The organism is Saliphagus infecundisoli, from assembly GCF_020177375.1.
GTDB lineage: Archaea > Halobacteriota > Halobacteria > Halobacteriales > Natrialbaceae > Saliphagus > Saliphagus infecundisoli.
Window position 1 is genome coordinate 105992 of sequence record NZ_JAIWHV010000001.1, and the last position, 53373, is coordinate 159364.

Consider the following 53373-nt stretch of genomic DNA (forward strand, 5'->3'; position numbering starts at 1 on the left):
TCGAGTTCATCGACGCCGAGGAGGAAGAGGACATCTACGTCGCCGTCGACGAGGACGATCTAGAGGACGATCACACCCATCTCGAGATCGATCCCCAACTGATCTTCGGGATCGGTGCCGGGATGATTCCCTACCCCGAACACAACGCCTCCCCCCGAATTACGATGGGGGCGGGGATGGTCAAGCAGTCGCTTGGACTGCCTTCGGCGAACTACCGGATCCGGCCGGACACGCGCCAGCACCTCCTTCACTACCCGCAGCTGTCGATGGTCAAAACGCAGACGACCGAACAGATCGGCTTCGACGACCGGCCCGCGGCCCAGAACTTCGTCGTCGCCGTCATGTCCTACGAGGGGTTCAACATCGAGGACGCGCTGGTGATGAACAAGGCCAGCGTCGAACGCGCGCTCGCGCGGTCGCACTTCTTCCGGACCTACGAGGGCGAGGAACGCCGGTATCCGGGCGGCCAGGAGGACCGCTTCGAGATCCCCTCCCAGGACGTCCGGGGCGCCCGCGGCGAGGAAGCGTACACCCATCTCGACGAGGACGGCCTCGTCAACCCCGAGACGACCGTCGACGAGAACTCGGTCCTGTTGGGCAAGACCTCCCCGCCACGGTTCCTGGAGGAGCCCGACGACATGGGCGGCCTCAGCCCACAAAAGCGCCGCGAGACGAGCGTGACGATGCGGTCGGGCGAGTCGGGCGTCGTCGACACCGTGACGCTGATGGAGGGCGAGGACGGCTCGAAGCTCTCGAAGGTCTCCGTACGCGACGAGCGCGTCCCCGAACTCGGGGACAAGTTCGCCAGCCGCCACGGCCAGAAGGGCGTCATCGGCCACCTCGCGCCCCAGGAGGACATGCCGTTTACCGAGGAAGGTGTGGTACCGGATCTCGTGCTCAATCCCCACGCGCTGCCCTCCCGGATGACCGTCGGCCACATCCTCGAGATGATCGGCGGGAAACTCGGCGCGATGGAGGGTCGTCGCGTCGACGGCACCCCGTTCCTCGGCGAGGACGAGGACGAACTCCGGAAAGGTCTCGAGGACAACGGCTTCGATTCGGCGGGCAAGGAGACGATGTACTCCGGGGTCAGCGGCGAGAAGATCGAGGCCGAGATCTTCGTCGGCGTGATCTTCTACCAGAAGCTCTACCACATGGTCTCGAACAAGCTCCACGCCCGCTCGCGGGGGCCGGTCCAGGTGCTTACGCGCCAGCCCACCGAGGGCCGGGCCCGCGAGGGCGGCCTCCGGATCGGGGAGATGGAGCGCGACGTCTTCATCGGCCACGGCGCGGCGATGACGCTGAAAGAGCGACTGCTCGACGAGTCCGACCGCGAGGAGATCCACGTCTGTGGGAACTGCGGGATGGCGGCGGTCGAGAACGTCGAGCAACGGCGGGTCTACTGTCCGAACTGCGAGGAGGAAACCGACATCCACCGGATCGAGATGAGCTACGCGTTCAAGCTCCTCCTAGACGAGATGAAGGCCCTCGGCATCGCACCCCGGCTCGAACTCGAGGACGCGGTCTAACCTACCATGATGCAACACAGCACACCGAAGGACATCGGATCGATCGACTTCGGGCTGATGGAGCCCGAGGAGTACCGGGAGATGTCGGCGACGAAGATCATCACGGCCGACACCTACGACGACGACGGCTTCCCCATCGACATGGGGCTGATGGATCCTCGGCTGGGCGTCATCGACCCCGGCCTGGAGTGTAAGACCTGCGGGAAGCATTCGGGGTCGTGTAACGGCCACTTCGGCCACATCGAACTCGCCGCGCCCGTCATCCACGTCGGCTTCACGAAGCTGATCCGCCGGCTTCTGCGAGGCACGTGCCGGGAGTGTTCGCGCCTGCTTCTCACCGAGGACGAACGCGAGGAGTTCCTCGGCGACCTAGACCAGTCGAGAAAGCTCGGCCGCGACCTCAACGACGTGACGAAGGCCGCGATCCGCCAGGCCAGAAAGAAGGACCGCTGTCCGTTCTGTGGCGAGGTCCAGTACGACATCGACCACGAGAAGCCGACGACCTACTACGAGGTCCAGCAGGTCCTCACGAGCGAGTTCTCCCAGCGCATCGCGGGCGCGATGCAGGGCGACGAGGAGGCGGGCGTCGAGCGGACGACGCCCGACGAGCTCGCCGCCGAGACCGAGATCGAGCTCTCGCGGATCAACGAGATCCTTTCGGGGTCGTTCCGCCCGCGCGAGAGCCAGCGCAAGGCCATCGAGAAGGCTCTGGACATCGACCTCACCGACGAGGACACGAACAAGCTGATGCCGAGCGACATCCGGGACTGGTTCGAGAACATTCCCGACGAGGACATCGAAGTGTTGGGGATCAACGCCGAACGATCCCGGCCGGAGTGGATGATCCTGACCGTGCTCCCGGTACCGCCCGTGACCGCACGGCCCTCGATCACGCTCGACAACGGCCAGCGATCCGAGGACGACCTCACCCACAAGCTGGTCGACATCATCCGGATCAACCAGCGGTTCATGGAGAACCGGGAGGCAGGTGCTCCCCAGCTCATCATCGAGGACCTCTGGGAACTGCTGCAGTACCACGTGACGACGTTCATGGACAACGAGATCAGCGGGACGCCGCCGGCCCGACACCGTTCCGGCCGGCCGCTCAAGACGCTCTCCCAGCGCCTGAAGGGCAAGGAGGGGCGCTTCCGTGGCTCGCTGTCCGGAAAGCGCGTGAACTTCTCCGCTCGTACGGTGATCAGTCCGGACCCGACCCTTAGTCTAAACGAAGTCGGCGTCCCCGAACGGGTCGCAAGCGAGATGACCCAGACGATGAACGTCACCGAGCGAAACGTCCCCGAGGCCCGCCGGTACGTCACCAACGGTCCCGAGGGCCACCCCGGCGCGAACTACGTCCGACGGCCGGACGGCCGCCGGCTGAAGGTGACCGAGAAGAACTGCGAGGAGTTGGCCGAAAAGGTCGATGCCGGCTGGGAGGTCAACCGCCACCTCACCGACGGCGACATCGTGATCTTCAACCGCCAGCCGTCGCTCCACCGGATGTCCATCATGGCCCACGAGGTCGTCGTGATGCCGTACAAGACGTTCCGGCTGAATACCGTTGTCTGCCCGCCGTACAACGCCGACTTCGACGGCGACGAGATGAACATGCACGCCCTCCAGAACGAGGAGGCCCGTGCGGAGGCCCGCGTGCTGATGCGGGTCCAAGAGCAGATCCTCAGCCCCCGCTTCGGTGGCAACATTATCGGCGCGATCCAGGACCACATCTCGGGGACCTATCTGCTGACCCACGAGAACCCCAGCTTCAACGAGACCCAGGTCCTCGACCTGCTGCGGGCGACCCGGATCGACGAGCCACCCGAACCGAGCGGCACGGACGAGGACGGCGAACCCTACTGGACCGGCCGGACGATCTTCTCGGAGCTCCTGCCCGACGGGCTCGACCTCGAGTTCACGAGCGAGTCCGGCGACACGGTCGTCATCGAGGACGGCCAGCACGCCTCGGGGACGATCGACTCCGAGGGCGTCGGCGAGTTCGGCGGCGAGATCGTCGACACCATCACGAAACAGTACGGCAACACCCGCTCGCGGATCTTCATCAACGAGGTCTCGACGCTGGCGATGCGGGCGATCATGCACTTCGGGTTCTCGATCGGGATCGACGACGAGACGATCCCGGACGAAGCCGAAGCCCGGATCGACGAGACCGTCGCCGACGCCTACGACCAGGTCGGCGACCTGATCGCGGCCTACGAGGCCGGCGAGTTGGAGAGCCTGCCCGGGCGGACGATCGACGAGACCCTCGAGATGAAGATCATGCAGACCCTCTCGCGGGTCCGCGAGAACGCCGGCGACATCGCCGAGGAGCACTTCGAGGACGACAACCCGGCGGTCGTGATGGCCGAGTCGGGTGCCCGCGGCGGGATGCTCAACCTGACCCAGATGGCCGGCTGCGTCGGCCAGCAGGCAGTGCGCGGCGAGCGGATCAACCGGGGGTACGAGGACCGTACCCTGAGCCACTACAAGCCCAACGACCTCTCGGCCGAAGCCCACGGGTTCGTCGAGAACTCCTACACCTCGGGGCTCTCCCCGCGGGAGTTCTTCTTCCACGCGATGGGCGGCCGCGAGGGGCTGGTCGACACCGCGGTCCGGACGTCGAAGTCGGGCTACCTCCAGCGCCGGCTGATCAACGCGCTGTCGGAGCTCGAGGCCCAGTACGACGGCACGGTCCGGGACACCTCGGACACGATCGTCCAGTTCGAGTTCGGCGAGGACGGTACCTCGCCGACGCTGGTCTCCTACGACGACGACAACGAGATCGACGTCGACGCGATCACCGACCGCGTCCTCGACTCGGAGTTCGACGGCGAGGGACGCCACGAGTTCCTCGAGGCGGGTTCGGAGGCGACGAACCTCTCGGAGCACGCCGACAGCCGTCGGATGGACCGGCCGGGGACGGAGGTGACCTCCGATGACTGAGTCGCGCTCGGCGGTCGGCGCCGGGGGCGCACCCGGTAACGGCTACGACGTCAGCGACGACGTCGTCGCCGTCGTCGAGGACACCGATCTCCCCCGCCGGCTGAAAGACGAGGTCTACGGGACCGTCGAGTCCCGCGAGGACGTCACCGTCGAGGAGGCCGACGAGATCGCGCGCGCGGTCGAGGCCCGGTATCTCGACACGCGGGTCGATCCCCTCGATCCCGTCGGCACCGTCTCGGCCCAGTCGATCGGCGAGCCGGGGACCCAGCTGACGATGAACACGTTCCACTACGCCGGCGTGGCCGAGATCGACGTCACCCAGGGCCTCCCGCGACTGATCGAACTCGTCGACGCCCGGAAGACTCCGGATACGCCGATGATGACGGTCTATCTGGAAGACGAGTACGCGACCGAACGCGAGAAGGCCCACGAGGTCGTCTGGAAGATCGAGGCGACGAAGATCCTCGCGCTCGGGGACGTCTCGACGAACGTCGCGGACATGCGCGTCCAGATATCGCTGAACCGCGACACCTTAGAGGAGCGGATGATCACGCCCGAGGAGGTCGCCGAGATCATCGAGGACTCGCTGGGCGTCGAGACCGTCCAGAACGGGGCGGCCGTCGAGTTCGGCCCCGAAGAGCCCTCCTACCGCGATCTGCTGCAGTTGGTCGAGGAGCTTCGAGAGATCACGTTCAAGGGGATCGAGGAGGTCTCCCGGGTCGTGATCCGCCGGGAGGAGGTAGACGACGGCGAGGAGTTCGTCCTCTACACCGAGGGATCGGCGTTCGGCGACGTGCTCTCGATCGAGGGCGTCGACGCCTCCCGGTCGACCTGTAACAACATCCACGAGATCCACCGCAACCTCGGCATCGAGGCCGCCCGCGAGACGATCATCGAGGAGACCAACGACACGCTCAAAGAGCAGGGTCTGGAGAACGTCAACGTCCGTCACCTGATGCTCGTCGCGGACATCATGACCAATCGTGGCGAGATCGAGTCGATCGGCCGTCACGGCATCTCGGGAAGCAAGGACTCCGTGCTCGCGCGTGCGGCGTTCGAGGTCACCGTCAACCACCTGCTGAACGCGGCGATCCACGGCGAGGTCGACGATCTGAACGGCGTCACCGAGAACGTCATCGTCGGGAAACCGATCAAGCTCGGCACCGGCGACGTCGACCTCCGGATGGGATCGACCGGGCGCTGATGGCGGTCACGCTCGGCGACGACGCCCGCCGACACCTCGCACGCTTCGAGGACGTCACCGGTGCGACCGGCCGGGACTGCATCGTGGGCGACGACCGGTTGCTGATCGTCGTCACCCGCGGGGAGATGGGCGAGGCGATCGGCCCGCAAGGGAGCCACGTCGAGCGCTTCGAGGAGGCCGTCGGGCGAGAGGTCCGGCTGATCGAATCCGCCGAGACCGCCGAGGAGTTCGTCGCCAACGCCCTGGCTCCGGCGGCGGTGTACAACGTCACGGTAAGCGAGAACGACGACACCGTCGCCTACGTTGAGGTCGCACGCGAGGACCGCGGCGTCGCCATCGGGGCCGACGGCGAGACGATCGAGGCCGCCCGGACGCTCGCTGATCGCCACTTCGGGATCGACGACGTCCAGCTGGCGTAGGCGCCGAAACGCCGACACCGGTGCCAAACGGGCCGTTTAAGTGGCTCCGCCGGATAGCAACGGACACTATGGCAAACGGCAAGTACGCCGCGCGCAAGCTCAAGAAGGACCGCCAGCAACAGCGGTGGTCCGACTCGGAGTACGCGCGCCGTGCACGGGGCCTCCGCGAGAAGTCCGACCCTCTCGAGGGTGCCCCCCAGGCCCGCGGTATCGTCCTCGAAAAGGTAGGCATCGAGGCCAAACAGCCCAACTCGGCGATCCGGAAGTGCGTCCGGGTCCAGTTGATCAAAAACGGCAAACAGGTCACCGCCTTCTGTCCCGGCGACGGCGCCATCTCCTTTATCGACGAACACGACGAGGTCACGATCGCCGGCATCGGCGGCGCGAAGGGCCGTGCGATGGGCGACCTCTCGGGAGTCAACTACAAAGTCGACAAGGTAAACGGCGTCGCGATGCTCGAACTCGTTCGTGGCAACGCGGAGAAACCCGTCAGATAACATGTCCGAGACAGACCAACCCGAGCCCGACGCGCCCGCCGGCGGCACCGACGTCGCCGCCGACCTCTTTGGCACCTGGGAGATCGGCGAGATCGAGTACGAGGATCCATCGACGGAACGCTACATCACCGTGACGCCCGTCGCCCACACGATGGGGCGTCACGCCTCCAAACAGTTCCAGAAGTCCGAGATCTCGATCGTCGAGCGGTTCATCAACCGGCTGATGCAGACGGAAGAGAACACGGGCAAGAAACAGCAGACGCTCAACCTCGTCCGCGAGGCCTTCGAGATCGTCCACGAGCGGACCGACGAGAACCCGATCCAGGTGCTCGTCACCGCAGTCGAGAACGCCGCGCCCCGCGAGGAGACCGTCCGCCTGAAGTACGGCGGGATCTCGGTCCCGAAGGCGGTCGACGTCGCGCCCCAGCGCCGGGTCGACCAGGCGCTGCTCTTTCTCGCACAGGGCGTCCAGAACGACTCGTTCAAGACCCCGACCTCCGCCGAGGAGGCCATCGCCAACCAGCTCGTTGGCGCGGCCAACTACGACGTCGGAACGTACGCGATCAGCCAGAAAGAGGAGAAAGAGCGCGTCGCGGCCGCCGCACGCTAACCGTTTTCGCTTCGATTTCTCCGCTTTTGCGTCCTTCGCGTAGCGAGGGCGTCGTCACACACCACTCCGGTTTACGGCGAGGCCCCCACGGCCGCGAGGACGTGGTGGTGTGGATCTGGCAGCCCACTACCTGACCGCCCGCTCTTACTCCGCACGCCCGACGTACGACCGGGTCGCCTCGAGCAGCGTCCGACGGTAGGTACTCGAGTCGGGGTCGGCCGCGAGGTCCCGAAAGCGCCGGGTAAACCCCACGAGATCGACTTCGGGGGCGTCGCTTTCGGCGGCGTGTGCGAGATCGTAGAGGCGGTGGTCCTCGCCCGCGAGGTCGTGGCGTTCGGCGAGTGCGAGGGCGAAGGCGGCGTTGACGGCGGTGATCTCGGGGTCGGCGCTAGGAGAGATCAGTCGGCTATCGTCGGGACCGGGTGTGGGCCGGTCGGCGACGGCGGCCGCGAGCGAGGATTCGAGAAAGGAGAGCAGTTTCTCGCCGGGACCCACCGTGAGGGTGATGTCGTCGGCGTAGATGTCCTTCATGTGGTTTGCGATCTGGTAGCAGTGGACGAGTTTCCGGCGTTCGACCCGGCGGCCGGCCAGGGCCATGTAGAGTACCTCCTCGATGGGCTGGGTGTGGGAGGGGTGGGCCTCCTCGTGGCGGGCCATGTGGGCGAACTCGTGGAGGGCGAGTTCGCGGGCCATCGCGCTGGCCGCGGCCTGTCGGGAGATGTTCAGGACGTGGCGGTCGTCATGGTGGCCCACCCAGGTCCGTTCGTCGGGGTCCTCTCTGATCCGGACGTCGACGGGCAGGGCGAGGTCGCGTTCGGTCTCGAGCAAGTCGCGGGCGCCCAGGAAGGGCGCGGCGGGTCCCGACCCGCGTACGCGGAGATCCATCAGTATCGGTAGCAGGGACCGGGGCGGTATGGCTCTTGTGCCCACGCGGGGGGAGAAACAGCACCCTTTTGACCCTGCTGGCGGTAGTGAGGCCCATATGGGCAGACGCAAAAAGATCGTACAGGAGTGTGAACGGCTCATGGACGAGCCGGAGAACATCCGGAACATCGCCATCGCCGCTCACGTCGACCACGGCAAGACCACCCTGACCGACAACCTGCTTGCTGGCGCAGGCATGATCTCCGACGACACCGCCGGCGAGCAGCTCGCGATGGACACGAAAGAGGACGAGCAAGAGCGTGGGATCACCATCGACGCGGCGAACGTTTCGATGACCCACGAGTACGAGGGCAAAAATCACCTCATCAACCTGATCGACACCCCCGGCCACGTCGACTTCGGCGGGGACGTCACCCGCGCGATGCGGGCGGTCGACGGCGCGCTCGTCGTCGTCGACGCCGTCGAGGGCGCGATGCCCCAGACCGAGACGGTGCTCCGGCAGGCGCTCCGAGAGGGCGTCAAGCCGACCCTCTTCATCAACAAGGTCGACCGCCTCATCAGCGAACTTCAGGAGGGCCCCCAGGAGATGCAAGAACGCCTCCTCAGCGTCATCGCCGACGTCAACGAGCTCATCGAGGGGATGACCCAGGACATGGACGACGTCGACGACTGGACCGTCAGCGTCGAGGGCGGCACCGTCGGCTTCGGCTCCGCGCTCTACAAGTGGGGCGTCTCAATGCCCTCGATGCAGCGAACCGGGATGGACTTCGGCGACATCATCGATCTGGAGCAAGCCGGCAAGCGCCAGGAGCTCCACGAGCGGACGCCGCTCTCGAACGTCGTCCTCGACATGGTCTGTGAGCACTTCCCGAACCCGCTCGACGCCCAGCCCCGCCGTATCCCGCGGGTCTGGCGCGGTGACGACGAGAGCGAACTCGCGGAGGGGATGCGGCTGGTCGACGACGAGGGCGAGGTCGTCCTGATGGTCACCGACATCGGCATCGACCCCCACGCCGGCGAGATCGCGGCCGGTCGGGTCTTCTCGGGGACCATCGAGAAGGGCCAGGAGCTGTACGTCTCGGGCACCGCGGGCCGGAACCGCGTCCAGTCGGTCGGCATCTACATGGGCGGCGAACGCGAGGAAGTCGAGAGCGTCCCCGCGGGCAACATCGCCGCAGTCACCGGGCTCCGGGACGCGATCGCCGGCTCGACGGTTTCCAGCGTGGAGATGACTCCCTTCGAGTCGATCGAGCACATCTCCGAGCCGGTCATCACGAAGAGCGTCGAGGCCCAGACGATGGACGACCTCCCGAAGCTGATCGAGACCCTTCGCCAGGTGTCGAAAGAAGACCCCACGATCCAGATCGAGATCAACGAGGACACCGGCGAACACCTCATCAGCGGCCAGGGCGAACTCCACCTCGAGGTCATCACCCAGCGCATCGAGAAGAACCAGGGGATCCCCGTCAACACCGGCGAACCGATCGTCGTCTACCGCGAGGCCGTCCAGCGCGAAAGCGACACGGTCGAGGGGATCTCCCCCAACCGCCACAACCGCTTTTACATCTCGGCCGAACCCCTCGACCAGGAGATCGTCGAGGCGATCCAGCTCGGCGAGGCCTCGATGGACATGCCCGAACAGGAGCGCCGCGAGGCACTCCAGGACGCCGGCATGGGCAAGGACGACTCCCAGGACGTCGAGCACATCCACGGGACGAACATCCTCCTCGACCAGACGAAGGGGATCCAGCACCTAAACGAGACGATGGAGCTGTTCATCGAGGGCTTAGAGGACGCCCTCGACAACGGCCCGCTGGCCCAAGAGCCGGTCCAGGGGACGCTGATCCGTCTCCACGACGCGAAGCTCCACGAGGACACGATCCATCGGGGACCCGCACAGGTCATCCCCGCGACCCGCGAGGCGGTCCACAAGTCCCTGATCGACGGCCACATCATGCTCTTAGAGCCGATGCAGGACGTCCGCATCGACGTGCCCAACGACCACATGGGCGCCGCCAGCGGCGAGATCCAGGGCCGTCGTGGCCGCGTCGACGACATGTACCAGGAAGGCGACCTCATGGTCGTCGAGGGGATTGCCCCCGTCGAGGAGATGATCGGCTTCTCGAGCGACATCCGGTCTGCGACCGAGGGTCGGGCCTCCTGGAACACCGAAAACGCCGGCTTCGAGGTCATGGCCGACTCCCTGCAGACCGAGACGATCATGGAGATCCGCGAGCGCAAGGGCCGCAAGCTCGAACTGCCCCCGAGCATCGACTACATCTAAGCGGCGCCGTCCCCGTTTTCCCGTCCGTTCGTTACCCCGCCCACACCAGCGCGTAGAGGAACACGAACAGGAAGTAGATCAGGAACACCGAGACCGCGGCCTTGAGGTGGAACGTGAACAGTTCGTACTCCTCGTCGTCGCGTTCGGCCTCGTAGGCCTCGCGTTCGGCCTCGGTACAGCTCTCGCCGTGGCGGACGCCGACGTGGAAGGTCCGGGTCCGCTCGCTTGGAAACGGCCGATCGCAGTACGGACAGCGGAGGGCGTCGCCGTGAACGTCGTACTCGTGGTCGGTCAGCCGCTCGGTCGAGTCCGCCAGCGAGGGCGCCATCCTACCGGCGGGAGGGCGCGAGCGGGCATGGGTCTGGCGGTCCTCATACGACCAGCTGTACGTCGTTCGCGATTCTCGGTCGGGCGGGAGCCGAGACGTCTCATACGGTTACAGCCGGCAGTATCAGCTCGGAACGTACGGCGCGCCCGTCTCGGGGAGGGAGACGAGCAGGAGGCTCACCACGGTGAAGGCGATCATGAGGGCAACGAAGGGGTACTCGCTTCTGATCGCCTGGAGCTTGCCGGGGAACAGCTCGAAGGAGACCGTGTGAGCCACCCAGACCGCGAGCACATGGCCCGAGAGGATGCCCGCGATCTCGACGTAACCGAACCAGCCCGGCAGCGCATATCGGGTCGGGTTCGCCGGCGGCGAGAGGGGCATCAGGAGGGAGTCGAGAAAGGCGGGCCAGAGCTGGATCGCGAACCCGGCGTAATGAGCGAGGTGGTAGCCGGCGGCGATCGCCAGCAGCGCGGGTCCGAAGCGGACCGCGAGATAGCGCCGGGAGAGAAAGGTCTCCGCGCGCCGGCGCGTGAGCCCGGCGGCGGCCCAGTAGGCCCCCCAGAAGGCGGCGAAACCGCCCACGAGGAGGAGTAGGTAAACGAGTTCGGCCGGGAGCCCGAGGCCCACGGCCGCCTCGACTGCTCGCGCGCCCGGCGGCGTCACGATGAAGCCGCTGTAGGTCAACTCCCAGACCAGGAGGACGGCGAACGCGACCCCGGAAAGCTCCGCGAGCACGTCGTCGTCGCCGAGCCGGGCGCCCGGCGCCCGGAGGGCGAGCCCGTCGTCGGTCCGCTGTATCGGCGCGACCGAGCCGTAGCAGCGAAACCACACCGACAGCGGGTCGGCCCGGCGAAACCAGGTCTCGGTCGGGAAGACGACCCCGCCGGCGACCGTCACCAGGGAGTAGCCGGCGACCGCGGCAGCGAGCGCCAGCGGCGAGGAGCTAAGCGGGGCGACGACCTCGAGCCAGATCAGGGCGAGCAGGGCGGCGACGGCGGGCCAGTGGCCCGCCCGCTCGGGGTACGATCGGCCGAGGGTCGGCAGCGCCGCCGCGACTCGCCGCCAGGGGTTGATCGCGGGCCAGGGGTCGCCGACGGCGTAGGCGATCATCGTCAGGACGGCGCGGGCGCCGACGAACACCAGGAGGACGGCGCCGCTGACCAGCCCCGTCTGCGGGCCCGCGACGCCGACGACGAGGACGAACGCGAGCCCCGCGATCCCGACGATGCCGAGGACGGCGTCGCCGACCCGACGGAGGGCGTCGATGGGGAGGTCCACCGTCCGGTCGTGGTAGCCCTTGATGACGACCCGGTCGGTGACGAGCATCGAGAGCAGTGCCATCGCGCCGATGACGCCGCCTCCGGAGGCGAGATAGAGCCAGGTCGGCACCGTGATCTCCCCGCCCGATCCCGAGAGCCCGACGACGGCGTTGCTCGCGGTCACGCCCCCGCTCGCGCAGACGGCGAGCGCGAGCGTTCCGAGGACGAGTCCGGTCCCGCGGATCCCCGGATGGTCGGTCATCGCTCCCTCGAGGAAACCGGACGTTCGTGAACTCGTCGTTGGCGGATCATGTGGGGTCCGGAGTCGGCGGCGAGAACGACGGATTACTGGATCGAGAAGCCGGCGGCGATCGTCAGCAGGAACACCATGAAGACGGCGCCCCCGAGCAGGTAGGTCAGCGATCGGGGCTCGTCGATCAGGTGCTGGTAGTACCCGATGATGAGGCCGGCCTTTGCGACCGAGAGGACGAGCACGCCGGCCATTGCAACCTGATAGGACATTCCAGTGTCGCCCTCGAAGAAGACGAACTGCACGGTCCCCAGCGCCAGTAACGCCACGTAGATGATCGCGTAGGTCCGGACGCTCGCCATTGCTAGGTGGTCGGGCGGTCGTCCACTTATACCTTCCTCACTGGGAGCGCTACGCCTGGAGCAACATGACCACGATGCCGAGCAGCGCGATCAGGCCGGTCGTCACCGCGGCGACCGCGATCCCCGCCGCCGTGTAACCGATCCGGTCGCGGGCGGCGAAGAAGGCCCCGAAGAACAGGAAGCCGCCGAGAATCGCCCCGCCGACCGCGAGCAGGCCGGTACCGACGGCGCCGCCGATCCCGGAGAGTCCCTGGACCATCACTACCGCACCCGCGATGAAGACGATCGCGAGGACGACGAAGGATACTGTCCAGGCCATCGGGTCGTAGGCCAGTTCGACGATTCGTGGCCGGTCGGGGTCGACCCGTCCGGACCACTCCGCGAAGCCGCTTCGTCCGCCGGACTGGCCGCTCGGCGTCGCTCGATGCCCGCTCCGTGCGATCGCGACGGCGACCGCGATCAGAATGACGGTCATCAGCACCGTGCTGAGGAGGTAGATCTCTGCCATGGGGCGTTGGATAGAGGTTGTCCCTTCCGCCATATATAACCTTCAGTTGTCGGTTTCCGGCGGTAGGGGCGGGGAGACGTCACTCCGGTTGAAAGATCGGACGGTGACTGGAACCGACGAGTCGTTGCGGTCGAAGGCTGGAAAACGTGCTACTCCTTGCCGAACATGTTCCGCATCATCGGATGCATCTCCATCATCTGCTCCTCGGCGATCTCCTCGTACAGCTTGTACGTGATCGAGACCGCGAGCAACAGGCCGGTGCCGGTCACCGAGCCGATGGTGCCGAGCATGTTCGCGGCGACCGCGAGCAGGCCGACGAGGGCGCCCCCGATGACGGTCACCTGGGGGATGTACCGCTCCATGACCTTCTCGACGACGCCGACGTTCTGTCGGAAGCCGGGGATCTGCATCCCGGAGTTCTGGATCTGCTTTGCGGTCGCCTCCGGGCCCATGTCGGTCGTCTCGACCCAGAAGATCGCGAAGATCGCGCCGCCGCCGACCATGACGGCGACGTCGATCCCGATCCGGATCAGCACCTGCCACCACTCCTGGGTGACCTGTGCGGTCCACCAGAGCCACTCCTCGCGCGAGTAGATCGGCGCGACGTAGTAGAAAAAGCCCGAGACGGGCTGGCCCTCGGAGTAGACCCCGAGCCAGGCGGGCATTCCCCACTGGCTGTTCAGGATCTGGCCGAGAAACTGGACGTTGGCCTGGACCGCCCGGACGAGGATCATCGGCAGGACGCTCGCGTAGATCAGCTTCACCGGGAACCGCCCGCGGGCACCCTTCACGCGTGCGTGCGAGAGGGGGATCTCGATGCGGACGGACTCGGCGTAGACGACGATCGCGAAGATCAGGACCGTCGTCGCGAGTGCGAGCAACTGGCCCTCGGTGACGACGAGCTGGTAGAGGCCGGCGCCGCCGGCGATCGGATCGAGGTCGGTCCGCCCGGTCAGGATCTGGAACCAGCTATAGAAGAACCCCTCCTCGGACAGCGAGAGGAAGCCGGCGACCAGCCGCTGGCTGACCCCCGCGATGATGAAGAGGCCGATCCCGCTGCCGACGCCCCACTTGCTCACCACCTCGTCCATGTAGAGCAGGAGGATGCCGCCGACGAAGATCTGGACGAACAGCAGGAGCTGGACGCCCGTCGAATCGAGGGCGAGCCCTCCGAGCGAAAGCGAGCCCTGGACCGGAAGGAAGCCGCCGGCGAAGACCATCGGGATGGCGGTCAGCGCCGTCATCACGACGACCAGCAGCTTCTGGAGCCCCTGGTAGAGCACCTGGTCGCGGGGGTCGTCGGTGTCGAGCCCGAGCAGGTTCGTCCCGCCCAGCAGCTGGAGCACGATGCTCGCGGTGACGATCGGGCCGATCCCCACCTGGAGGATCGAGCCGAACTCGCCGGCGAGGATCGCACGGAACTGCCCGAAGAGGTCGGTCGCCTCCCCCTGGTCCAAGCCGAGCAGGGCGACGTTGGTCAGAAAGAAGTAGAGCACCAGGATGCCGGCGGTCCACGCCAGCTTCCGCTTGAAGGGGACGTGGCCCTCCGGACGGCGGACGGCCGGCATCCGTGTCAACACCGGTTCCGCGGCACCCTTCCATCCCATGGCTTACGCCCCGATCTCGTCCTCGTCGTCGTCCTCGTCCTCTTCGGCCAGACGTTCTTCACCGCGCTCGGAGAGGACCGCCTCGCCGCCCGCGTCCTCGAGTTTCTCGCGGGCCCCCTCCGAGAACGCGTCACCGACCACGGTGAGCTCGGTTCGGACCTGGCCGCCGCCGAGCACCTTGACGACGTCGACCTCGTGGCCGTCCTCGACGACGTCGCGGGCGTCGATCCGGTAGCCGTCGCCGTCTTCTTCGGCGAGGCCGTCGGCCGCGTACAACGGGACGTCCTCGTCTAGCTTCTTGACGTCTATCGTCGCGACCTCCTCGCGGACGTCCTGTGGCCGGTCGAAGCCGTGTTTGCCCTTCGGTTCGTAGTTGTGGAACTCGTGTTTGCTCCGCCCGGCGCGGCCGCGGCCCCCGCGGTGGCCCGCCCCACGACGATTCTTGTGGGAGCCGCCGCCGTGGGTCCGCGAGCCGCGCTGGCGTCGTTTCTTGTCCGTCATTGTTAGCGCATCGAGGTGAGGAGATCGTCGATCTCCTCGGTGGTGTGCGTTCCGAGCTGGCCCCCCTTCGAGGCCGGCTGCTTGATCCCCTCGTGGCCGCCGCGTGGCGGATGCAGTCGAAGCGTCGGCGACAGCCCCTGTTCGCGAAGCGTCGTCTCCTCTTCGAGCAGCGCCTCCGCGAGGCTCTCGAAGCCGTCGTACTCCGTGTGCTCGCCGAGCCACTTCTCGTTGACGTCCGAGGACGTGCCCTCGAGGGGCTCGGCGCGCGTTTCGAGCAGCGTCGCGAGCACCTCGGGGCTGGGCTCGCCGAAGGCGACGTAGTCGTTCACCTTCGCGATCATCCCCTGGTAGGTGTCGGTCTCGGGGACGAGCGCGCAGTGGTTGGTCTCGTGGACGTTCAGCATGTCCAGGGTGTCATCGACGCCCTCCTGGCGATTGACCTCGCCGCGGAGTTGAACGATCGCCTTCATCCCTCGACCACCTCGCGTTCGCGCCTGCGGGCGCCACGCGACTGGGAAGCGTTCTCCAGGGCGTTGAACGTCGCCTTCGCCAGGTTCACCGTCGTCCGGGTGTTGCCGTGGCTCTTCGTCCAGGCGTTCTCGATCCCGGCAAGCTCGAGCACCGCGCGCACGGTGTCGCTCGCCGCGAGCCCAAGCCCCTCGGGCGCGGGGATGAGTTCGACCTCGACGGAGCCCGCTTTCCCGGTCGTCCGGTGGGTCAGCGAGTGGGGCCGGTCGGATCGATCCTCCCAGGAGCCCGAGCCGCGGGGCACCTGGATCATGTTCAGCTTCGCGATGCCGATGGCCTTCTGGATCGCCGAGCCGACCTGGTCGTCTCGGCCCTCGGCGTAGCCGACGAAGCCGTCGCGGTTGCCGACGACACAGACACAGCGGAACTTGACCCGGCGACCCGAGTCGGTCATCCGCTGGACCATGTTGATGTCGAGGACCTCGTCGTCGAGCCCCGGCAGGAGCTGGTCGACGATCTCGGGTTCCTTCAGTGGGAGCCCCGAGTTCAGCGCGGCCTCCATCGTCTCGATCTCTCCGTCCTGTACCTGTCTGCCCAGGCGGGTAACCGGCTCCCAGCCCCGGGAGTTGCGTCCGCTCATTCTAGGATCGCCTCTCGTGTCTCATCGAAGTGGTCGGGTAGGTCACTCGCGTCGAACTCCCCGCCGTACAGCGGCTCCTCGCGCTGGTCTGCGTAGTCGGCGATGTGTTCGCCCCGCGTTCGTGACCAGTCGGCCAGCACGCTGTCGTTGTGGGGGATCTCGAGGCCGGCGTCGATGGCGCCCTCCTGGACGGCGAACACCTTGTTCCCCGGCGAGGCCGTGTTGAGGCCGATGTCGAGGACTGCCTCCTCGAGACCGGCCTCGACGGCCCGTTTCCCGGCCAGCAGGCCGGTCAGGTAGGCCGCCGGCAGGTTGCCCGTCGGGGCCTCCCAGCCGTAGTCGGCGAGATCGCTCGAGTGTGCACTTGCTCGTGTCTCGTCGCCCTGGGGTCCGGGGGAGATCAGCTGCGCCGTCGTGTGCTTGTTGCTCGTGCGAGCAACGAGGCGCGGTTTGCCCGATTTCAACAGGCGCAACCTCTGATGGTAGTCCGTCCGGACCTCGCGGCGACGCCGCATCGGTACCTTGTATCGTGGTCCTGTCGCCATTAGTCGTCACCGTAGTTGTCGTCGATGTAGTTCAACAGGTACTGGACGCTCTGGAACTCCCCGCCGCCGGCCTTCCGGTACAGCTCCCGGTACTGGGTCGGCGTGAGTTCGCCCTTGTCGCGGAGTTCGCGGAGCTTCCGTCGCTGTGCTCGAATCTTGCCTTTCCACTCGTCTTTCTCGTTCTGGCGGGCACCCTTCTTGCCTTTCCGGCTTCCCGGCCCCGTGCGGTGGCCGTAGGCGCGTTTCGCGTTGCGCTCGCGGGCCCGGCCGCGGGAGTTCCCGCCGGCCTCGCTGGCCCGGATCGTACCCGAGTCGACGAGTTCGCGGATCTCGTCTCGCGTGATCGCCTCGGCGATCTCGCCCTGGGACTCGGGGTCGAACCAGATGCGGTTCTTCCCGACGTCCAAGACGTCGGCCGCCAGTCGCTTCTGTGCTGAGAGATCAGTCATCGGAATCCACCTCGACTTCGACGTACGTCGGGTTGAGGACGCGAACGCCCGCGTCCTCGGCTTCCTCTTCGATGCGCTCGCGTTTCCGTGCGCCCACCGAGGAGCCGATCCGAACCGCCTGGACGTCTCCGTCGACGCCCTCCAGGTCGTCAGTGTTCTCGACGCGGACCTCCTCGAAGCCGCTCGGGTGTTTGCCCCGGGCGGCTTCGGGCGTCCGGTAGCCCGCCTCGACTTTGGCGCCCTTGCCCTTGATGCCGCGGCGCTGTTTCGACAGCTGACCGCGGGGCCGACGCCAGGATTCCGGCGTCCGCTTTTTCATGTGGTAGTCCTGGCGGTTGAACTGGGGCGTTCCCTCCCGCTTTCGCTGGGAGAGGAGTCGCTCCTCGTTCTCGGAGAGCTCGGGGGTCTTCTCGGCTAGGCCGCGGGGCCGGAGTTCGGTTTCGGCCTCCTCGGCTTCCTCCTCGCCTCCCTCGTCTTCGATCTCTGCGTCGGTCTCCTCGCTGACCTCGAGGTCGCCGACGTCGGCTTTGATCCGGGCGGCCAGCGCGTTGCCGACCCCCTCGACCTCGCTCAGGTCGTCCTGATCCGCTTCCTGGACGTCCTCGACGGTCTCGAAGCCGGCCTCCCGGAGCGCGTCGGCCTTGCTCTCGCCGACGCCGCTTATCTCCTCGAGTCCCTCGACGTCCTCCGTCTCCTCGACGTCGTCGTCGTCCGCCATCAGGCACCACCTCGGGGTTTGGCCGTGATGTAAACGCCGTCCTGGAAGACGCGGGCGTCCTTTCCTTTCACTTTCGTGAGCTGTTCGATGTCCGCCGCCGTCTGGCCGACGTCCTCCTTGTTCGGACCGGAGAGCGTGACCGACTCGCCGTCGACGGCGACCTCGGTGTCGCCGTGGATCGTCGTCCGTCGGGGCGCCTGCTCGCCGAGGAAGTTCTCGATGACGACCTCCTCGCCGTCGACGCGGACCTGCATCGGGAAGTGGGAGTAAAAGACCTCCATCGTGTACTCCCAGCCCTCGACGACGCCGTGGAAGGCGTTTCGCAGGTGGCTCTCGAAGGTGCCGACGGTCGCGGTCGTCTTCGCGTCCTCAACGTCGCTCTCGACGACGACGACGTCGTCCTCGAGTTCGACCGTGACGTTCGGGTACCAGAGCCGGCGGGTGACGCTGCCGTTCGGGCCGGAGACGGTGACGTCGAGGTGGTCGACCTCGACGTTTACGTCCTCCGGGGGTTCGAGTTCTGTGCGCATTGTTAGTAGACGTACGCGATCACCTGGCCCCCGATACCCTGCTCGCGGGCCTCGTAGTGGCTCATGATTCCACTGCTCGTCGTGACGACGAGCGCGCCGAAGTCCCGAGCGGGGAGAAACCGCTTCTCCCAGCGCTCGAAGTCGTCGGCGCCGACCGAGTACCGCGGCTTGACGGGGCCACAGGCGTTGATCGCTCCGTTCAGTTCGACCTCGAACCGACCGGCCTTCCCGTCCTCGACGAGCTCGAACCCGGAGATATACCCCCGGTCGTAGAGCACTTCGAGGACGCTGCCGATCTCGTTCGAGGCTGGCGATACCTCGTGTGTGAGATGCCCCACGCTCTCGGCGTTGTCGAGTCCCGAGAGCGCGTTGCTGAGTGGGTCGTTCCCTGTCATTATCTGTACTTCTTGAATCCCATGTCGCGGGCGACCTCGCGGAAACACTGTCTGCAGAGGTTGATGTCGTACTTGCCGACGAGCCCCTGCTTGCGGCCACAGCGCTGGCAGGCCTCGATCTGGCCCGTCCGCTTGGTGGCGTGTTCGCCCGTCTCGGTTTCGGTGTCGCTTTCACTCATCGTTTCCCTCCGTGATCTCCGCGTCGAAGGCGGCCTCGAGGTAGGCCGTCGCGTCCTCGGCGGTCAGACGGTGACCGGCGGGGATCGAGCGGTTGGCCTTGTCGCGTTTCGAGACCCGGTAGCCCGGCCGCACCAGGTTGACGGTGACGTCGAGCCCGTAGATCCCGACCTCAGGGTCGTACTCCTGGCTCGGGAAGTCGGTGTGTTCCTCGACCCCGAAGCTGACGTTGCCCGTGTCGTCGAACTGGGTGGCCGACAGCTCCGTGAGGCCGAGTGCGGTCTCGAGGAACTCGTCTGCCTCCTCGCCCCGCAGCGTGACTTTCGCGCCGATGGGCTCGCCCTGGCGGATGCCGAACTCGGGTTCGGTCGCCGTCGCCTGGGTCCGGACGCTCGACTGGCCGGTGATCTCCTCTAAGATCCCCTCGGCCCGGTTGAGATCGCGCCCGCCACGGCCGACGCCCATGTGGACGACGACCTTCTCGATGCGGGGTTCGCGCATCTCGTGGAAGCCGGTTTCGGTGTCTGCCTCGCTCATTCGTCCTCACCTCCGTCCGCGCTCTCGCCGGTCGTGGTGACGTCGGGGTCGTCGTCGCCGACGAAGTTCTCGTCGATGACGACGACGTACTCCTCGACGGTCTCGAAGGGGTCGTCGCCGGAGATGGTGACGGCGTTCGAGCCGCTGCCGGCGGTGATCTCGATCGCCTCGATCTCGCCGATCTTGCCGGCGTGGTTGCCACGGACGGCGGTGACCAGCGCGCCCTCCTCGTAGGGGAAGTGGGCGACGATCTCCTTCGATTCGTTGTCGACGACGATCGAATCGTTGGTCGCGTACTCCTCGTCGACGACGACGTTCGCGCCGTCGTGAAGGGTCAGCTGGGTCCGGCCGCCGTCGACCTGACGCTTGCCCTCGATCTTCCCGAGGCGGCTGCCGGCGGCCTCGGCGTCGATCGCCGACAGCGCCAGTCGGCCGCCCTCGTCGGGAAACACGCGGTAGTACTCCTCGCGGTCGGGGAACGCGACGATGTCGAACATCCCGATCGGACGGGCCTCGTCGCCGACGGGCTCGCCGTTGACCAGGATCGCGTCCTCGCTGACCGCGTAGCGGGCCTCCTTCTTCGAGTCGACGTAGCCGAGCACGTCCCGGAGCAGGATCAGGAGGGGAACACCCGCCTGTCCGTGGGGGCCGGCGCCGGCTTTGACCGTGAACGTCTCGGTCTTGCGCTCGACGGGCCAGGAGTTCGGCGCCGCGAGGCGTTTCTGGTGGTTGGTCATTCGTCCTCACCCTCCAGGCGCGCCTCGCGCCGGTCGTCCTCCAGGTCGAGGTCGACGAGCCGGACGTTCGAGGGCTCGACCGAACGAGGGACCTCCTCGCCGTCGGCGGTCTCGATCGTCACGTCCTCGACGTCTACGGTGCCGTCCTCTAAGTCGACGCCGACGACCTCGCCTTCCTCGCCGGCGTGGTCGCCTCTCATTAGTTCGACGGTGTCGCCGACGTTGACGCGGGTCCGACGACGGTCGTACTCCTCGCGGAGCTCCCCGTCGAGGGTCGCGTGGAGCTTCGTGCCCCGTTCGTGGAGGGGCGCCTCCTCGCTTCGCTTTCGTTGTTTGCGTGGTTGCTTGCTCATGGTTAGACGATCATCGTCGCCGTGCTCGCGATGGCGCCGAACCGTTCGGCGACCTCGCGGGCGATCGGCCCCTTGATCTCGGTGCCCCGTGGCTCCTCGTTCTCGTCGATGATGACCGCCGCGTTGTCCTCGAACTTCAGGCGGGTGCCGTCGGGCCGGCGGATCGGCTTCCGCTGGCGGACGATCACCGCTTCGAGCACCTGGCGGCGCATCTCGGGGGTCCCTTTCGTGACGGAGACGGTCACCTTGTCGCCAAGCCCTGCCTTCGGCTGGCGGTTCTTGGTTCCCTGGTAGCCCGCGACGCTGATGACTTTCAGCTCGCGTGCGCCCGTGTTGTCCGCACACGTGACCAGGGACCCCTTCTTCAGGCCCTGGGTGACGTCGGCTTTCATCGCTTCCATCAGGCGTCACCCTCCGTGTCGGCCTCGGGTTCGGCGCCCTCGGTGACGTCGCTCGCCGAGAGCTCCTGGTCGGGCTCGGTCTGGCGGGTCAACTCGGCGAGGTCCTCGGCGGTCGCCTCCTCGATTCGTTCGACGACCACGTGCGATTTCGTCTTCGACAGTGGTCGGGTCTCTGCGATCGTGACCGTGTCGCCGACCGAGAGGCCCTCGAGCACGCCCGGCACGTGTGCCGGGATGCGCGAGCGACGCTTCATCTGACGGTCGTACTTCGGGACCGTCACGTCGTACTCTCGTTCGACGACTACGGTCTTGTCCATGTCCGTCGAGACGACGGTGCCGACCAGGGTCTGGCCCCGGACCGGCAGGTCGCCGTAGAACGGACACTTCTCGTAGTCGTATTCCTCCGGGTTGTCCGGTTCCGGAGGGGTTTCTACATCTAATCCTATTGCCATGGTGAATCACCGCTCGTTTCGGTTCGTCGCGCGGGTCGTGAGAGCAGTCGCGATCCATCGACCGTAACGTAGGCCACGTTCTCGCCAGCACCGCGACGCTGACCCCTCGAGGGATCACCGTCGGGGCGGCCGGCACCGTCGGCGCCGGCCCGGTCCTCGGACTCCGGCGAGGCCGGAGTCGAGGGTTGGGCGTCGGCCAGTTTGAACGCGGTCCCCGGGGACCTCTCGTCCCCGGCGGCGTCATCTGTGATCGCGAACTCGAAGACGGATCCGTCCTTGGGCACGGTCACCACCCGCCCGGAGCCGCCACCTCCGGTCTCGACCTGCAGGGTGTTGGTCGTCTCGACGACGACCCGTCCCAGGAGGCCGACCCGCGAGGAGTCGTCGCTCTCTGCGACCCGAACGGGAAGCCCGTTCAGCTCGTGGCGAACCAGGGTTTCGGGTGTGAGTGCCATGGGTTGGGGTCCGTCTCGGTTGCCGTGCTATTCTTCGTCCGCTTCGAGATCGCCTTCTTCTCGCTGGATCGTCTTGATCCGGGCGATCGTTCGCTTCAGCTCGCCGATCTCGCCGGGGTTTTCGGGTGCGCCGCCGGCGGCGAGCACCGCCTTCGCGTTGAGGAGCTCGGTCTCTAACTCCTCGAGTTCGGCCTCGCGCTCGGCGGGGGTCATGTCTCGGAGCTCCTCGGCGTGGACGATCGCCATCAGTCCTCACCTCCCTCGTCTTCGTCGTTTTCGTCGTCATCCGAGGCCTCGCTCTCCTCGTCCATCTCCGAGAGCAACTCCTCGGCTTCGGCCTCGACGTCCTCCTCGAGGTCGTCGAGTTCCTCCTCGATCTCCTCGTCTGCCGGCGCTTCGGCCTCGCCGTCGGCCGTCTCCTCGTCGATGATCTCCTCGACGACCTCCTCGTCGACCTCGGCTTCGCCGGGCTCGGCGGGCTCCTCGACGTCCTCGTCGGCGCGTTCGTCGGCGACGTCGTCGTCGGGTTCGCCCTCGAGCAGGTCCTCGACGCTCTCGTTGGCCTCGACGGCCTCGGGGACGACCTCCTCGGGGTCTGCGTCCTCGTGGACGTCGAAGTCGTCGGGGAGTTCGGCTCCCGGCGGGATGATCTTGACGTTGACGCCGATCGTGCCGAGCTTCATGACGGCGACGCCCTGGCCGTGGTCGACGACCTCCTCTGCGGGCTCGCCGTTGTGCTTGATGTAGCCCCGGTTGAACTTCTCGACCCGCGAGCGCGCGCCGGTGACCTTCCCGGCGAGGACGATCTCGGCGCCCAACGCGCCGGCGTCCATGATCCGGTCGATGGTGGTGTGGCCGGCTTTCCGGAAGTACCACCCTCGTTCGAGGGCGTTGGCGAGTCGGTCGGCGACGATCCGTGCGTTCAGATCGGGTTCGTCGACCTCCTGAACGTCGATCTGGGGGTCGTCGAGGTTGAACTTCTCCTCTAAGGCGGTGGTGACCTTCCGGATGTTCTCGCCGCCCTTGCCGATGACCATGCCGGGTTTCTCGGCTTTGAGGACGATCTGGGTCCCCATCGGGGTCTTGGCGACGTCCATTCCGCCGTAGCCCGCACGGCCGAGTTCGTCCGCGAAGAACTCGTCGATCTGGGAGCGTTGCAGGCCGTCCTCGATGAACTGGTGTTCGTCCGCCATTAGCTATCGTCCTCCGTGTGTTCGTCCTCGATCTCGGCGACGACGATCTCGACGTCGACCTCCGGCGTGTTCCAGGCGCTCGCCCGCCCCATCGCGCGGGGCTTGCGGCCCGTCGACTCGCCGACCTTGTGGGCGGCGACGTGTTCGATCCGCATCTCGTCGCCGGTAAACCCCTGGTGGTCGGCGTTGGCCGTGACGTTCTCGAGCAGGTCGAGGAACTCGCCGCTTACCTTCTCGGGGTACTTGCCGGCGTCCCAGCCGTCGATGTCCGAGCGGTGGCCGGCGCCGGTGTTGTGGGACTTGAACGGCACCGACTGCTCCTCGTCGATGACCGACTGGAGGTACTCCGTCGCCTCGGCGACGGTCTTGCCCTTGATCGCGCGGGCGACCTCCTTGCTGTGCTTGTGGCTCATTGGGCGCTCCCGGAGCATGGCTTTCGCCGTCGAATCCGGGTCCGCCTCGACAGAGTAGTTGATTCCCATGCGTGGATCACTTCAGTGGGACGAACTTCGAGGAGCGCGTCGCGCCGATCCCCGCCTGGCCGTGTTCGACCGAGTTGCGGGTCAGCTGGAACTCGCCCAGGTAGTGGCCGATCATCTCGGGCTGGACGCGCACGCGCTCGAAGCTCTGTCCGGTGTAGACCTCGAAGGTGAGATCGACGAACTCGGGGACGATCGGCATGTCCCGCAGGTGGGTCCTGATCGGCGAGTTCGCCGTCTCCTCCTCCTCGGCCTCGCGGGCCTCCTCGAGGAGCTTCTGCTTCTCGACGGAGAGCCCGCGGTCGATGCTTCGCCGCATCCGTGCGGGCAGCAGTTCGGCGACCTCCTCGAGGTCCATTCCCTGGAGGTCGTCTAGCGTGTGACCGCGGTAGGTAAACTCGCCCTCGCGGCCGGTTCTGTACTCGGAACTCATTCGTTACCACCCCGCCCGGTTCGTCGGGAGGAGATGTCTCCCACTTTCCGTCCCGGCGGCGCGTTGCGCGAGACGGATTTGGGCTTGCCCGGGTGCTGGCGACCGCCGCCGCCGAACGGGTGGTCGATGGCGTTCATCGCGACGCCCCGGACGCGGGGCCACTTCGTGCCCCGTGCTTTCATCTTGTGATACTTGTTGCCGGCCTTGACGAACGGCTTCTCGGTCCGGCCGCCGCCGGCGACGACGCCGATGGTGGCCCGACACTGGGGATCCAGCCGTTTGACCTCGCCGCTCGGAAGCTGGATCACTGCCGCGTTGCGGTCGTGGGTCACGAGGTCGGCGTTGACGCCCGAAGCACGGGCGAACTTCCCGCCGTCGCCCTGGTTGGCCTCGACGTTACAGATCGGAACGCCCTCGGGGATCTCCGCCAGGGGCAGCGTGTTCCCGGGTGCGATCTCGGCGCTGATCCCGACCTGGATCTCGTCGCCGACCGTGATTCCTTCCGGCGCGAGGATCAGACGCTGGTCGCCGTCCTCGAACTCGACGGCGACGACCGGCGCCGACCGCGCGGGGTCGTGTTCGACGTCGACGACCGTCCCGCGGACGACGTCGCCGTCCTCGGGTTTCTTGTGCTCTAAGTTCTCCTTGTACCGGTGGGAGGGTGCCCGGAACGTCGGCGTGCCGCGGCCGCGTCGTTGGCCGAGGATCCGTCGTCCCATCTCAGAACACCCCGATCCGCGAGGCGACTTCCTGTGCGTCGTCGTCCTCGCTCAGTCTGACGGTTGCCTTTTTCTTCCCTTTCATCGTGATCTGTGTGTTGACCCCGGAGACGGAGACGTCGAACTGGTCCTCGATCGCCTCCCTGATCTCGGGTTTGGTGGCGTCCAGGTGGACGACGAACTGGAGCTTGTTCTCGAAGTCCATATCGTTCATCGCCTTCTCGGTGACCAGCGGGTAGTCGATGACGCCGCTCATCGCTCGGCCACCTCCTCGACGGCGCTTTCCGTCCAGACCGTGAGCCGACCGCCCTCCGCGCCCGGCGCGAGGTCCTCGGCGTTGACCTCGCTCGCGGTCGCCACGTCGGCGCCCGCGAGGTTCCGCGCGGCCCGGGAGGGCCCCGCCTCGGTGCTCGTCACGAAGAGGATCGACGACGGCTCCTTATACTTGCGGCCACGGGTCGTCCCGCGGCCCGAGCGGACCGACCGGCCCTCGTCGGCGCGGGCGACGTCGCCCACGAGGCCGACGGTTTCGAGGAAGTCGACGACCTCCCTGGTCTTTTCGAGGTCCTCGAACTCGTCGGTGACGACCAGCGGGAACTCGAGGTCGCTCTCGATGCGATGACCGCGTTCCGCGACGAGGTCGGCGTCGGCCGTCGCCGCGATCGCGCTGCGGACCGCGAGCCGCTTCTCTTTGGTGTTGATCGATTCGCTCCAGTCCTTCTCGGCTTTCGGCGGGTGGGCCTTGCGCCCCTTGATCGCCTGGGGGACGCGGCGTGCGCGCCCGTCCTGGCGGGGAACGTGGGCCATCCCGCGGCCGCTGCCGTACGATTCGGCCGGCGTCCGCTTGCCGGCGAACTCGTCGGCGCCGTACTCCTGTTTTCGGTTCGCCTGGGCGGCGCGGACGGCCCGGCCGATGACGTCCGGCCGGTAATCGGTCTCGAAGACCGACGGGAGTTCGACCTCCCCCGCGTCGCTTCCGTCCAGGTCGTATGCTGTTGCTTTCATTGGTGTGCGTTAGCCAGTTTATCCCTGGTTGGATGCGGTGGAGACGAACCGGACCTCGGGATCGAGGCGCGGCTGGTCTCCCGGTCGGATCGCCGGCCGGAAGCGCACGAGGCGCTTTTCCGGTCCGGGGAGCGAACCCTTGATCAACGCGTGGGGGCCGTCGACCTCGCCGTAGTTGACGAAGCCGCCCTCGACCGTCGCGTCGGCGCCGTCGCCGACGGTGACGAGACGCTTGTTGAGTTCGGTGCGCTGGTGGTAGCCGGTCTGGCCCTGCTGGGGGACCGTCGAGCGCACGCGCGAGGGGTTCCAGGGACCGAGGTTGCCGATCCGTCGGCGCCAGCCCTGGCGGGCGTGTTTGCCCTTGCGTTTCTGGACGCCCCAGCGCTTGACGGGGCCCTGGGTGCCCTTTCCTTTCGTGACGCCGCCGGCGTCTACGTACTCGCCGGCGCGGAAGACGTCGTTCATCGCGTGCTCGCCGCCGTCGGCGACGAGCTCGAGCGCGTAGTCGAGTCGGTCGTCGATCGAGCCCCCGCCGACGCGGGTCTCCATGACGTCCGGTCGCTTCTTGGGGACCGACGGCACCGATCCCGGGACGGTGTGGGTGATGACCCTGACGTCGGCGATGCGGCCCTCGTCGGCCGCCCGGCGGAGGTCGTCCTCGGCCGCGTCGGCGTCGTAGTCGTCACCGGGGAGGTCCAGGACGCGTTCGAGGTCGTCCTCGAGTTCGGTCGTCCAGACCTCGGTGATCGGTTTCTGTCCGTACGGTGTGTCCTCGTACGCACGCAGGGCGACGGCGCGCATCGGCGGCGTCTCCACGATCGTGACGGGAACGGTCGTCTCCATTCCCTCCGTCGACGAGTTCGCCTCGTCGTCGATCATCACGACGTGGGTCATGCCGGCCTTGTAGCCCGCAAAGCCCTGGAGCGTCGGCTGTCCGTCGTCGTCCGGCCACGAGTTGAATCGCGGGACCTCGCTGGCCGCGCGCTTTCGTGGGCCGAACCCGAGTGAGCCTTTCCGTGGTGAGTTCGGTTGTGGCATTCTATCACGCTGGCAGTGTGAGGCAGGCGAGGGTCGCGAACATCGCTTCCTCCGTCCGCACGACCTCGCTGCCCTGATCCGGAACCGTGTTCAGCCAGAGGTCGAACCCCGGATCGGCGGGTTCGACTCCGTTCTCGGCACCGTCGGCGCCGACGGCCGACGCCTCAATGCCGAGGATGTCGGGCAGCCCTCTCTCGGGCGAGCCGAAGGCGACGGTCATCCCGTCGCCGACCCGTCCGGCCAACCTCCCCAGCCGCCCGACGGTGAGTTCTTCACCGTAGCGGGAGGCCGCGATGGGGACGCCGGCGTCCTCACGGCCGAGTGCTGTCCGAAGGTCCGCACGGCAGATCGACAGCCCCGGAACGGGCCGATCGACCAGTTTCGCGCGGACCGGTCGTCGCGAAGAGATCCTGACGGTGACGCGCTCCCCCTCGGAGACCTCCATTCCGGGAGGCTGGTTGAGAGAGATCGGGTGTTGCAGTCCGCAATTGACCCGGACGCGGCCTTCAGGTCCGACCTCGGTCACGATCCCTTGTCTTATCGACCCCGAACCGTTCGATTCGGAGCCGGTCCGTGACGCGACACGCAGCGGCGGGAGGACACCGACGTACTCCAGTTCGTCGCGCTTGCCCCACACCTCGGTTTTGAGGTATGGCGGCGTCGCGGCGTACCGCAGCACGGTTTCGACGAACCCGCCACCGAGTCGCCTCTCGCCTTCCCGGTCGGGGAAGACGACGAGACGGTCGGCGCGGAAGACCGTCGCCGCGCGGGCGATGTAGCCGAGTTTTCGGGTCGCCTCGCGTTTGTCTTCTGCCTCGCGGCAGACCGACGACGGCACGAGTACGCTGACTGTCATCCCGTGGCGCTTGGGCGCCTCGCCACTAGACTGTAGCGATCATTGCGCCGATGGCCCTAAAAGAGTAGCGGATTCGCTCGGGGCTGTCAACGGCTCACACCACCGTTATCGTGAGAATTGGGGTCATGCGACCGATCGTCAGGATACCCCATCCGATTCGCAATCCTTATACACCCTTCCGGCTGTACGATTGAATACAGGGCGCTGGTAGTGTAGTGGTATCACGTGACCTTGCCATGGTCACAACCTGGGTTCAAATCCCAGCCAGCGCACTTCTACGGCGAACGACTCCGACGAGCACCGCGTACCGTGTGCTCGTCACAGGGGAGCCGAGAAGTCGCCCTCTATTTTACGGAAGACGCACGCTCACGAGCGTAGCGAGTGAGACCGTCTTCAGGTGGTTCAAATCCCAGCCAGCGCCGTCCGAAACCGGGTCGGTCGGGGAGTCACCGCGAGGCGAGACGCTCGCCGATCACGGCAGAGAGGTCGGTGAGGTAGATCCCGCCCCAGATCGCGACGACCACCCCGCCGATGAGGTTGAAGGTGAGGTCGAGCAAGGTGTCCTCGATGCCGTACTGGACGAGGATGCCCCGGGTACCGAGCAGGTCGGCGACGATCCCGATGGCGAACTCGAGGAGCTCCCAGGCGACGCCGAAGGCGAGGACGAACACGAGGATGACGACGGACATGAACCGCGGCGGGATCGAGACCGCCTCGGCGTGGCGCTCGAAGGCGAGGACGGTGGCGTAGCCGGCGGCGGCGACGACGGAGGCCGACAGCGAGTGGGTGACGTGGTCCCACCACCACACCTGTCTGTAGAAGGTCCAGCCCGCTCCCGGGATGCCGACGACGCCGACGGCGTGGAGGAAGGCGGCGGCGGTGAGCCACAGCGCGAGTCCCGGTCCGAGCGTGATGCCGTAGTCCCGTTCGAGAACCGAGGGGAGCCGAGCCACGAGGAGCGCGACGCCGGTGTTGACGATGACGCCGACGCTGCCCCGCTCGAGCCCGACGAACAGTAGGCCGACCAGTACGAGTTCCATCGCGCGGACGAGCCGGCGCTGGCCGGCCTCCGAGAGCCGCAGGTCAGCCATCGACCCTCCCTCGAGCCTCGGGCGGGATGCGGTCGTCGATCGACACCCGTTCGCGGAAGTACCACCGGAAGATCGCGCCGGCGGCGACGCCCGCGAGCGTCGAGTAGGCGAACTCGATCATCAGCTCGTCGTTGGTCGTCTCGTAGGGCCGTTCCAGCAGGACGGCGGCGTACCACTGGAGGAGTTCCCAGACCGCCGCGGCGGCCATCGTTCCGGCGACGACGAGGACGATGGCGAACCCGGAGGACATCCGGATCGAGGTGAACGCGTCGAGCTCGACGGCGATCACGAGCCCGACGGCCGCGAGCGCGAGGTAGGCGAAGAGGGGCCCCGAGAACCGCTCGGCCCCGAGGACGAGCCCGATCAGGGGGAGCGTCGCCAGCGCGAGCACCTCCCAGGGGAGCATCACGTACCGCGACCGGTAGGCGATCGGCGGGAGCACCGCCAGGCTCACCACCACGAGCGCGAACGTAGACCAGAGGACGCCGGCAACGACGAGTTCGCCGACCCAGACCGCGGCCGCGAGCGCGACCAGCAGCCAGGCGGCGACGGCGTTTCGTCTCCCGTCCGCGAGCATCCCTGTGAGCGTCGACCCGGACACGCTCTCCTCTCGCTTCCGGGGCCCCATTACTGTGGGGGATCAGCCCGCCAGGAGGTAGACGGCGGCGTAGCTCCCCAGCGCGAGGGCGACCCCGGCCAGCCCGGTCGAGACGGTCTCGAGGGTGCGCAATGGGTCCTCCAGGCGGCGCCACGCCTCGGTCCGGAGGGCGACCGGCGGTCGCGAGAGTCCACAGACGACGCCGACCGCGAGGATCGAGAGGACGAACGGGTAGGCGACGTGGATCGTCGGCGGCGCGAGCACGAGCGCGATGGCGCCGTAGCCCGCGCCCAGCGTCGCGCGGCGGTCGACGAGCCCGCGGGGCGACCGGCCGGCCAGGTGTGCCACCACCGCCACGGCGAGGGCGACGACGGCCAGCTCGAGGGCGAACGTCGCGAGCAGGTGCAGCGTCGGATCGCCGGCGAGGACGACCCGCTCGGTCGCGAGGTCGGCGTCGAGGGGGTAGAGCAGCGCCGGCGGCTGGCCGGTCAGGAAGTCCCCCCAGGGATGAGAGGCCAGGCCCGCGGTCGCGGCCAGCCCGACGACCCGCGGGGAGAGGTCGGCGTGACGGCGCGCGAGCGTCGCCACCCCGAGGCCGGCCGCGGCGAACGCGGCCATCACCGCCCCGCCGGCGGGGCCCTCGAGGGCGGCCGCGACGGCCACGAGCGCCCCGAGGGGGCCGAGCGAGAGCGCCCGGACGGCCGTTCGCGAGCGGTCGGGGGTCTGGGGGCGGGCCCACAGCCCGAACGCGGGTCCGGCGACCGCCGCGACGACCAGCGAGTGGGTCATCGAGCGGTGGACGCCGTCGACGGCTCCCCAGAAAGCGCCGGGGCGGACGGTGGAGCCGGCGACGAGGTGGGCCGGGTCCATCGCGAAGACGGCGTAGACCACGTCGACGTCGGGGATCGCCGCGAACGCGCCGGCGAGGATCCCGAGGGCGACGACGCGGTGGCGGGCCCAGCCTCGCCACTCGGCGGCCAGGGCCGCGAGGGCGAACGCCAGGAGCGCGTGGCCGACGAACATCGATCGAGTCGTAGGGATCGGGCGAGCATAAGCGTCGCGCCCGATCGTTCGTTCACGATGCATCCCATAGATTCATTTCGCTCGGATCGATAGTCGGGGTATGCGACGTCGAGAGCTCCTGTCGGCCGGCACCGTTCTCGCGGCCGGGCTCGCCGGCTGTGCGGCCGAGCGGATCGAGGAGGAGAACGAATCCGAGGGCGGGAACGGCAACGGGACTGGCGACGACTCCACCGACACCGACGGGAACGACACTGGCGGGAACGACTCCGATGGGGACGACGGGAACGAGACCGCCGACGGGGCGGACGGAGAGGGGGACGAGGCCGGAAACGACACCGCAGTCGACAACGACACCGAAGGCGACGACGATACCGAGTCCGGCAACGATACCGACGGATCGGACGACGGTGATTCGAGCAACGAGAGCGAGGGAAGCGCCGACGACGGGGGCGACGGATCGGACGCCGACGACGATACCGCCGACGAGACGACGGATACCGAGGGGGGCGGATCCGACGGATCGGAAGACACCGATGAGGACGAGGACACTGACGACTCCGGCAACGGGGACACCGACGACGACAGTGACGGCGACTCCGGTGACGGGGACGGTTCCCAGGGGGCCGAGACCGACGACGGTTCGAGCGACGGGAACGGGAGCGACGACGGCTCCGGGGAGGAGGATAGCGGTGACGACTCCGGCGATGGTTCCGAGAACGGTTCCGTCGATGACGACACTAACGAGTCGGATGACGACGATACCGACGGCGACGATGACTCCGAGGACGACTCCGGCGGAGACGATACCGACGAGGACGATAGCGATGATACCGGCGGATCCGACGGCGGCGACGATGACGACTCGGAGGACGGCGGGAGCGAGGAGGACACGGAGACGGCGCCGTTCGGGATCCGGGTCCTCGGTCCGGCCGGGGAGGGAATCGAGGGGGCGAGCATCCGGACCGAGGGGCCGAGCGTCCTCGAGGGCGAGACCGGCGGCGACGGGACGTACGCCACGGAGGCGCCGGTCGGCACGTACGCCGTCGAGATCTCTCATCCCGACTATCGAGGCCGGACGGTCGAGTACGAAAACGACGACGGGGAGGAGGCTGTCGTGGAGCTCGAGGCCGCCGAGGGTGCGCCGCCGACCTCCGGACTGCGCCTGATCGTCACCGACCCCGACGGCGAGCCGATCGAGGGCGCGAGCGTCCGCGGCGAGGGCGAGTCCCTCGCGGCCGACGTCCCGCTGGTGTTCACCGGCGAGACCGATTCCGAGGGGGTCTACCCGGACCGGATCTACGAGAACACCTATACGATCGAGATCTCTCATCCGGACTACGAGTCCCGGACGGTCGAGTACGACCACGACGGTGCGACCGAGCTCACCGTCGAACTCGCGCCGGCGTGAGCCCTACTCCCGTCTGAGCGCCTCGATGGGATCGACGCTGGCCGCCCGCCAGGCCGGATAGAGCCCCGAGAGGACCCCCACGCCGACGCCGACGGCGGCCGCAATGGCGATCCACTGTAGGGGATAGACCATCGGCCAGCCGAGCATCGAGACCGCGAGGTAGCCGAGCCCGATCCCGGCGGCGACGCCGACGACCGCGCCGATCGCTCCGAGGATCACCGACTCGAGCAAGAAGAGCTGGACGATGTCGCGTTTGCGCGCGCCGACGGCCTTCATCACGCCGATCTCGCGGGTCCGTTCGGTCACCGAGACGATCATGATGTTGGCGATCCCGATCGAGCCGACGACCAGCGAGATGGCGGCGATCCCGCCGATGAACACCGTCAACTGGTCGACGATCCCCGCGACCTGGTCGACCGCGTCGTCGACCGTCTGGACCGCGATCGTGTGCTCGTCGTCCTTCAGTTCCCGAGCGTCCGCGTCCGTCTCGAAGTACTCCGTGATTGCCTCCTTCGTCGGATCGACGTCGTCCATGCTCTCGGCGCGCACCTCGAGGGAGGGGTAGGCCCGTTCGGTCTCCCCGTCGGGGGTCTCGATGGTGAGTTCGTAGTGGGAGTCGACGGGGAGGTAGACCGTCGGCTGGCTCGGCTGTCCGCCGACGGTGGTATTGGCGATTCCGACCGCCGTGACCGTTTCCGTCTCGCCGTCCTCGAACGTGATCGAGAGCTCGTCGCCGACCGAGACGTTGTCCTCGAACAGCCGGGCGACCTGGCCACTGACGACCGCCTCGTCGTCGGCCGACGGCGAGAACGTCTCGCCGTCCTCGAGGGGGTACATCGACTCGTTGCCGAACCGTTCGGGGATCGTCGCCTCGACGCCGACCGTCCCGGTCTGGCTCTCCTCGCCGTGCGAGAGCTGGACCGCCGGGAGGCTCCCCGAGGGAGCGACGTAGTCGACGCCGTCCATTCCCTCGATGGCCTCGACGTCGGACTCGGTGTAGATCGGCGCCTCGACGAACATGATCCCGGTGCCGGTCTCGGGCTCGGTCTGGGTGACGACCTGCATCACCGGCTCGCTCTCGTCGTCCAGGTCGCCGACGACGTTCTCGGTGAACGCGCCCCCCAGCACCATGAAGACGATCACGGAGGCGATGCCGATGATGACGCCGACGGTGGTCAGCGTCGACCGGAGCTTGTGGCCGGTGATCGCCCGCCAGCCGATCCGGACGCTCTCGCGGAGCTTCATCGCTTGCCCTCCAGCTGCTCGATCTCCGCTAGCTCGCCGTCGATCAGGTGGACGATCCGATCCGCGCGCTCGGCGACCCGGCGCTCGTGGGTCACCATCAGGATCGTCCGGCCGGCGGCCTGGAGCTCGTCGAAGACGGCCAGGATCTCGTTGCCGGTCTCGGTATCCAGGTTGCCCGTCGGCTCGTCGGCCAGCAGGAGCGTGGGTTCGTTCGCGAGCGCCCGCGCGATGGCGACGCGCTGGCGCTGTCCGCCCGAGAGCTCGTTGGGCGCGTGATCGAGGCGGTCGCCCAGTCCCACCCGCGAAAGCAGCGTCTCCGCGCGCTCGTGGCGGCCGGCCTCGACGCCGTCGTGAAAGACCAGCGGCAGCGTCACGTTCTCGGCGGCGGTGAGCCGGGGCATGAGGTTGAACGTCTGGAAGACGAACCCGATCTCGGTCCCCCGCAGGCGGGCGCGTTCGCCTCCCGAGAGGTCGCCGACGGAGCGACCGCCGATCTCGACCGTCCCCTCGTCGGGCGTGTCGAGACAGCCCAGGAGGTTCATCAGCGTGCTCTTGCCCGAGCCGCTCGGCCCCATCACCGCGGTGTACGATCCGGCAGGGAGCGACAGCGAGACGCCGTCGAGGGCGTCCACGGACTCTCCCATGTAGTACGTCCTTCGGACGTCGCGAGCGACGACCGGCGATCCCCCCTCCGACGCAGGTTCCCCCGTTGACATCCCCTCGAACTAGTCCCTCGATCTACATTATTCTGGGGGTGGTACGTGAACCCGAACTGCCGGTTCGAACCGGCATCCGGAGCCGCCGGGCGAACGCTTTTGGCCGGCGTCGGCGAAGCCGGCGGTATGCGAACCGTCACCGCAGGCGACGTCGAGATCCCCGCGCTCGGCTTCGGCACCGCACGGATGGACGACCACGACGTCCGGGTGAGAGCGATCGAGGCCGCCCTCGAGGCGGGCTATCGCCACATCGACACCGCCCAGATCTACGGCAGCGAGCCCGCCGTCGGCGAGGCCATAGAGAACTCCGCCGTCGACCGCGAGGAGGTGTTCGTGACGACCAAGCTCGCCGACGACAACCGCGCCCACGACGCCGCCGTCGAGTCGGTCCACGAAAGCGTCGAGAACCTCGGCGTCGAGACCGTGGACCTCCTCCTGATCCACTCGCCCAACGACGACGTGAGCCACGAGGAGACCCTGGATGCGATGAACGAGGTCCGCGACGACGGGCTGGTCTCTCACCTCGGCGTCTCTAACTTCTCGGTCGCCCAGACCCGGGAGGCCGAGGAACTGTCGGACGCGCCGATCGTCACCAACCAGGTCGAGTACCACGTCGAGCACCGCAAGGACGACCTTCTCGCCTACTGCATCGAGAACGACGTCGTCCTCACCGCGTACAGCCCGCTCGGCGTCGGCGACCTGCTCGACGACGACACGCTCGGCGAGGTCGCGGCGGCCCACGACAAGACCCCGGCCCAGGTCGCGATCCGGTGGCTGCTCGAACAGCCCCAGGTCTCGCCGATCCCGATGTCCTCCTCGCCCGAGCACGTCCGGGAGAACTTCGAGGTGTTCGACTTCGAGCTCTCCGGGGAGCAGCGCCGCGACCTCTTTGCCGTCGGCGGCGACCTCCCCGACGGGCTCGCCGACCGGCTCGGGCTGTAACTTGCTTCTGTCGACGGAATCCTTTTCGTCCTCGATCCGCTTCCGGGGATATGAGTCGGTCAGCGCCGTCGCCCGGGGAGGTCCTCGAGGTGGTAGGGGACCTCGCTCCTCCCGGCACGCCGCTTACGACCCCGGAGGTCGCCACGGAGTTCGACTGTACCTCCCGGACCGTCTACAACAAGCTGGAGGCCCTGGTCGAGGAGGGGGTCCTCGAGACGAAGAAGGTCGGCTCCCGCGGTCGGGTCTGGTGGCGGCCGCCGGTCGGCGGGATCGACGACGACGGCGCGGACGCAGACGGTGTGCTGGCGGGCGACGATGCCAGCCGGGAGCCGTTCGACGACGAGTTCGACCGGGAGGGACGCTTTCTCGACGCGATCCTCTCGAACGTCGACGACTACGTCTACGTCTGGAACCGCGAGAAAGAGCTGGTGTACGCAAACGAGTCCCTCGAGGCGTTCTGGGGGATGGCCGACGGCGAGTACCTCGGCAGAACGAACCGGGAGTTGGGGACGCCCCCCAGGGAGAGCGACCGCCTCGAGGGCGAGGTCGAGCGGGTGTTCGAGACCGGGGAGACGGTCCAGGGCGAGGCCCCCTACACCGAGCCCGCGGACGCGGAGGGCTACCACGAGTACGTCCTCAGCCCGATCCGGGGAGGAGACGGCGCGGTCGAGTTCGTCGCCGGGATCTCCCGGGACGCCACCGAGCGCAGGGAGGCGGAGGCGGCGGCGGCCGAATCGACGTTCCGACAGCTGTTCGAGAACGTCCCCGGCAACTACCTCGTCGTCGAACCCGGGAGCTACGAGATCGTCGCCGTCAGCGACGCCTACCTCGAGTCGACGATGACCGAACGCGAGGCGATTCTGGGCGAGAGCCTCTTTTCGGTCTTCCCGGCCGATCCCGCCGATCCCGCCGAAGGCGTCTCACGGCTCAGAGACTCCCTCGATCGCGTCGAGACGGAGGGCGAAAGCGACGTGATGTCGATCACCTATTACCCGATCCCCGACCCCGACTCGGAGGGGGAGTTCGTCGAACGGTGGTGGAACCCGATCAACTCGCCGGTCTTCGGTTCGACGGGTGAGATCGACTACGTCATCCACCGCGTCGAGGACGTGACGCCGGTCGTCGAACGGCTCGACGACGGGGAGATCGAGACGATCCTGGAGGGGTTTCCGGCCGACGACTCCCGGCTCACCGGCGACGTGATGCTCCGGGGTCAGGAGCTCTACCGGGCGAAAGAGCGGGCCTACGAGCGACTCCGCGAGAGCGAGCGCCGCTACCGGACGCTGTTCGAGTCGATCGACGAGGGGTTTTGCGTCCTCGAACGCTGCGACGGCGAGGGGCCGACGGACTTCCGGTTCGTCGAGGCGAACCCGGCGTTCGAGGCCGAAAGCGGCGTCGTAGACGTCGTCGGGCGGACGATCCGGGAGGTGGTTCCCGAGGAGGCCGACGGCTGGATCGAGGCCTACCGGGAGGTCCTCGAGACGGGCGAATCGATCCGGTTCGAACGCGAACTCCGGACGACGGGGCGGATCCTCGAGCTGTACGCCTTCCGGGTCGGCGACGGATCGGAGGGGCGAGTCGGCGTGATCTTCCAGGACGTCACCGAGCGAAAGCGGACCAGGGCGACGATCGAGCGGCTGAACGCGGTCGGCCGGGAACTGATCGACGCCGATCCCGATGGGATCCGCGAGCGCGCCCCCGAGGTCGTCCGGGAGACCCTCGGGGTCGAGTACGCCGCCCTCTGGCGGTACGACGAGCGCGGCGAGATCGAGCGGGCGGCGAGCAGCGTCGATCCGGGGACGGCCATCGACGTCGACGGGTTCCCCGAGGGGTTCGACGAGCGGATCTGGGAGGCGTTCGTCGGGGGTGCGATCGCCGTCGAGGAGGATCTGCCCGAGGAACTTCCCCTGGAGACCTGTGCGCTGGTCCCCCTCGGCAGACACGGCGTCGTCCGTCTGGGGACGACCGAGTCCGGGCGGTTCGACGAGACGGCAGTCGACCTCGCGGGGACCGTCGCGGCGACGATCGAGGCAGCCCTCGACCGCGCTGAGGGGGAGCGCCAGCTCGAGGACCAAAACGAGGAACTCGAGCGCCTGGACCGGCTCAACACGCTCATCCGCGACATCGATCAGGCGCTGGTCCAGGCGGACACCCTCGCGGGGATCGACCGGGCGGTCTGTGAGCGACTGGCCGACGCAGACCGGTTCGCGTTCGCCTGGATCGGCGAGTACGACCCCGCCGCCGGGCGGGTCGAGCCCCGGGAGTGGGCCGGTATCGGCGCCGGCACCGTCGAGGAGCTCGTGGCCGACGAGCCCGCACGCGACGACCCGATCGTCGCCGCCGTCGAGCGCCGGGAGACCCAGGTCGTCGCCGATGTCGCCACCGACCCCCGGGCCGGCCCGTGGCGCGAGGCCGCCCTGGAGCGGGGCGGGCGATCGTGTCTCTCGATCCCGCTCGTCTACGAGGAATCGATCTACGGCGTCCTGAAGGTCTACGGCGCCAGCCCGCGACCCGACGAGCGCGACCGCGAGGTCCTGGCGGAGCTGGGCCGGACGATTGCCCACGCGATCCACGCGGTCGAGGCCCGCGAGACGCGGCGGACCGACAGCGTCGTCGAGCTGACGGTCCGCTCGCGGGGTTCGGAGACGCCCCTCGCCCGGCTCTCGCGGGAAACGGGGTGTACGTTCGAGGTCGAGGGAATCGTCCCCCGACCCGGCGGGCCGGACGCGGTCTTCGTCACCGTCGTGGGCGATCCCGAGGCGTTCCTCGCGGCCGCCGAGGACGCCGTCCCGATCGAGGGCGTCGGCGCCATCGCCGACCGGGAGGGCGACTCCCCGTTCCGGGTTCACCCCGCGGAGCCGACCCTCGCCTCGACGCTGCGGGAGGGCGATGCCGTCGTCAGCTCGCTGTCGATCGAGGAGGGGGTCGCGACCGCCGTCGTCGATCTGGACCGCTCGGCGGACGTCCGGGCGTTCGTCGAGGGCGTCCGGGAGCGGGTTCCCGACCTCGAACTGCTCACGCGCCACACCCGGGCCCGTCCCCTCGGAAGCCGGCGGACGTTCCGGACCGCATACGAGGACCGGCTTACCGCCCGCCAGGAGGAGGTCATCCGGACCGCCTACCGGAGCGGGTTCTTCGAGTCGCCCCGCCACCGGACCGGCAGCGAGCTCTCCGAGACCCTCGAGATCTCCCAGTCGACGTTCACCCACCATCTCCGGGAGGCCGAACGGAAGCTCTGTGAGCTGCTGTTCGACCGGTCGTGAGTCGCGGTACCGTCCGTCTACCGGACGGGATCGTCCGTTCGGTCCGATCCCCGGTGATTTCGGCGGGTTCGCTGCGACCGACGCGCCACGGATCTAGATGGTTCGTATCCGCGGTCGAACCGAGAAAGTTCGCAACCATTTTTGGTCCCCCGATTGCCGAACGCGGGTATGGTCTCACGCGACCCGAACGGACCGGAACGGAACGCGCCACCGAGACGCCCTCCGGTCGAACCGGCTCCTCCACGCTGGCGGTGGGAGGTCGTCGGTGACGTCCGCGGCGGACGAAGCCGAGGGCGTGGTCGCCGACGTCGGCATCGAGCGGCCGACTTCCGGCTCGAGGCGACGATCGGCGGCGGGGGCGTGCGGTGTACGGTCGAGGAGTTCGCCACGACCGACCCCGGTCGGATGACAGTGTCCGTCCGGATCGAGAGCGACCCCGTCGGGTCGAGGAGGCCCTCGCGTCCGACGGGACCGTCGAGCGGGTCACGCGGGTCATCGAACACGACGAGCGACGGCTCTACCGGATGGACCGGATGGACCGGATGGACCGGATCGACCCGCTCGTCCGACTCGTCAGGGACGAACAGGGGGCAGTGCTTTCGGCCAGCGGCACCGACGACGGCTGCTCTGTTCGACCCGCGAGGAGCTCTCGGGGCTCTACGATTACTGCCGGGGGAACGGGATCGCCGTCGAGGTCCACTCGCCGCACATCGTCGATACGGACCGTCAGGGCCAGTTCGACCTCACGACCGGCCAGGAGGAGGCACTGACCATGGCCCTGGCGCGTGGTTACTGCGACATCCCGCGGACGGTGGACATGGAGGAACTGGCCGACGAGCTCGGAGTTTCCCACCAGGCGCTCTCCGAACGCCTCCGGCGAGCCCACGGCACGCTCGTCGGGAACGCCCTCGAGCGTCGCGAGGAGAGCCGCGACGACCTGCAGGCCGACACCCGGACGCCCTCGGACGCCACGACCCGCTTCCAGTAATCATCTCCTTTCGGCCCCGCGGCGGGCCCCACCACGGCGGCAAACGTATGGGGCGGGGGGTTCGATTGTGAACCATCCATGGTCCCCCTCACTGACTCCCTCCTGGACTCCGCCCACCTCCTGCTGGTCGGGACGACCGACTGGATCGGAGCCGTCGAGGACGAACTCCAGGCCCGGACCGACGCGACGGTGCGGACGGCCGCCACGGCTGCGAGGGCCCGCGAGGCCCTCGCCGACCCGCCCGACTGTCTCCTCACTGAGTACGCACTCGGCGAGGAAACGGGGATCGACCTCCTCTCGACGGTCCGGTCGGAGACGGCGACTCTCCCCGTCGTCGTCTGTACCGCGTCCGGCGACGAGGCCGTCGCCAGCGAGGCCATCGGCGCCGGCGCGGCCGACTACGTCCCGATCGAGGTGGCAGATGACGGGGTCGAGGAGGTTCTCGAGCGAACCGAACGCGTCGTCCGGGAGGCCCGCCGGAGCGCGACCCGCCGCGAGCGCGCCAAGCAGTTCGACGCCCTCTTTCACGACGCGAGAGCGGCGACGTGGGTTCTGGAGCCGAACGGCCGCGTGAGCCGGCTGAATCGGACGGCCCGCGGGATGGTCGAGACCGACGCCGCCGCGGTCGTCGGCGATCCCTTCTGGGGCCTTTCGTGCTGGTCGGACGCCGCCGAGGACGTCGAACGGCTCGTCTCGAACGCCCTCGAGGGCGGGTTCGCGAGCGCGGTCGTCTCCCGGCCCTCCGGCAGCGAGGACCCCCGCGTCGTCGAACTCTCCGTGCGCGTCGTCGAGGGCGAACGCGGCGACCCGGTCTCGATCGTCGTCGAGGGCGTCGATATCACCGACCGAGTGAGTCTAGAGCGGGATCTCCGGCGCTCGGAGGAACTCCACCGGGTCACGCTGAACAACATGACCGACACCGTCCTCATCACCGACGAGGACGGCGCGTACACCTACGTCTGCCCGAACGTTCACTTCATCTTCGGCTACACCGCAAGCGAGATCCGCGAGTTGGGACGGATCGAGGATCTGCTGGGCGAGGACCTCTTCGATCGGGCGGAACTCGCCGAGCGGGGCGTGTTGAAGAACATCGAGTGTACGGCGACCGACAAAGCAGGGCGAGAACACACCCTGCTGGTCAACGTCCGGGAGGTCTCGATTCAAGGCGGGACGCTCCTCTATAGCTGCCGGGACGTCACCAAGCGCAAACAGCGCGAGGAGGCCCTGGCGACCCTCCAGGGGACCGCCCGGGACTTCCTCTACGCGGGGACCCACGCCGAGATCGCCGGTCACGTCGTCGACGACACGCCGGGCGTACTCGACCTCGAGGCGAGCGCCGTCTATCTCTTCGACGCCGAGACGAACGACCTCCGTCCGGCGGCCCAGTCGGCGGCGATGGAGGAACTCAACGGCCCGCTCCCGACGGTCCACGCCGACGGCGAGACGCTCCCGAGCCACAGCTTCGTCGCCGACGAGGCGCTGTTTTTCGCGGACGTCCACGACGCGGATCGACTCGACAACCGGGTGACCGACCTCCGGAGCGCGTGTTACATCCCTCTGGGCGACCACGGGGTCTTCGTCGCCGGCTCCCCGGAAGTCGGCGTCTTCGACGAGGTACGCCGGGAGCTCGCGGATCTGCTCGCCGCGACCGCGGAGGCGGCCCTCGACCGGGTCAGCCGGGAGTCCCGCCTCCGGGAACAGGACCGGACCCTCCAGCAACGCAACGACCAGCTCACCGCTTTGAACCGGATCAACGAGACCATCCGCGAGATCGACCAGGCGATCGTCCGCGCGGAGACCCGCTCGGAGATCGACCACGCCGTCCCCGAGTTGCTGACCGCCGACGACCGCTTCGCATTCGCCTGGATCGGGGCGGTCGACCCGGACGGCGACGGCGTAGTGCCCCGGGCCTGGGCCGGCGACGAGGGTGGATACCTCGACAGCCAGTCGTTTCCCGTCGAGCGGTCGGGGGTCGAACCCGCGGGCCGGGCCGCGGCCAGCGGGGAGGTGACGCTCGTCGGAAACGTCGCCGCGGGGCTCCGCGAGGAGCCCTGGCGCTCGGGGGCCCTCGCACGGGACTACCTCTCCGTACTGAGCGTTCCGCTCGTCTACAACGACCTCTCTCACGGCGTGTTGACCGTCTACGCCGGGAGCAGGGACGCCTTCGAGGGCACTGCCCGGGACGTGCTGGCCGAACTCGGCGAGACCGTCGCCGCCGCGATCAGCGCGATCGAACGCAAGAACGCCCTCCTCACATCGTCGATGACCCGCCTTGAGTTCGCCGTCGACGACCCGACGTTCGTTCTCTCCCGGCTCGCCCGCGAGGCCGGCTGTGGCCTCTCCTATCGTGGCGGGGTCCAGCAGACGGCGGAGGGCAGTTACGTGTTCGTCGCCGTCGAGGACGTCGACGCCGTCGCGGAGGCGGCGGCCGACCTCGTCGCCGTCGAGACCGTCAGGCGAATCAGCGCCGACGGGGAGGAGGGGATCCTCCGGCTGGGGCTCTCGGAGCCGTTCGTCGCGCTGGATCTGGCCGACCACGGCGCCGTGTTCCGGGAGGCCACCGCCGAGCCCGAGGGGACGACGGTCGCGATCGACGTGCCCGAAACGGTCGATTCCCGGGGGATCGCCCGGCTCGTCCGGGAGACGTTCGGCGGCGCGGAGTTGCGCGCCAAACGGGCCCTCGATCGCGCGCCCGACGAGGACCTCCAGTCACGGGTGCTCGGCGAGTTGACCGACCGCCAGCTCGAGGTCGTCCAGACGGCCTACTACGCGGGCTTCTTCGAGTCACCCCGCGAGAGCACGGGCGAGGACGTCGCAGTGGCTCTCGACATCTCGCCGACGGCGTTCTACGGCCACGTCCGGACCGTCCAGCGCACGCTGTTTGCGGCGATCTTCGACGAGGGGGCCGCCCGGGTCGCCGCGTCCGGGTGAGGGTTCAATAGTCAACCCCGATCTCTACCAGGGGTTCGGCTGTGAGCCACCGAGTATTCCCTTATACACTTAGTATCGTTTTACCGAGCCCCGGTCCCCGACCGGCGGCCTGATCCCAATGAGAGACGTCGAGATCGACCCCGACGAAGCGAGTCCCTACGAGTGTTTCGAGTGCGGTACGATCATCGTCGCGGAGGACAACCCCGGTACCTGTCCGGACTGTGCCGGCGCGATGCGCAACCGATGGACGGCGATCGAGTAACGATGGCCTCCTCCAGTTCTTCCCACGACGACGGCACGGAGACGACCCCGGACGGGAGCGAGCCCGAGTCGGCCGTCGAGACTGCCCGCCGGCAGCTCCAGGGCGCGGCCGACCGCCTCGAGATCGACCCGAACATCGTCGAGCGCCTGAAACACCCGACGAAGGTCCACGAGGTGACGGTGCCGATCGAGCGCGACGACGGCACCGTCGAGCTGTTCACCGGGTATCGGGCCCAACACGACAGCGTCCGCGGTCCCTACAAGGGCGGACTCAGATATCATCCCGACGTGAGTCGGGACGAGTGCGTCGGCCTGGGAATGTGGATGACCTGGAAGTGTGCGGTGATGGACCTCCCCTTCGGCGGCGCGAAAGGCGGCATCGCCGTCGATCCCAAGGAGCTGAGCGACGGGGAGACCGAACGGCTCACCCGGCGGTTCGCCGAGGAGCTCCGGGAGGTCATCGGCCCGACCGTTGACATTCCCGCCCCCGACATGGGCACCGATCCGCGGACGATGGCGTGGCTGATGGACGCCTACTCGATGCAGGAAGGCGAGACCATCGCGGGCGTCGTCACGGGCAAGCCGCCGGTGATCGGCGGCAGCGAGGGCCGCGAGGAGGCCCCCGGCCGGAGCGTCGCCATCGTCACCGAACTCGCCTGCGAGTACTACGACCGGCCTCTTGAGGGGACGACCGTCGCGATCCAGGGCTACGGCAGCGTCGGCGCCAACGCCGCGCGCCTGCTCGACGACTGGGGCGCGAAGATCGTCGCGGTCAGCGATGTCAACGGCGCGATGTACGACCCCGACGGGATCGACACCCGCGCGGTCCCCTCTCACGACGAGGAGCCCGAGGCCGTCACCGACCACGCGGACACCGTCATCGGGAACGAGGCGTTGCTCACCCTGGACGTCGACGTGCTCGTCCCCGCGGCGCTCGGCAACGTCATCACCGAGGAGAACGCGGACGCGGTCGCCGCCGACATCGTGGTCGAGGGCGCGAACGGGCCGACGACCTCCGCCGGGGACGCGATCCTCGCCGACCGGGGCGTCCAGGTGATCCCCGACATCCTCGCGAACGCGGGCGGGGTCACGGTGAGCTACTTCGAGTGGCTCCAGGACATCAACCGACGGGCGTGGTCCCTGGAGCGAGTGAACGAGGAACTCGAGGCGGAAATGAACGCGGCGTGGGCGGCCGTCCGGAGCGAGTTCGACGCCCGGGAGGTCACCTGGCGGGAGGCGGCGTACGTCGTCGCGCTCTCGCGGGTCGGCGAGGCCCACGAGGCCCGAGGGCTCTGGCCGTAGCGCGGGTCGGGAGTCGTGACGGGGAACAGCTACTTCTCGATCCGGCCCGTCCCCCATCCATGACGGTGATCGCGTTTCTGTCGGTCGCGCCGGTCGTCGAGGACAGCATGGCGAGTGAGGTCGCGGCGGCGGTCGAGGCCCTGGAGGCGTTCGACGTCTCCTACGAGACGACGCCGATGGGGACCACCATCGAGGCCGACGACGCCGGAGAGCTGTTCGCCGCGGCCGAGGCGGCCCACGGGGCCGTCGACGCCGACCGGGTGAGCACGGTCCTCAAGGTAGACGACAAGCGCGCGAGTTCGGAGGGCGCCGCCGAGAAGGTCGAGGCCGTCGCCGACGAACTGGGCCGCGAGCCGACGAGCGACGCCGACTGAGCGACGGATCGGCGCCGCGAACCCCGAAGGCACCGACACCGTAAACAGGCCGGAGGCGGTAGCGCGGGCATGGACCAAACCACTCGAGACGTCCGTGGAATGTCCTGTGAGGGCTGCGAGGAGACCGTCCGGACGGCCCTGGAGGCCATAGACGGCGTCGTCTCGGCGACCGCCGACCACGAGGACGGCGAGGTTCGGGTGAGCCACGAGGCCGTCGGGACCGAGATGATCGACCGGACGATCGCCGACGCCGGCTACGAGGTCGAGGGCTGATACCGCCGACGGGACGGTTCTGCCCCGATCCGTGGTGTGCGTTCCCGGAACTGTTTTAGTGGAGACGGCAAAGGGCGGGTATGGAGAGTCTCAACCGGATGGCGATCGAGCTGGTCGACGAGGCCCTCGAGTACGCCGAGGAACTGTCGGTCGGCGCCCGTGAGACCGAACGCGGCGCGACGGTGATCGACTGCGGACTCGAGTTCGCGGGCGGGATCGAGGCCGGACTGCTGGCCACCGAGATCCAGACCGCCGGGCTCGCAACGCCCGGGCGCGATATCGAGGAGATCGCGGGCGCCCCGATCCCCCACGTCGAACTCTCGACCGACCAGCCCGCCCTCGCCCTGCTCTGTTCGCAGAAGGCGAGCTGGGAACTGACGACCGAGGACTTCGAGGGGCTCGGAAGCGGGCCCGCACGCGCGCTGGTCGCCGAGGAAGAGGAGTTCCAGCGGCTGGGGTACGCCGACGCTTTCGACCTGACGGCGCTGGCCGTCGAGAGCGACGAACCCCCGACGGAGGCCGCGATCGACCAGATCGCGGAGTTCGCCGACGTCGAGCCCAGCGGCGTCTTCGTGCTGGCCTATCCGACCGCGAGCGTCGTCGGCAGCGTCACCAACGCCGCGCGGGCGGCCGAACTCGCGACCTTTCGCCTCTCGGAGCTGGGCTACGACCCACGGGACGTCGTCTCGGCGTCGGGGCGGGCGCCGATGGCCCCCGTCGCGGGCGACGAATCGACCGCCATCGCCCGGACGAACGACGCCGTCGCCTACGGCGGCCGCGCCCACCTCGTCGTCAGCGAACCCGTCGAACACCCCGAGGCGGTCGCCTCGACGGCCGGAGCGGAGTACGGCCGGCCGTTCGCCGAGATCTTCGACGACCTGGAGTGGGAGTTCGAGGAGGTCCCCGCCGACCTGTTTGCCCCCGCAACGGTGACCATCGACGTGCTCGGCGGCGAGACCCACGTCGTCGGCGAGGTCCGCGAGGACCTCGTTGCGGAATCGTTCGGCCTCTGAGCATGCAGTTCAAGCTCGTCCCCGCGGCGCCAGACGACCTCGCTTTCGTGGGGGAGGTCCAGGAGGCCGTTCCGCTGTTCCCCGGCGACGAGAACGACTGCTGTGCCCGGATCATGGATCGAACGGGAATCGCCCCCCGCGACGAGGCCCGGACCTGGCTCACCTTCCTGCGGGCGCTGGGCCTCGCCCGCGAGGGCCCCGCCGGCTTCTCGCGGGTCCGCGAGGAGCCAGATCCCGACCGCCTCCGCGAGCGGTTCCGGGAGCGGTGTTACGGCGTCGAGACCGTCCTCGAGATCCTCGAGACGGCCGACGGTCCCCTGGCGAGCGAGGCGGTGTACGATCGCTTTCGCGAGGAGATCCCCGCCTACGAGCAGTACCGCTGGAGCGATCGGCTGGACGAGGTCTGGGGCGAACGCGTCGAGCGGATCCTCGGATGGGCCTGCCTGCTCGAGCTGGCGAAACGAACCCCGGAGGGCTACCGGCGGACCTGAGATCGCGCCGGTACCGTCGTCGGACAAACCGGAGACCGGGCGGCCCGGGATCAGCCCGGATCGGCCTCGCGCTCGACGTAGACGAGTTCGTCGGCGGCCTCGAGGAGACGGACGCCCCAGGTGACGGTGGCCGGCACGAGCGCGGTGGTGAAGATCGCGATGAAGACGAGGATCGAGAACATCGACTGGTCGATGACGCCCGCGGTGAGCGCGACCGAGGCGATGATGATCTCGACGGTCCCCCGGCCGTTCATCCCGAAGCCGACGACGAGCCCCTCCAGCGAGGAGAGCTGGGTCGGCAGCGCGAACAGCCAGGAGCCGACGATCTTGCCGAGGAAGGCGATCGCGACCAGCCCAGCGAGGATCCAGAACGACTCGAAGAAGACGTCGAACGTCATCTCGAAGCCGACGGTGACGAAGAAGACGGGCGCGAAAAACCCCATCGCGAGGTCGTAGATGACGGTGTGCATGTGCTCGTACAGCGACGGCTGGACGTCGGCCTGCCGGAGGAACATCCCGGCGACGAAGCCGCCGATGATCATGTGGAGCTCGGCGAGCGTCGCGAGCTGGGCGAACAGCAGGGAGACGAGCAACGCGAACGTGAAGGCGGTCGTGCGGTCCACGAACCCGTAGCGCTCGCTCAGTGCCTCGATGCGGCTCCAGGCCAGGGGGAGAAAGCGGTAGCCGATGAACAGCGTCACGGCGAAGAAGCCAAGCGCCTGCCCGACGATGAGGCCGATCTCGGCGACGTCGAGGCTGCCGGCCGTGACGTAGCTGTCGACGGCCGCGAACGCGATCAGGACGCCGACGTCGGAAGCGAGGGCGCCTCCGAGTAGGACGTTCGCGATCCGGGTGTCGAGCAGCTCGAGGTCGGCGAGGATCCGCGATTTCGTCGCCAGCGAGGTCGCGGCCATCGCCAGGCCTAAGAAGAGCGCGGCGCCCGTCGAGACGCCCAGCCAGAGCCCGGCGCCGTAGCCCAGCCCGAACGGGATGACGAACGCGCCGATGGCGATCAACAGTGCCTGCGGGCCCAGTCGGAACAGCTCCCGGAGGTCGACCTCCATCCCGACGTACACCATCAGCAGGAAAACCCCGAGCTCCGAGAGTACGGAGAGCAGCTCGGATGGCTGGAGAATTCCCAACAGCGCGGGCCCGAAGACGATCCCGGCGAACAGTTCGCCCATCATCGTCGGGTAGCCAAGCCGTTCGGAGACCGCCCCGAACACCCACGCGACCGTAAGCACCAGCAGCAGGCTGAGGACGTCGATCCCCGCGGCCTCAACCACTGCGGTTCACCCCGGGCGGGTCGGCGTCGGCCGGCGGACGATCCCCCTTCGTGAACCATCGAATAGAGCTGTATCTCGTCATGGATACGAACCGGCCGGTCCCCACGCCGGCCAGGAGTCGGTCGTGGATACTGACCGGTCGGTCAAAAGGCCTTCGAAGGGGGCACGGCTCGCGCTATCTCGCCGGGTGGACCGCGGTGACGGTTCCGACGCCCTTGCTGCGTCCCTCCCGGAAGACGAACGTCTGGCCCTCCTCGATCAGGTACGGGCGGAACTTGAACCGGACCGTCGCCTCGCCGGTGTCCCCCGGAAGCAGCCGCCCGCCCTCCGGGGAGAAGGCCGCGGCCTCGCCGATCGTCTCGACGTGGACGACCGGCTCGTACCCCTCGCCGATTCTGGTGGGATGGTTCAGGACCATGACCTCGGCCTCGAACTCCCTCACCGGTTCGGGATCGGCGTCGGCCGGCAGGAGCGCCATTCCCCGCTCGAGGGCGCTCTCCTTGACCCCCTTCAGCGCGATGCCGACGATCCGGCCCGCGCGGGCCTGGTCGACCCGGTGGTAGTGCATCTCGATCGAGCGCACCTCGACCTCCTGGAAGCGCCCGTCGGGCATCGGGCCCAGCAGGAGTTCGTCGCCGGCCTCGACCTCGCCGGTCATCACCGTCCCCGACGCCACTGCTCCGACGCCGGTGACCGAGTAGCTCCGGTCGACGTACATCCGGAACTCGCCGTCGCCGCTTGCGGTTTTGGGGAGGCGATCGAACAGTTCGTCTAAGACGTCGAGGCCCTCGCCGGTGACGGCGCTGGTCTCGACGATCGGCACCACGCGGTCGCCGACCTCCTCGATGGCGGCGTCGACCCCGTGGCGTCCGACCCGGAGGGGAGACTTCTCGACCTCCCGGAGCAGGCCCTCGACCTCGCGTTCGACCTCCTCGAGCCGGTCGTCGTCCACCGCGTCGGCCTTGGTGATCGCGACGATCGTCGGCAGCTCGGTCGCAAGCAGGATCCCGAGGTGCTCCCTCGTCGTGCGGGTCGGGCCGTCGTCGGCGGCGACGACCAGCAGGCCGTAGTCGAGTTTCTGTCCCACCAGTCCCCGGATGGTCGTCCGGAGCCAGGGCTCGTGGCCGACGGTGTCGACGAACGACACCAGTCTGTCCGCGTCCTCGACGACCTGTGCGCGGTCGCCCTTCCGGTCGGGGTTGTCCACCCGGATCGGCCCGTCGTCGTCGAAGCCGTAGACCGCATACGAGAGGTCCGCCGAGAGCCCGCGTTCGACCTCGTGGGGCTGGACGTCCAGGAATCCCCGGGTCGCGCCGTCGCCGTCGTCCGCCCGTCCCGTCACGAGCGAGCCCACGAGCGTGGACTTGCCGTGGTCGACGTGGCCCGCGGTGCCGACGACGACGTGTTCGTCGTCGGTCTCTAAGACGGCGCCGTCCCGGATCGTCGCGACGCCGACTAACCCTTTCCCTACGCCCCAGGTCTCGACGTCGTCGATGTGGGCGTCGGCCTCCTCGGCGAGAAGCGAGAGGACGTCCATCGTCTCCGAGAATCGGTCGTGGTCGATCCCCGCCAGTCCCCCGTCGTCGGTGACCCCGAGGACGTATGTCGCCTCGCCGTCCCCCGAGAGCACCCGGTGGCGAAGCTGTGCCGCCAGGCTCTCCCGGCGTCCTTCCGCCAGGTGGACCTCCCGGGTGAGTCGCTCCTTGAACTCGACGTTTCCGCCCTCGCTCTCGCCACGGTCCAGGGCTCGCTCCAACAGAGCCCGGTCACGGCTCATGCCAACGGGTAGCGAGCGAGCGGACAAAAGGCTCCCGCAGGACGGATGCTACCACACCTCACTTCGCGTCTCACTCCGTGAGGCGGTCGTAGGCGGCCGTCACGTCCTTGAACGCCTCCTCGTCCCCCCCGCGGTCGGGGTGGACCTCCTTGACCCGGTCTCGGTAGGCAGAGCGGATCTCGCTCTCGCCGGCGTCGGTTCCCACACCGAGCGTCGAACGGGCCTCCGCGGCCGTCGGTCCCGAGGCGGGCGCCCGGCGCCGGGAGCCGGTCCCACGCCGGCGTCCGGCGCCCGCACGGGCCCGGCGATCGGCGCGGGTTCGCGGTCCGGCCCGGTCCCGCGGTCCGGCACCCGCCGCGCGCCGGCGGCGTGCGCGCTCGGCTCGCTCCCCGCGGCGAACGGCCGCCCGGGCGAGTTTCCCGCTGCCGTGGTAGTACATGACGTAGCTCGTCAGCCCGAACGGGACCGCGACCGCGACCGCGATCGGCTGGGCGCCGACGACGCCGAAGATCCCGAGTACGGCGGTCAGCCCCGCGAACACCGAGGCCAGCCCCAGGACGAACGGCGAGCGATCGAACTCCACGCCCCCGTTAGCGGGGCGACCACCCTAAGTCTCACGGCCCCGGTGTCTTCCGGCCGCGGATTGATACGTGACCAGCGCGTACGGCGACCATGAGCGTCAGTGGGCTGTGCCAGATCTGTGAGTCCCGCCCCGCCGAAGAGCAGTGTCGTAACTGCGGGACGTTCACCTGCGAACAGCACTACGAGAGCGATCTCGGGCTCTGTGCGGAGTGTGCGGCCCAGGCCGACTCCGGCGACCCCGGCCAGGGCGACGGTCGGCCCGACCCCGACAGGGACCCGAACGACGACGCAGGCGACACCTACCAGTTCTGAGACCGACGCCATGACCTCCATCCGGGACCTCTTTTCGGCACCGCTGGCGATCGGCGAACGGTTCGAGCTCTCCCTCGAGTACGACGCCGAGGGCCGCCTCGTCGCCGACCACCCCAACGAGTCCAGCCCCGCCGACATCGCCGTCTGCGAGGGACTCGACCGGCTTCCGGAGGATCCGACCGCCGAACCCGTCGCCGTTGAGGTCGTCGGCCGCTTCGAGGGCGACCGGCTCGTCGGCCGGGTCGTCGGCGACTGATCTCGCACCCCTCGTGTATCGCCGCGGCGAGTCCGAGAGAGGTCGGAGCGACCCGCCGCCCGAGGGGACTGTCCGCCCGGTCGCGAACGCCGGTTATCTCCCTCGGGCGCCTACGTACCACCGGTGAACCGACCATGAGCACACACGCGCGGCGGACGGAGAACGAACGCGTCGAACACGACGTCCGGGTCGAGGAGTTCCTCGAGTTCATCGACTGGCTCGAGGAACACCCCGAGGACGGTCACATCGAGTTCCGGGCCTCGGGCGACGCCGAGGCGGTCGCAAACCGGACGACAGCGACCATCGGCCCCTGGGGATTGGGCGGCGACGAGATGGGCGGAGGTCGCGAACACACCCTCGAGTTCGGGCTCCCGCCGGAGCTAGAGGAAACCCTGGGCTACCTCGATCCGACCGGCCGCTACGAGGCGGTCGAGGGGGCGCTCGCGGGGCTGACCGCCTGCATCAACGGCACGATCGTCTGGAACGCGATCCGCGAGGGCGTTCCGGTCGAGGGCGTCACGACCACGGTCTACGCGCCCGTCGATCTCCGGATGCTCTTTGGCATCCACGACACCGACCGGGCCGACGAGATGTACGACGACCTGGAGATCGAAATCGAGGTCGAGGGCGACCTCACCGACGAGCAGCGGGAGGCCGTCGGCGACTACTACCGCCGATCGCCCGTCTACACCCTCGTGACTCTCGCCCAGCCCAACAGCCCGACCGTCGAGTTCGCCGACTGATTCGTCGGTGCGCCCGACGCTCGACCCGTTTTCTCCGCCCGCCATCCGACGACGGTACACGGAGCACGCCCCGACGACGTTCTGCCAACTACGCTCGATAACGATTGAGTCGGCTCTTGAGGCGTTTCGCGGCCTGGCCGGCCGCGGAGGCGTAGGCGTCGGCTCCCTCGCCGGCGGCGTCGTCGCCGGCGAAGACGATACCTCGCGAGGAGTTGATCAGTCCGACGCCCTCTGCGAGCCCGTACTCGACTGCAGGCTCGGCGTCGCCGCCCTGGGCGCCGATTCCGGGGACCAGAAAGGGGAGATCCGGAACGATCTCGCGGAGCTCTTCTAACTCCTCGGGCTGGGTCGCGCCGACGACCAGCCCGACGTTGCCGTGGTCGTTCCAGAGGTCCGCGAGCGCGGCGACGCGCTCGTAGACGGGTTCGCCCGTCTCCAAGGGGAGGTCCTGGAGGTCGCTGCCGCCCGGATTGGAGGTCCGACAGAGGACGAACACGCCCGCAGTCTCGTTGGCCAGGAACGGCTGGAGGGAGTCTCCGCCCATGTAGGGGTTGACGGTGATCGCGTCCGCGGCGGGTCCGTCGCGGTCGGGATCGACGAGATCCGCGTAGCGGCGGGTCGTGTTCCCGATGTCGGCGCGTTTAGCGTCAAGCAGGACCGGAACCCCCTTCCCGTGGGCGTACGCGATCGTCTCCTCCAAGGCGCGCCACCCCTCCGGATCCTCGTAGAAGGCGGCGTTGGGTTTGAAGACGGCGGCGTGTTCGTGTGTGGCGTCGATGATCCGACGGTTGAACGCCCACCGTGGCAGGTCCCGGTCGCGGAGGTCCTCGGGCAGTCGGGCGGGGTCGGGATCGAGACCCACCGAGAGGACGCTGTCGATCCGCTCGATGCGCTCGGCCAGTCGGTCGAAGAAGGGGGTCCTGGCGGTCATCGCCCCGAGTGGCTCGTCGAGGGCCGAAAACGTTTCCATCGCCGGCGCGAGAGGTCGGATATGACCCGCGTCGCGCTGATCGCCCACGACGAGAAGAAAGACGACCTGGTCGACTTCGCCCGCGAGCACGCGGCCCAGCTCGCCGAGTACGACCTGATCGCGACCGGAACCACCGGCGGCCGGCTCAACGAGGAGACGAACCTCGACGTCGATCCCCAGGCCTCCGGTCCCCTCGGCGGGGACCTGATGATCGGCGCGGAGGTCGCCCGCGACCGTCTCGACGGGATCGTCTTCCTCCGGGACCCGCTTCGGGCCCAGCCCCACGAACCCGACATCTCCGCGCTGCTGCGGATCTGTGACGTCCACGACACCGCGCTGGCGACCAACCTCGCCTCCGCAACCTTCCTGATCGAGGGGCTGGCCGATCAGGAGCGCCAGTAGGCCGGCGTCAGGATCACGAGCACCGCGAGGATCTCGAGGCGCCCGATCCACATCAGAAAGACCATGTAGAGCTTCGCGGTCGCCGAGAACGGCTCGTAGCTCCCCATCGGGCCGACGACGCCGAAGCCGGGGCCGACGTTGCCGAGGGTGGCGATCGCCGCGCTCGTCGCCTCCAGGGCGTCGAGTTCGAGGCCGATCCGGTGGGCGTCCAGAAAGAGCAACAGCGTCGAGGCCCCAAACAGGAGCAAGAAGAGCGCAGTGAAGACGAAGATGCTGTGGACGGTTTCCTCGTCGACGACCTCGTCGCGGGCGCCCATCCGAATCGGGCGGACGGCCTCGGGATGGACGATCCGGAACAGCTCCCGGCGGATCGACTTCCCGACGACGTACCAGCGGACGATCTTGATCGAGCCGGCCGCGGAGCCGGCCGAGCCGCCCAGAAACATCGCGAACATCAGGGCGACCTGTGCGGAGGCGTTCCAGGTGTTGAAGTCCATGCTCGCGTAGCCCGTCGTCGTCACGACCGCGACAGCCTGGAAGACGCCGTGGCGCAGCGAGATCTCGAGGTTGCCCGGGATCGGCCCGATCGTCGGCGTCTCCGCGAGGCCGACCCCGGCGAACAGGAGCCCGGAGACGAGCGCGCTCACGGCGCCCATCGCGGCGAGGTAGAGCCGAAACTCTGCGTTCTCGGTCAGGCGTTCGATCCGGCCCTGGAGGACGTACCAGTAGAGCGCGAAGTTCGTCCCTGCGACGATCATGAACGGGACCACCGTCCACTGGACGATCGGTGTGAACGCCTCGACGCTCCTGGCTTCCGGCGAGAACCCGCCGGTGGGGAGCGTCGTCAGCGCGTGGGCGACGGCGTTGTAGAGGGTCATGTTCGGGGCGAGACCGAGGAGGTGAAGGAGGTAGTAGACGACGACGGCGCCGACGGTGAACCCGGCGTAGATCGACCACAGCACCTGTGCGGTCTCGCGGATGTGGGGCGTGAGCTTCTCGACTCTGATTCCGGGGGCCTCGTGGCGGATGAGCTGGGTGCCACCGACCGACAGCTCAGAGAGGATCGCGACCATCAGCACCAGAATGCCCATCCCGCCGAGCCACTGGCTGAGCTGGCGCCACATGAGGATCGACCGCGAGTGGCGCTCGAACGAGATCTCTCCCAGGACGGTCGCGCCCGTCGTCGTAAAGCCGCTCATGCTCTCGAAGAGGGCGTTGACCGGATGGGCGACGGTTCCCGACCCGGCGACGAGATAGGGGAGAGCGCCCACCAGCGGGACGACGAGCCAGGTCAGCGCGCCCATCAGGAACGCCTCGCGGTTGCCCATCTCCGGCTCGTCGTCGAGACGCTCGAGGCCCCGTC

Annotated in this window: 62 protein-coding genes and 1 tRNA gene (2 of these 63 only partly in view); 23 read left to right on the forward strand and 40 right to left on the reverse strand. The window is 68.2% G+C overall.

Annotated elements, in window-relative coordinates; translation table 11 throughout:
- From rpoB to LCF40_RS00675, 6 genes are all read left to right on the forward strand, one after another.
- Positions 1-1529, forward strand: partial view of a DNA-directed RNA polymerase subunit B gene (gene rpoB / locus LCF40_RS00650; RefSeq protein ID WP_114578128.1) — the 3' portion only. 304 nt of this gene lie to the left of the window's left edge; only the last 1529 of its 1833 coding nucleotides appear in the window; its start codon lies beyond the left edge, outside the window; it ends in the stop codon at positions 1527-1529.
- 9 nt (positions 1530-1538) lie between these two features.
- Positions 1539-4469 carry a DNA-directed RNA polymerase subunit A' gene (locus LCF40_RS00655; RefSeq protein ID WP_114578127.1) on the forward strand — a complete coding sequence of 977 codons (2931 nt, stop codon included), beginning with the start codon at positions 1539-1541 and terminating at the stop codon, positions 4467-4469.
- Positions 4462-5673 (forward strand): DNA-directed RNA polymerase subunit A'', encoded by a 1212-nt coding sequence (rpoA2, locus tag LCF40_RS00660; protein WP_224826995.1) that lies wholly within the window; start codon positions 4462-4464, stop codon positions 5671-5673. Before LCF40_RS00655 ends, rpoA2 begins: the two co-directional genes overlap by 8 nt.
- Positions 5673-6092, forward strand: a complete 420-nt coding sequence (locus LCF40_RS00665; RefSeq protein WP_114578125.1) for a NusA-like transcription termination signal-binding factor — start codon at positions 5673-5675, stop codon at positions 6090-6092. Before rpoA2 ends, LCF40_RS00665 begins: the two co-directional genes overlap by 1 nt.
- A gap of 68 nt (positions 6093-6160) precedes the next feature.
- Entirely contained in the window at positions 6161-6589 is a 429-nt protein-coding gene (locus LCF40_RS00670) for a 30S ribosomal protein S12 (protein ID WP_114578124.1), read from the forward strand.
- Between the two features lies 1 nt (position 6590).
- Positions 6591-7199, forward strand: coding sequence for a 30S ribosomal protein S7 (locus LCF40_RS00675; RefSeq protein ID WP_114578123.1), 609 nt, complete (start codon positions 6591-6593; stop codon positions 7197-7199).
- A gap of 144 nt (positions 7200-7343) precedes the next feature.
- Here the strand turns inward: LCF40_RS00675 and LCF40_RS00680 are convergent, their stop codons facing one another.
- The gene (locus LCF40_RS00680; RefSeq protein WP_224826996.1) at positions 7344-8084 is read right to left on the reverse strand and encodes a DUF5781 family protein; all 741 of its coding nucleotides are present in this window, start codon (positions 8082-8084) and stop codon (positions 7344-7346) included.
- Positions 8085-8181: 97 nt separating this feature from the next.
- On the opposite strand from LCF40_RS00680, the gene LCF40_RS00685 reads away from it, so the two are divergent.
- Entirely contained in the window at positions 8182-10368 is a 2187-nt protein-coding gene (locus LCF40_RS00685) for an elongation factor EF-2 (protein ID WP_114578121.1), read from the forward strand.
- Positions 10369-10399: 31 nt separating this feature from the next.
- Here the strand turns inward: LCF40_RS00685 and LCF40_RS00690 are convergent, their stop codons facing one another.
- From LCF40_RS00690 to LCF40_RS00830, 29 genes are all read right to left on the reverse strand, one after another.
- On the reverse strand, positions 10400-10696 hold the full coding sequence (locus tag LCF40_RS00690) for a DUF7410 domain-containing protein (protein ID WP_114578120.1): 297 nt from the start codon (positions 10694-10696) through the stop codon (positions 10400-10402).
- Between the two features lie 123 nt (positions 10697-10819).
- Positions 10820-12217, reverse strand: a complete 1398-nt coding sequence (locus LCF40_RS00695; protein WP_224826997.1) for a hypothetical protein — start codon at positions 12215-12217, stop codon at positions 10820-10822.
- Positions 12218-12300: 83 nt separating this feature from the next.
- Positions 12301-12567, reverse strand: a complete 267-nt coding sequence (locus LCF40_RS00700) for a cytochrome C oxidase subunit IV family protein (protein WP_114578118.1) — start codon at positions 12565-12567, stop codon at positions 12301-12303.
- Between the two features lie 49 nt (positions 12568-12616).
- Entirely contained in the window at positions 12617-13075 is a 459-nt protein-coding gene (locus LCF40_RS00705; protein WP_114578117.1) for a hypothetical protein, read from the reverse strand.
- 149 nt (positions 13076-13224) lie between these two features.
- Entirely contained in the window at positions 13225-14682 is a 1458-nt protein-coding gene (secY, locus tag LCF40_RS00710) for a preprotein translocase subunit SecY (RefSeq protein ID WP_114578116.1), read from the reverse strand.
- 3 nt (positions 14683-14685) lie between these two features.
- Positions 14686-15183: an uL15m family ribosomal protein gene (locus tag LCF40_RS00715; protein WP_224826998.1), complete on the reverse strand. Its 498-nt coding sequence runs from the start codon at positions 15181-15183 to the stop codon at positions 14686-14688.
- 2 nt (positions 15184-15185) lie between these two features.
- Complete coding sequence (rpmD, locus tag LCF40_RS00720) at positions 15186-15653, reverse strand: 50S ribosomal protein L30 (protein ID WP_224826999.1); 468 nt, start codon at positions 15651-15653, stop codon at positions 15186-15188.
- Positions 15650-16291, reverse strand: coding sequence for a 30S ribosomal protein S5 (locus tag LCF40_RS00725; RefSeq protein WP_114578113.1), 642 nt, complete (start codon positions 16289-16291; stop codon positions 15650-15652). The genes rpmD and LCF40_RS00725 overlap by 4 nt, the downstream gene beginning before the upstream one ends.
- On the reverse strand, positions 16288-16836 hold the full coding sequence (locus LCF40_RS00730) for a 50S ribosomal protein L18 (RefSeq protein WP_114578112.1): 549 nt from the start codon (positions 16834-16836) through the stop codon (positions 16288-16290). Before LCF40_RS00730 ends, LCF40_RS00725 begins: the two co-directional genes overlap by 4 nt.
- Entirely contained in the window at positions 16836-17285 is a 450-nt protein-coding gene (locus LCF40_RS00735; protein WP_114578111.1) for a 50S ribosomal protein L19e, read from the reverse strand. The genes LCF40_RS00730 and LCF40_RS00735 overlap by 1 nt, the downstream gene beginning before the upstream one ends.
- Positions 17278-18003, reverse strand: a complete 726-nt coding sequence (locus LCF40_RS00740; protein ID WP_114578110.1) for a 50S ribosomal protein L32e — start codon at positions 18001-18003, stop codon at positions 17278-17280. Before LCF40_RS00740 ends, LCF40_RS00735 begins: the two co-directional genes overlap by 8 nt.
- Positions 18003-18533 (reverse strand): 50S ribosomal protein L6, encoded by a 531-nt coding sequence (locus LCF40_RS00745; protein WP_224827000.1) that lies wholly within the window; start codon positions 18531-18533, stop codon positions 18003-18005. Before LCF40_RS00745 ends, LCF40_RS00740 begins: the two co-directional genes overlap by 1 nt.
- Before the next feature lie 2 nt (positions 18534-18535).
- Positions 18536-18928: a 30S ribosomal protein S8 gene (locus tag LCF40_RS00750; RefSeq protein WP_114578108.1), complete on the reverse strand. Its 393-nt coding sequence runs from the start codon at positions 18926-18928 to the stop codon at positions 18536-18538.
- Complete coding sequence (locus LCF40_RS00755) at positions 18928-19107, reverse strand: 30S ribosomal protein S14 (RefSeq protein WP_114578107.1); 180 nt, start codon at positions 19105-19107, stop codon at positions 18928-18930. The genes LCF40_RS00750 and LCF40_RS00755 overlap by 1 nt, the downstream gene beginning before the upstream one ends.
- Complete coding sequence (locus tag LCF40_RS00760; protein ID WP_224827001.1) at positions 19100-19642, reverse strand: 50S ribosomal protein L5; 543 nt, start codon at positions 19640-19642, stop codon at positions 19100-19102. Before LCF40_RS00760 ends, LCF40_RS00755 begins: the two co-directional genes overlap by 8 nt.
- The gene (locus LCF40_RS00765) at positions 19639-20379 is read right to left on the reverse strand and encodes a 30S ribosomal protein S4e (protein ID WP_114578105.1); all 741 of its coding nucleotides are present in this window, start codon (positions 20377-20379) and stop codon (positions 19639-19641) included. The genes LCF40_RS00760 and LCF40_RS00765 overlap by 4 nt, the downstream gene beginning before the upstream one ends.
- Positions 20376-20732, reverse strand: coding sequence for a 50S ribosomal protein L24 (rplX, locus tag LCF40_RS00770; protein WP_114578104.1), 357 nt, complete (start codon positions 20730-20732; stop codon positions 20376-20378). Before rplX ends, LCF40_RS00765 begins: the two co-directional genes overlap by 4 nt.
- A 2-nt stretch (positions 20733-20734) precedes the next feature.
- Complete coding sequence (locus LCF40_RS00775) at positions 20735-21133, reverse strand: 50S ribosomal protein L14 (RefSeq protein WP_114578103.1); 399 nt, start codon at positions 21131-21133, stop codon at positions 20735-20737.
- Positions 21133-21585, reverse strand: coding sequence for a 30S ribosomal protein S17 (locus tag LCF40_RS00780; protein ID WP_224827002.1), 453 nt, complete (start codon positions 21583-21585; stop codon positions 21133-21135). The genes LCF40_RS00775 and LCF40_RS00780 overlap by 1 nt, the downstream gene beginning before the upstream one ends.
- Complete coding sequence (locus LCF40_RS00785) at positions 21576-22040, reverse strand: ribonuclease P protein component 1 (protein WP_224827003.1); 465 nt, start codon at positions 22038-22040, stop codon at positions 21576-21578. The genes LCF40_RS00780 and LCF40_RS00785 overlap by 10 nt, the downstream gene beginning before the upstream one ends.
- 27 nt (positions 22041-22067) lie before the next feature.
- Positions 22068-22286 carry a 50S ribosomal protein L29 gene (gene rpmC, locus LCF40_RS00790; protein WP_114578100.1) on the reverse strand — a complete coding sequence of 73 codons (219 nt, stop codon included), beginning with the start codon at positions 22284-22286 and terminating at the stop codon, positions 22068-22070.
- Positions 22286-23233 carry a 30S ribosomal protein S3 gene (locus tag LCF40_RS00795; RefSeq protein ID WP_224827004.1) on the reverse strand — a complete coding sequence of 316 codons (948 nt, stop codon included), beginning with the start codon at positions 23231-23233 and terminating at the stop codon, positions 22286-22288. The genes rpmC and LCF40_RS00795 overlap by 1 nt, the downstream gene beginning before the upstream one ends.
- A complete protein-coding gene (locus LCF40_RS00800) occupies positions 23233-23715 on the reverse strand; it encodes a 50S ribosomal protein L22 (protein WP_224827005.1) in 483 nt (160 codons plus the stop codon). Before LCF40_RS00800 ends, LCF40_RS00795 begins: the two co-directional genes overlap by 1 nt.
- 7 nt (positions 23716-23722) lie before the next feature.
- Positions 23723-24145, reverse strand: a complete 423-nt coding sequence (locus LCF40_RS00805) for a 30S ribosomal protein S19 (RefSeq protein ID WP_114578097.1) — start codon at positions 24143-24145, stop codon at positions 23723-23725.
- Positions 24142-24864 (reverse strand): 50S ribosomal protein L2, encoded by a 723-nt coding sequence (locus LCF40_RS00810; protein WP_114578096.1) that lies wholly within the window; start codon positions 24862-24864, stop codon positions 24142-24144. The genes LCF40_RS00805 and LCF40_RS00810 overlap by 4 nt, the downstream gene beginning before the upstream one ends.
- Before the next feature lies 1 nt (position 24865).
- On the reverse strand, positions 24866-25120 hold the full coding sequence (locus LCF40_RS00815) for a 50S ribosomal protein L23 (RefSeq protein ID WP_114578095.1): 255 nt from the start codon (positions 25118-25120) through the stop codon (positions 24866-24868).
- Positions 25117-25869, reverse strand: a complete 753-nt coding sequence (rpl4p, locus tag LCF40_RS00820) for a 50S ribosomal protein L4 (protein ID WP_224827006.1) — start codon at positions 25867-25869, stop codon at positions 25117-25119. Before rpl4p ends, LCF40_RS00815 begins: the two co-directional genes overlap by 4 nt.
- 18 nt (positions 25870-25887) lie before the next feature.
- Entirely contained in the window at positions 25888-26907 is a 1020-nt protein-coding gene (locus LCF40_RS00825; protein WP_114578093.1) for a 50S ribosomal protein L3, read from the reverse strand.
- 4 nt (positions 26908-26911) lie between these two features.
- Positions 26912-27763, reverse strand: a complete 852-nt coding sequence (locus tag LCF40_RS00830) for a putative RNA uridine N3 methyltransferase (RefSeq protein ID WP_114578092.1) — start codon at positions 27761-27763, stop codon at positions 26912-26914.
- Positions 27764-27964: 201 nt separating this feature from the next.
- Here LCF40_RS00830 and LCF40_RS00835 point away from each other — a divergent pair.
- Positions 27965-28035 (forward strand) — tRNA-Gly (locus tag LCF40_RS00835).
- A gap of 174 nt (positions 28036-28209) precedes the next feature.
- On the opposite strand, the gene LCF40_RS00840 is transcribed toward LCF40_RS00835, so the two are convergent.
- The 3 genes from LCF40_RS00840 to LCF40_RS00850 are packed head-to-tail and all read right to left on the reverse strand — an operon-like array spanning position 28210 to position 30475.
- Entirely contained in the window at positions 28210-28854 is a 645-nt protein-coding gene (locus LCF40_RS00840; RefSeq protein WP_114578091.1) for a DUF2238 domain-containing protein, read from the reverse strand.
- Positions 28847-29455, reverse strand: coding sequence for a hypothetical protein (locus tag LCF40_RS00845; protein ID WP_224827007.1), 609 nt, complete (start codon positions 29453-29455; stop codon positions 28847-28849). The genes LCF40_RS00840 and LCF40_RS00845 overlap by 8 nt, the downstream gene beginning before the upstream one ends.
- A gap of 39 nt (positions 29456-29494) precedes the next feature.
- Positions 29495-30475, reverse strand: a complete 981-nt coding sequence (locus LCF40_RS00850; protein ID WP_224827008.1) for a metal-dependent hydrolase — start codon at positions 30473-30475, stop codon at positions 29495-29497.
- A 100-nt stretch (positions 30476-30575) separates the two neighbouring features.
- Here LCF40_RS00850 and LCF40_RS00855 point away from each other — a divergent pair, with 100 nt between their 5' ends.
- Positions 30576-31883, forward strand: coding sequence for a carboxypeptidase-like regulatory domain-containing protein (locus tag LCF40_RS00855; RefSeq protein ID WP_224827009.1), 1308 nt, complete (start codon positions 30576-30578; stop codon positions 31881-31883).
- Positions 31884-31886: 3 nt separating this feature from the next.
- On the opposite strand, the gene LCF40_RS00860 is transcribed toward LCF40_RS00855, so the two are convergent.
- Positions 31887-33128, reverse strand: a complete 1242-nt coding sequence (locus tag LCF40_RS00860; protein WP_224827010.1) for an ABC transporter permease — start codon at positions 33126-33128, stop codon at positions 31887-31889.
- On the reverse strand, positions 33125-33844 hold the full coding sequence (locus LCF40_RS00865) for an ABC transporter ATP-binding protein (protein ID WP_224827011.1): 720 nt from the start codon (positions 33842-33844) through the stop codon (positions 33125-33127). The genes LCF40_RS00860 and LCF40_RS00865 overlap by 4 nt, the downstream gene beginning before the upstream one ends.
- A 126-nt stretch (positions 33845-33970) precedes the next feature.
- On the opposite strand from LCF40_RS00865, the gene LCF40_RS00870 reads away from it, so the two are divergent.
- The 10 genes from LCF40_RS00870 to LCF40_RS00915 all read left to right on the forward strand — a co-directional run bounded on the left by LCF40_RS00870 (position 33971) and on the right by LCF40_RS00915 (position 45682).
- Positions 33971-34786 (forward strand): aldo/keto reductase, encoded by an 816-nt coding sequence (locus LCF40_RS00870; RefSeq protein WP_224827012.1) that lies wholly within the window; start codon positions 33971-33973, stop codon positions 34784-34786.
- 50 nt (positions 34787-34836) lie between these two features.
- On the forward strand, positions 34837-38049 hold the full coding sequence (locus LCF40_RS00875; RefSeq protein ID WP_224827013.1) for a bacterio-opsin activator domain-containing protein: 3213 nt from the start codon (positions 34837-34839) through the stop codon (positions 38047-38049).
- A gap of 709 nt (positions 38050-38758) precedes the next feature.
- The gene (locus tag LCF40_RS00880; protein WP_224827566.1) at positions 38759-39037 is read left to right on the forward strand and encodes a helix-turn-helix domain-containing protein; all 279 of its coding nucleotides are present in this window, start codon (positions 38759-38761) and stop codon (positions 39035-39037) included.
- A 78-nt stretch (positions 39038-39115) separates the two neighbouring features.
- Positions 39116-41968, forward strand: coding sequence for a bacterio-opsin activator domain-containing protein (locus tag LCF40_RS00885; protein WP_224827014.1), 2853 nt, complete (start codon positions 39116-39118; stop codon positions 41966-41968).
- A 118-nt stretch (positions 41969-42086) separates the two neighbouring features.
- Positions 42087-42230, forward strand: coding sequence for a rubrerythrin-like domain-containing protein (locus LCF40_RS00890; protein WP_114578082.1), 144 nt, complete (start codon positions 42087-42089; stop codon positions 42228-42230).
- 2 nt (positions 42231-42232) lie between these two features.
- Positions 42233-43531 carry a glutamate dehydrogenase GdhB gene (gdhB, locus tag LCF40_RS00895; protein WP_224827567.1) on the forward strand — a complete coding sequence of 433 codons (1299 nt, stop codon included), beginning with the start codon at positions 42233-42235 and terminating at the stop codon, positions 43529-43531.
- A 59-nt stretch (positions 43532-43590) separates the two neighbouring features.
- Positions 43591-43905, forward strand: a complete 315-nt coding sequence (locus LCF40_RS00900) for an MTH1187 family thiamine-binding protein (protein ID WP_224827015.1) — start codon at positions 43591-43593, stop codon at positions 43903-43905.
- 69 nt (positions 43906-43974) lie between these two features.
- Positions 43975-44178, forward strand: coding sequence for a heavy-metal-associated domain-containing protein (locus tag LCF40_RS00905; RefSeq protein WP_114578079.1), 204 nt, complete (start codon positions 43975-43977; stop codon positions 44176-44178).
- A gap of 80 nt (positions 44179-44258) precedes the next feature.
- On the forward strand, positions 44259-45191 hold the full coding sequence (mch, locus tag LCF40_RS00910) for a methenyltetrahydromethanopterin cyclohydrolase (protein ID WP_224827016.1): 933 nt from the start codon (positions 44259-44261) through the stop codon (positions 45189-45191).
- A gap of 2 nt (positions 45192-45193) precedes the next feature.
- Entirely contained in the window at positions 45194-45682 is a 489-nt protein-coding gene (locus LCF40_RS00915) for a double winged helix-containing putative transcriptional regulator (protein ID WP_114578077.1), read from the forward strand.
- A 50-nt stretch (positions 45683-45732) separates the two neighbouring features.
- On the opposite strand, the gene LCF40_RS00920 is transcribed toward LCF40_RS00915, so the two are convergent.
- From LCF40_RS00920 to LCF40_RS00930, 3 genes are all read right to left on the reverse strand, one after another.
- Positions 45733-46968, reverse strand: a complete 1236-nt coding sequence (locus tag LCF40_RS00920; RefSeq protein ID WP_224827017.1) for a cation:proton antiporter — start codon at positions 46966-46968, stop codon at positions 45733-45735.
- Positions 46969-47143: 175 nt separating this feature from the next.
- Entirely contained in the window at positions 47144-48745 is a 1602-nt protein-coding gene (locus LCF40_RS00925; RefSeq protein ID WP_224827018.1) for a GTPBP1 family GTP-binding protein, read from the reverse strand.
- Positions 48746-48815: 70 nt separating this feature from the next.
- Positions 48816-49328 (reverse strand): J domain-containing protein, encoded by a 513-nt coding sequence (locus LCF40_RS00930; protein ID WP_224827019.1) that lies wholly within the window; start codon positions 49326-49328, stop codon positions 48816-48818.
- A gap of 89 nt (positions 49329-49417) precedes the next feature.
- Here LCF40_RS00930 and LCF40_RS00935 point away from each other — a divergent pair, with 89 nt between their 5' ends.
- The 3 genes from LCF40_RS00935 to LCF40_RS00945 all read left to right on the forward strand — a co-directional run bounded on the left by LCF40_RS00935 (position 49418) and on the right by LCF40_RS00945 (position 50638).
- The gene (locus LCF40_RS00935) at positions 49418-49639 is read left to right on the forward strand and encodes a hypothetical protein (protein ID WP_114578073.1); all 222 of its coding nucleotides are present in this window, start codon (positions 49418-49420) and stop codon (positions 49637-49639) included.
- A gap of 10 nt (positions 49640-49649) precedes the next feature.
- A complete protein-coding gene (locus LCF40_RS00940) occupies positions 49650-49895 on the forward strand; it encodes a hypothetical protein (RefSeq protein ID WP_114578072.1) in 246 nt (81 codons plus the stop codon).
- Positions 49896-50029: 134 nt separating this feature from the next.
- On the forward strand, positions 50030-50638 hold the full coding sequence (locus LCF40_RS00945; protein ID WP_224827020.1) for an OsmC family protein: 609 nt from the start codon (positions 50030-50032) through the stop codon (positions 50636-50638).
- A gap of 88 nt (positions 50639-50726) precedes the next feature.
- On the opposite strand, the gene pyrF is transcribed toward LCF40_RS00945, so the two are convergent.
- Positions 50727-51569 (reverse strand): orotidine-5'-phosphate decarboxylase, encoded by an 843-nt coding sequence (gene pyrF / locus LCF40_RS00950; protein ID WP_224827021.1) that lies wholly within the window; start codon positions 51567-51569, stop codon positions 50727-50729.
- A 60-nt stretch (positions 51570-51629) separates the two neighbouring features.
- Here pyrF and LCF40_RS00955 point away from each other — a divergent pair, with 60 nt between their 5' ends.
- A complete protein-coding gene (locus LCF40_RS00955; protein ID WP_114578070.1) occupies positions 51630-52010 on the forward strand; it encodes a methylglyoxal synthase in 381 nt (126 codons plus the stop codon).
- Here the strand turns inward: LCF40_RS00955 and LCF40_RS00960 are convergent.
- Positions 51995-53373, reverse strand: the 3' portion of a protein-coding gene (locus LCF40_RS00960; RefSeq protein ID WP_224827022.1) for a TrkH family potassium uptake protein. Its footprint extends 163 nt past the window's final position; 1379 of the gene's 1542 nt are visible here — the last part of the coding sequence; the start codon falls outside the window, past its right edge; its stop codon occupies positions 51995-51997. The two genes, LCF40_RS00955 and LCF40_RS00960, sit on opposite strands and share 16 nt — an antisense overlap.

Coding starts and splice junctions, on each gene's coding strand:
- LCF40_RS00860 (WP_224827010.1), bottom strand. CDS start 33,128: ATGAAGCTCCGCGAGAGCGTCCGGATCGGCTGGCGGGCGATCACCGGC.
- LCF40_RS00840 (WP_114578091.1), bottom strand. CDS start 28,854: ATGGCTGACCTGCGGCTCTCGGAGGCCGGCCAGCGCCGGCTCGTCCGC.
- LCF40_RS00705 (WP_114578117.1), bottom strand. CDS start 13,075: ATGGCAGAGATCTACCTCCTCAGCACGGTGCTGATGACCGTCATTCTG.
- LCF40_RS00670 (WP_114578124.1), top strand. CDS start 6,161: ATGGCAAACGGCAAGTACGCCGCGCGCAAGCTCAAGAAGGACCGCCAG.
- LCF40_RS00875 (WP_224827013.1), top strand. CDS start 34,837: ATGAGTCGGTCAGCGCCGTCGCCCGGGGAGGTCCTCGAGGTGGTAGGG.
- LCF40_RS00850 (WP_224827008.1), bottom strand. CDS start 30,475: ATGTTCGTCGGCCACGCGCTCCTGGCGTTCGCCCTCGCGGCCCTGGCC.
- rpmD (WP_224826999.1), bottom strand. CDS start 15,653: ATGAAGGCGATCGTTCAACTCCGCGGCGAGGTCAATCGCCAGGAGGGC.
- rpmC (WP_114578100.1), bottom strand. CDS start 22,286: ATGGCGATCGTCCACGCCGAGGAGCTCCGAGACATGACCCCCGCCGAG.
- pyrF (WP_224827021.1), bottom strand. CDS start 51,569: ATGACCGCCAGGACCCCCTTCTTCGACCGACTGGCCGAGCGCATCGAG.
- LCF40_RS00755 (WP_114578107.1), bottom strand. CDS start 19,107: ATGAGTGAAAGCGACACCGAAACCGAGACGGGCGAACACGCCACCAAG.
- LCF40_RS00805 (WP_114578097.1), bottom strand. CDS start 24,145: ATGAGTTCCGAGTACAGAACCGGCCGCGAGGGCGAGTTTACCTACCGC.
- LCF40_RS00915 (WP_114578077.1), top strand. CDS start 45,194: ATGCAGTTCAAGCTCGTCCCCGCGGCGCCAGACGACCTCGCTTTCGTG.
- LCF40_RS00725 (WP_114578113.1), bottom strand. CDS start 16,291: ATGAGCGGACGCAACTCCCGGGGCTGGGAGCCGGTTACCCGCCTGGGC.
- LCF40_RS00715 (WP_224826998.1), bottom strand. CDS start 15,183: ATGACGGACAAGAAACGACGCCAGCGCGGCTCGCGGACCCACGGCGGC.
- LCF40_RS00955 (WP_114578070.1), top strand. CDS start 51,630: ATGACCCGCGTCGCGCTGATCGCCCACGACGAGAAGAAAGACGACCTG.
- LCF40_RS00675 (WP_114578123.1), top strand. CDS start 6,591: ATGTCCGAGACAGACCAACCCGAGCCCGACGCGCCCGCCGGCGGCACC.
- LCF40_RS00785 (WP_224827003.1), bottom strand. CDS start 22,040: ATGGCACTCACACCCGAAACCCTGGTTCGCCACGAGCTGAACGGGCTT.
- LCF40_RS00750 (WP_114578108.1), bottom strand. CDS start 18,928: ATGACAGGGAACGACCCACTCAGCAACGCGCTCTCGGGACTCGACAAC.
- LCF40_RS00795 (WP_224827004.1), bottom strand. CDS start 23,233: ATGGCGGACGAACACCAGTTCATCGAGGACGGCCTGCAACGCTCCCAG.
- LCF40_RS00900 (WP_224827015.1), top strand. CDS start 43,591: ATGACGGTGATCGCGTTTCTGTCGGTCGCGCCGGTCGTCGAGGACAGC.
- LCF40_RS00735 (WP_114578111.1), bottom strand. CDS start 17,285: ATGACTGATCTCTCAGCACAGAAGCGACTGGCGGCCGACGTCTTGGAC.
- LCF40_RS00690 (WP_114578120.1), bottom strand. CDS start 10,696: ATGGCGCCCTCGCTGGCGGACTCGACCGAGCGGCTGACCGACCACGAG.
- LCF40_RS00800 (WP_224827005.1), bottom strand. CDS start 23,715: ATGGGAATCAACTACTCTGTCGAGGCGGACCCGGATTCGACGGCGAAA.
- LCF40_RS00935 (WP_114578073.1), top strand. CDS start 49,418: ATGAGCGTCAGTGGGCTGTGCCAGATCTGTGAGTCCCGCCCCGCCGAA.
- LCF40_RS00830 (WP_114578092.1), bottom strand. CDS start 27,763: ATGACAGTCAGCGTACTCGTGCCGTCGTCGGTCTGCCGCGAGGCAGAA.
- LCF40_RS00665 (WP_114578125.1), top strand. CDS start 5,673: ATGGCGGTCACGCTCGGCGACGACGCCCGCCGACACCTCGCACGCTTC.
- gdhB (WP_224827567.1), top strand. CDS start 42,233: ATGGCCTCCTCCAGTTCTTCCCACGACGACGGCACGGAGACGACCCCG.
- LCF40_RS00815 (WP_114578095.1), bottom strand. CDS start 25,120: ATGAGCGGCGTCATCGACTACCCGCTGGTCACCGAGAAGGCGATGAAC.
- rplX (WP_114578104.1), bottom strand. CDS start 20,732: ATGAGCAAGCAACCACGCAAACAACGAAAGCGAAGCGAGGAGGCGCCC.
- LCF40_RS00905 (WP_114578079.1), top strand. CDS start 43,975: ATGGACCAAACCACTCGAGACGTCCGTGGAATGTCCTGTGAGGGCTGC.
- LCF40_RS00740 (WP_114578110.1), bottom strand. CDS start 18,003: ATGGCGGACGACGACGACGTCGAGGAGACGGAGGACGTCGAGGGACTC.
- rpl4p (WP_224827006.1), bottom strand. CDS start 25,869: ATGAAAGCAACAGCATACGACCTGGACGGAAGCGACGCGGGGGAGGTC.
- LCF40_RS00945 (WP_224827020.1), top strand. CDS start 50,030: ATGAGCACACACGCGCGGCGGACGGAGAACGAACGCGTCGAACACGAC.
- LCF40_RS00780 (WP_224827002.1), bottom strand. CDS start 21,585: ATGGCAATAGGATTAGATGTAGAAACCCCTCCGGAACCGGACAACCCG.
- LCF40_RS00890 (WP_114578082.1), top strand. CDS start 42,087: ATGAGAGACGTCGAGATCGACCCCGACGAAGCGAGTCCCTACGAGTGT.
- rpoA2 (WP_224826995.1), top strand. CDS start 4,462: ATGACTGAGTCGCGCTCGGCGGTCGGCGCCGGGGGCGCACCCGGTAAC.
- LCF40_RS00700 (WP_114578118.1), bottom strand. CDS start 12,567: ATGGCGAGCGTCCGGACCTACGCGATCATCTACGTGGCGTTACTGGCG.
- LCF40_RS00885 (WP_224827014.1), top strand. CDS start 39,116: ATGGTCCCCCTCACTGACTCCCTCCTGGACTCCGCCCACCTCCTGCTG.
- LCF40_RS00870 (WP_224827012.1), top strand. CDS start 33,971: ATGCGAACCGTCACCGCAGGCGACGTCGAGATCCCCGCGCTCGGCTTC.
- LCF40_RS00680 (WP_224826996.1), bottom strand. CDS start 8,084: ATGGATCTCCGCGTACGCGGGTCGGGACCCGCCGCGCCCTTCCTGGGC.
- LCF40_RS00760 (WP_224827001.1), bottom strand. CDS start 19,642: ATGAGCGAGGCAGACACCGAAACCGGCTTCCACGAGATGCGCGAACCC.
- LCF40_RS00775 (WP_114578103.1), bottom strand. CDS start 21,133: ATGGAAGCGATGAAAGCCGACGTCACCCAGGGCCTGAAGAAGGGGTCC.
- mch (WP_224827016.1), top strand. CDS start 44,259: ATGGAGAGTCTCAACCGGATGGCGATCGAGCTGGTCGACGAGGCCCTC.
- LCF40_RS00825 (WP_114578093.1), bottom strand. CDS start 26,907: ATGCCACAACCGAACTCACCACGGAAAGGCTCACTCGGGTTCGGCCCA.
- LCF40_RS00940 (WP_114578072.1), top strand. CDS start 49,650: ATGACCTCCATCCGGGACCTCTTTTCGGCACCGCTGGCGATCGGCGAA.
- LCF40_RS00655 (WP_114578127.1), top strand. CDS start 1,539: ATGCAACACAGCACACCGAAGGACATCGGATCGATCGACTTCGGGCTG.
- LCF40_RS00865 (WP_224827011.1), bottom strand. CDS start 33,844: ATGTCAACGGGGGAACCTGCGTCGGAGGGGGGATCGCCGGTCGTCGCT.
- LCF40_RS00685 (WP_114578121.1), top strand. CDS start 8,182: ATGGGCAGACGCAAAAAGATCGTACAGGAGTGTGAACGGCTCATGGAC.
- LCF40_RS00765 (WP_114578105.1), bottom strand. CDS start 20,379: ATGACCAACCACCAGAAACGCCTCGCGGCGCCGAACTCCTGGCCCGTC.
- secY (WP_114578116.1), bottom strand. CDS start 14,682: ATGGGATGGAAGGGTGCCGCGGAACCGGTGTTGACACGGATGCCGGCC.
- LCF40_RS00745 (WP_224827000.1), bottom strand. CDS start 18,533: ATGCGCACAGAACTCGAACCCCCGGAGGACGTAAACGTCGAGGTCGAC.
- LCF40_RS00810 (WP_114578096.1), bottom strand. CDS start 24,864: ATGGGACGACGGATCCTCGGCCAACGACGCGGCCGCGGCACGCCGACG.
- LCF40_RS00730 (WP_114578112.1), bottom strand. CDS start 16,836: ATGGCGACAGGACCACGATACAAGGTACCGATGCGGCGTCGCCGCGAG.
- LCF40_RS00925 (WP_224827018.1), bottom strand. CDS start 48,745: ATGAGCCGTGACCGGGCTCTGTTGGAGCGAGCCCTGGACCGTGGCGAG.
- LCF40_RS00695 (WP_224826997.1), bottom strand. CDS start 12,217: ATGACCGACCATCCGGGGATCCGCGGGACCGGACTCGTCCTCGGAACG.
- LCF40_RS00855 (WP_224827009.1), top strand. CDS start 30,576: ATGCGACGTCGAGAGCTCCTGTCGGCCGGCACCGTTCTCGCGGCCGGG.